General features: G+C 53.4%; 62 protein-coding genes and 1 tRNA gene (1 of these 63 cut by a window edge). 26 read left to right on the top strand and 37 right to left on the bottom strand.

The window, feature by feature from the left end; all coding sequences use genetic code 11:
- Positions 1-114: 114 nt before the first annotated feature.
- The 11 genes from flgL to flgB form a co-directional block, all read right to left on the bottom strand.
- Positions 115-1068 carry a flagellar hook-associated protein FlgL gene (flgL, locus tag OGX75_RS09680; RefSeq protein WP_058669000.1) on the bottom strand — a complete coding sequence of 318 codons (954 nt, stop codon included), beginning with the start codon at positions 1066-1068 and terminating at the stop codon, positions 115-117.
- A gap of 15 nt (positions 1069-1083) precedes the next feature.
- Positions 1084-2718: a flagellar hook-associated protein FlgK gene (gene flgK, locus OGX75_RS09675; RefSeq protein WP_286451610.1), complete on the bottom strand. Its 1635-nt coding sequence runs from the start codon at positions 2716-2718 to the stop codon at positions 1084-1086.
- Between the two features lie 64 nt (positions 2719-2782).
- Entirely contained in the window at positions 2783-3733 is a 951-nt protein-coding gene (gene flgJ, locus OGX75_RS09670) for a flagellar assembly peptidoglycan hydrolase FlgJ (RefSeq protein ID WP_047457531.1), read from the bottom strand.
- Positions 3733-4830 (bottom strand): flagellar basal body P-ring protein FlgI, encoded by a 1098-nt coding sequence (locus OGX75_RS09665; RefSeq protein WP_012132841.1) that lies wholly within the window; start codon positions 4828-4830, stop codon positions 3733-3735. Before OGX75_RS09665 ends, flgJ begins: the two co-directional genes overlap by 1 nt.
- Before the next feature lie 12 nt (positions 4831-4842).
- Positions 4843-5541, bottom strand: a complete 699-nt coding sequence (flgH, locus tag OGX75_RS09660; protein ID WP_024130441.1) for a flagellar basal body L-ring protein FlgH — start codon at positions 5539-5541, stop codon at positions 4843-4845.
- Between the two features lie 54 nt (positions 5542-5595).
- Positions 5596-6378, bottom strand: coding sequence for a flagellar basal-body rod protein FlgG (gene flgG / locus OGX75_RS09655; protein ID WP_012132843.1), 783 nt, complete (start codon positions 6376-6378; stop codon positions 5596-5598).
- Between the two features lie 13 nt (positions 6379-6391).
- Complete coding sequence (flgF, locus tag OGX75_RS09650; protein ID WP_012132844.1) at positions 6392-7147, bottom strand: flagellar basal-body rod protein FlgF; 756 nt, start codon at positions 7145-7147, stop codon at positions 6392-6394.
- A 20-nt stretch (positions 7148-7167) separates the two neighbouring features.
- The gene (gene flgE, locus OGX75_RS09645) at positions 7168-8436 is read right to left on the bottom strand and encodes a flagellar hook protein FlgE (protein ID WP_286451611.1); all 1269 of its coding nucleotides are present in this window, start codon (positions 8434-8436) and stop codon (positions 7168-7170) included.
- A 26-nt stretch (positions 8437-8462) separates the two neighbouring features.
- Positions 8463-9161, bottom strand: a complete 699-nt coding sequence (flgD, locus tag OGX75_RS09640; protein ID WP_012132846.1) for a flagellar hook assembly protein FlgD — start codon at positions 9159-9161, stop codon at positions 8463-8465.
- An 11-nt stretch (positions 9162-9172) separates the two neighbouring features.
- Entirely contained in the window at positions 9173-9577 is a 405-nt protein-coding gene (gene flgC / locus OGX75_RS09635; protein WP_012132847.1) for a flagellar basal body rod protein FlgC, read from the bottom strand.
- Between the two features lie 3 nt (positions 9578-9580).
- On the bottom strand, positions 9581-9997 hold the full coding sequence (flgB, locus tag OGX75_RS09630) for a flagellar basal body rod protein FlgB (protein WP_115614865.1): 417 nt from the start codon (positions 9995-9997) through the stop codon (positions 9581-9583).
- A gap of 157 nt (positions 9998-10154) precedes the next feature.
- Here flgB and flgA point away from each other — a divergent pair, with 157 nt between their 5' ends.
- The 3 genes from flgA to flgN all read left to right on the top strand — a co-directional run bounded on the left by flgA (position 10155) and on the right by flgN (position 11627).
- Complete coding sequence (gene flgA / locus OGX75_RS09625; RefSeq protein ID WP_049010759.1) at positions 10155-10814, top strand: flagellar basal body P-ring formation chaperone FlgA; 660 nt, start codon at positions 10155-10157, stop codon at positions 10812-10814.
- Between the two features lie 92 nt (positions 10815-10906).
- A complete protein-coding gene (flgM, locus tag OGX75_RS09620; protein WP_115614866.1) occupies positions 10907-11200 on the top strand; it encodes a flagellar biosynthesis anti-sigma factor FlgM in 294 nt (97 codons plus the stop codon).
- A 4-nt stretch (positions 11201-11204) separates the two neighbouring features.
- Complete coding sequence (flgN, locus tag OGX75_RS09615) at positions 11205-11627, top strand: flagella biosynthesis chaperone FlgN (RefSeq protein WP_012132851.1); 423 nt, start codon at positions 11205-11207, stop codon at positions 11625-11627.
- Positions 11628-11945: 318 nt separating this feature from the next.
- Here flgN and murJ read toward each other — a convergent pair whose 3' ends face one another.
- The 4 genes from murJ to rimJ form a co-directional block, all read right to left on the bottom strand.
- Positions 11946-13481 (bottom strand): murein biosynthesis integral membrane protein MurJ, encoded by a 1536-nt coding sequence (gene murJ, locus OGX75_RS09610; RefSeq protein ID WP_286451613.1) that lies wholly within the window; start codon positions 13479-13481, stop codon positions 11946-11948.
- Positions 13482-13721: 240 nt separating this feature from the next.
- Positions 13722-14645 carry a Gfo/Idh/MocA family protein gene (locus OGX75_RS09605; protein WP_047457547.1) on the bottom strand — a complete coding sequence of 308 codons (924 nt, stop codon included), beginning with the start codon at positions 14643-14645 and terminating at the stop codon, positions 13722-13724.
- Between the two features lies 1 nt (position 14646).
- A complete protein-coding gene (locus tag OGX75_RS09600) occupies positions 14647-15294 on the bottom strand; it encodes a YceH family protein (protein WP_199977242.1) in 648 nt (215 codons plus the stop codon).
- A gap of 10 nt (positions 15295-15304) precedes the next feature.
- On the bottom strand, positions 15305-15889 hold the full coding sequence (gene rimJ / locus OGX75_RS09595; protein ID WP_024130443.1) for a ribosomal protein S5-alanine N-acetyltransferase: 585 nt from the start codon (positions 15887-15889) through the stop codon (positions 15305-15307).
- Positions 15890-16249: 360 nt separating this feature from the next.
- On the opposite strand from rimJ, the gene mdtH reads away from it, so the two are divergent.
- From mdtH to OGX75_RS09545, 10 genes are all read left to right on the top strand, one after another.
- Positions 16250-17458 carry a multidrug efflux MFS transporter MdtH gene (gene mdtH / locus OGX75_RS09590; protein ID WP_114848575.1) on the top strand — a complete coding sequence of 403 codons (1209 nt, stop codon included), beginning with the start codon at positions 16250-16252 and terminating at the stop codon, positions 17456-17458.
- A 63-nt stretch (positions 17459-17521) separates the two neighbouring features.
- Positions 17522-18169 (top strand): glutaredoxin 2, encoded by a 648-nt coding sequence (grxB, locus tag OGX75_RS09585; protein WP_286451614.1) that lies wholly within the window; start codon positions 17522-17524, stop codon positions 18167-18169.
- Positions 18170-18291: 122 nt separating this feature from the next.
- Positions 18292-18852, top strand: a complete 561-nt coding sequence (locus tag OGX75_RS09580; RefSeq protein ID WP_024130445.1) for a lipoprotein — start codon at positions 18292-18294, stop codon at positions 18850-18852.
- A 104-nt stretch (positions 18853-18956) separates the two neighbouring features.
- Positions 18957-20000 carry a dihydroorotase gene (pyrC, locus tag OGX75_RS09575; RefSeq protein ID WP_286451615.1) on the top strand — a complete coding sequence of 348 codons (1044 nt, stop codon included), beginning with the start codon at positions 18957-18959 and terminating at the stop codon, positions 19998-20000.
- 78 nt (positions 20001-20078) lie between these two features.
- The gene (gene dinI / locus OGX75_RS09570; RefSeq protein ID WP_012132864.1) at positions 20079-20324 is read left to right on the top strand and encodes a DNA damage-inducible protein I; all 246 of its coding nucleotides are present in this window, start codon (positions 20079-20081) and stop codon (positions 20322-20324) included.
- A gap of 289 nt (positions 20325-20613) precedes the next feature.
- A complete protein-coding gene (bssS, locus tag OGX75_RS09565; protein WP_012132867.1) occupies positions 20614-20868 on the top strand; it encodes a biofilm formation regulator BssS in 255 nt (84 codons plus the stop codon).
- A 194-nt stretch (positions 20869-21062) separates the two neighbouring features.
- Positions 21063-22181, top strand: coding sequence for an N-methyl-L-tryptophan oxidase (gene solA, locus OGX75_RS09560; RefSeq protein ID WP_058668994.1), 1119 nt, complete (start codon positions 21063-21065; stop codon positions 22179-22181).
- Between the two features lie 50 nt (positions 22182-22231).
- Complete coding sequence (locus OGX75_RS09555) at positions 22232-22345, top strand: YceO family protein (protein WP_047457560.1); 114 nt, start codon at positions 22232-22234, stop codon at positions 22343-22345.
- A 262-nt stretch (positions 22346-22607) separates the two neighbouring features.
- On the top strand, positions 22608-23180 hold the full coding sequence (locus tag OGX75_RS09550; protein WP_012132871.1) for a cytochrome b: 573 nt from the start codon (positions 22608-22610) through the stop codon (positions 23178-23180).
- A complete protein-coding gene (locus tag OGX75_RS09545) occupies positions 23177-23752 on the top strand; it encodes a YceI family protein (RefSeq protein ID WP_012132872.1) in 576 nt (191 codons plus the stop codon). Before OGX75_RS09550 ends, OGX75_RS09545 begins: the two co-directional genes overlap by 4 nt.
- Positions 23753-23933: 181 nt before the next feature.
- Here OGX75_RS09545 and trhO read toward each other — a convergent pair whose 3' ends face one another.
- Entirely contained in the window at positions 23934-24986 is a 1053-nt protein-coding gene (trhO, locus tag OGX75_RS09540; protein ID WP_114848577.1) for an oxygen-dependent tRNA uridine(34) hydroxylase TrhO, read from the bottom strand.
- A gap of 218 nt (positions 24987-25204) precedes the next feature.
- Here trhO and OGX75_RS09535 point away from each other — a divergent pair, with 218 nt between their 5' ends.
- The 3 genes from OGX75_RS09535 to OGX75_RS09525 all read left to right on the top strand — a co-directional run bounded on the left by OGX75_RS09535 (position 25205) and on the right by OGX75_RS09525 (position 27965).
- Complete coding sequence (locus OGX75_RS09535; RefSeq protein WP_047457570.1) at positions 25205-26125, top strand: Kdo(2)-lipid IV(A) acyltransferase; 921 nt, start codon at positions 25205-25207, stop codon at positions 26123-26125.
- A gap of 163 nt (positions 26126-26288) precedes the next feature.
- A complete protein-coding gene (mdtG, locus tag OGX75_RS09530) occupies positions 26289-27509 on the top strand; it encodes a multidrug efflux MFS transporter MdtG (protein WP_286451616.1) in 1221 nt (406 codons plus the stop codon).
- A gap of 81 nt (positions 27510-27590) precedes the next feature.
- On the top strand, positions 27591-27965 hold the full coding sequence (locus tag OGX75_RS09525; RefSeq protein WP_012132878.1) for a MysB family protein: 375 nt from the start codon (positions 27591-27593) through the stop codon (positions 27963-27965).
- Here the strand turns inward: OGX75_RS09525 and OGX75_RS09520 are convergent, their stop codons facing one another.
- From OGX75_RS09520 to mdoG, 3 genes are all read right to left on the bottom strand, one after another.
- Complete coding sequence (locus OGX75_RS09520) at positions 27966-28193, bottom strand: YceK/YidQ family lipoprotein (protein ID WP_286451617.1); 228 nt, start codon at positions 28191-28193, stop codon at positions 27966-27968.
- A 124-nt stretch (positions 28194-28317) separates the two neighbouring features.
- Positions 28318-30846 carry a glucans biosynthesis glucosyltransferase MdoH gene (gene mdoH, locus OGX75_RS09515; protein WP_200031000.1) on the bottom strand — a complete coding sequence of 843 codons (2529 nt, stop codon included), beginning with the start codon at positions 30844-30846 and terminating at the stop codon, positions 28318-28320.
- A complete protein-coding gene (gene mdoG, locus OGX75_RS09510) occupies positions 30839-32374 on the bottom strand; it encodes a glucans biosynthesis protein MdoG (protein WP_077956924.1) in 1536 nt (511 codons plus the stop codon). The genes mdoH and mdoG overlap by 8 nt, the downstream gene beginning before the upstream one ends.
- Before the next feature lie 271 nt (positions 32375-32645).
- Between mdoG and mdoC the strand changes: the two genes are divergently transcribed.
- Positions 32646-33806, top strand: coding sequence for a glucans biosynthesis protein MdoC (gene mdoC / locus OGX75_RS09505; RefSeq protein WP_286451618.1), 1161 nt, complete (start codon positions 32646-32648; stop codon positions 33804-33806).
- A gap of 18 nt (positions 33807-33824) precedes the next feature.
- On the opposite strand, the gene OGX75_RS09500 is transcribed toward mdoC, so the two are convergent.
- The 6 genes from OGX75_RS09500 to csgB all read right to left on the bottom strand — a co-directional run bounded on the left by OGX75_RS09500 (position 33825) and on the right by csgB (position 37702).
- The gene (locus tag OGX75_RS09500; RefSeq protein WP_080975442.1) at positions 33825-35255 is read right to left on the bottom strand and encodes a phospholipase D family protein; all 1431 of its coding nucleotides are present in this window, start codon (positions 35253-35255) and stop codon (positions 33825-33827) included.
- Positions 35248-35781, bottom strand: a complete 534-nt coding sequence (gene ymdB, locus OGX75_RS09495) for an O-acetyl-ADP-ribose deacetylase (protein WP_047457580.1) — start codon at positions 35779-35781, stop codon at positions 35248-35250. Before ymdB ends, OGX75_RS09500 begins: the two co-directional genes overlap by 8 nt.
- A 97-nt stretch (positions 35782-35878) precedes the next feature.
- The gene (locus tag OGX75_RS09490) at positions 35879-36202 is read right to left on the bottom strand and encodes a YmdA family protein (RefSeq protein WP_047457582.1); all 324 of its coding nucleotides are present in this window, start codon (positions 36200-36202) and stop codon (positions 35879-35881) included.
- Positions 36203-36358: 156 nt separating this feature from the next.
- On the bottom strand, positions 36359-36691 hold the full coding sequence (csgC, locus tag OGX75_RS09485; protein WP_024130449.1) for a curli assembly chaperone CsgC: 333 nt from the start codon (positions 36689-36691) through the stop codon (positions 36359-36361).
- A gap of 59 nt (positions 36692-36750) precedes the next feature.
- Entirely contained in the window at positions 36751-37206 is a 456-nt protein-coding gene (gene csgA / locus OGX75_RS09480) for a curli major subunit CsgA (protein ID WP_024130450.1), read from the bottom strand.
- Positions 37207-37246: 40 nt separating this feature from the next.
- Positions 37247-37702 carry a curli minor subunit CsgB gene (gene csgB, locus OGX75_RS09475; protein WP_047457584.1) on the bottom strand — a complete coding sequence of 152 codons (456 nt, stop codon included), beginning with the start codon at positions 37700-37702 and terminating at the stop codon, positions 37247-37249.
- A 769-nt stretch (positions 37703-38471) separates the two neighbouring features.
- Here csgB and csgD point away from each other — a divergent pair.
- Genes csgD through csgG form a run of 4 tightly spaced genes read left to right on the top strand, consistent with a single transcriptional unit; the run spans position 38472 to position 40824 of the window.
- The gene (gene csgD / locus OGX75_RS09470) at positions 38472-39122 is read left to right on the top strand and encodes a biofilm master transcriptional regulator CsgD (RefSeq protein WP_012132891.1); all 651 of its coding nucleotides are present in this window, start codon (positions 38472-38474) and stop codon (positions 39120-39122) included.
- 4 nt (positions 39123-39126) lie between these two features.
- Positions 39127-39522, top strand: a complete 396-nt coding sequence (gene csgE / locus OGX75_RS09465; protein WP_012132892.1) for a curli production assembly/transport protein CsgE — start codon at positions 39127-39129, stop codon at positions 39520-39522.
- Between the two features lie 25 nt (positions 39523-39547).
- Complete coding sequence (gene csgF / locus OGX75_RS09460) at positions 39548-39964, top strand: curli production assembly/transport protein CsgF (protein WP_012132893.1); 417 nt, start codon at positions 39548-39550, stop codon at positions 39962-39964.
- Positions 39965-39990: 26 nt separating this feature from the next.
- Positions 39991-40824, top strand: coding sequence for a curli production assembly/transport protein CsgG (gene csgG / locus OGX75_RS09455; RefSeq protein ID WP_024130452.1), 834 nt, complete (start codon positions 39991-39993; stop codon positions 40822-40824).
- 117 nt (positions 40825-40941) lie between these two features.
- Here the strand turns inward: csgG and OGX75_RS09450 are convergent, their stop codons facing one another.
- The 4 genes from OGX75_RS09450 to ghrA form a co-directional block, all read right to left on the bottom strand.
- Positions 40942-41424, bottom strand: a complete 483-nt coding sequence (locus tag OGX75_RS09450; protein WP_114848580.1) for a DUF1097 domain-containing protein — start codon at positions 41422-41424, stop codon at positions 40942-40944.
- A gap of 101 nt (positions 41425-41525) precedes the next feature.
- Complete coding sequence (locus OGX75_RS09445; protein WP_230011325.1) at positions 41526-42080, bottom strand: TorD/DmsD family molecular chaperone; 555 nt, start codon at positions 42078-42080, stop codon at positions 41526-41528.
- A 23-nt stretch (positions 42081-42103) separates the two neighbouring features.
- Positions 42104-42841 carry a phosphatase gene (locus tag OGX75_RS09440; RefSeq protein WP_012132897.1) on the bottom strand — a complete coding sequence of 246 codons (738 nt, stop codon included), beginning with the start codon at positions 42839-42841 and terminating at the stop codon, positions 42104-42106.
- 86 nt (positions 42842-42927) lie between these two features.
- Entirely contained in the window at positions 42928-43866 is a 939-nt protein-coding gene (gene ghrA / locus OGX75_RS09435) for a glyoxylate/hydroxypyruvate reductase GhrA (protein ID WP_012132898.1), read from the bottom strand.
- 235 nt (positions 43867-44101) lie between these two features.
- Between ghrA and OGX75_RS09430 the strand changes: the two genes are divergently transcribed.
- Positions 44102-44189 (top strand) — tRNA-Ser (locus tag OGX75_RS09430).
- Between the two features lie 536 nt (positions 44190-44725).
- Here the strand turns inward: OGX75_RS09430 and phoH are convergent.
- From phoH to OGX75_RS09415, 3 genes are all read right to left on the bottom strand, one after another.
- Positions 44726-45514, bottom strand: coding sequence for a phosphate starvation-inducible protein PhoH (gene phoH, locus OGX75_RS09425; protein WP_047457616.1), 789 nt, complete (start codon positions 45512-45514; stop codon positions 44726-44728).
- Between the two features lie 562 nt (positions 45515-46076).
- Positions 46077-47585, bottom strand: a complete 1509-nt coding sequence (gene putP / locus OGX75_RS09420; protein WP_286451619.1) for a sodium/proline symporter PutP — start codon at positions 47583-47585, stop codon at positions 46077-46079.
- A gap of 157 nt (positions 47586-47742) precedes the next feature.
- Positions 47743-48009: a hypothetical protein gene (locus OGX75_RS09415; RefSeq protein WP_123907508.1), complete on the bottom strand. Its 267-nt coding sequence runs from the start codon at positions 48007-48009 to the stop codon at positions 47743-47745.
- Here OGX75_RS09415 and putA point away from each other — a divergent pair.
- Together putA and OGX75_RS09405 are read left to right on the top strand one after the other, a co-directional pair.
- Positions 48008-51970, top strand: coding sequence for a trifunctional transcriptional regulator/proline dehydrogenase/L-glutamate gamma-semialdehyde dehydrogenase (gene putA / locus OGX75_RS09410; protein ID WP_286451621.1), 3963 nt, complete (start codon positions 48008-48010; stop codon positions 51968-51970). The genes OGX75_RS09415 and putA overlap by 2 nt on opposite strands.
- Positions 51971-52097: 127 nt before the next feature.
- Positions 52098-52493, top strand: a complete 396-nt coding sequence (locus OGX75_RS09405; protein ID WP_286451622.1) for a lysozyme inhibitor LprI family protein — start codon at positions 52098-52100, stop codon at positions 52491-52493.
- Here the strand turns inward: OGX75_RS09405 and rutR are convergent.
- A complete protein-coding gene (gene rutR, locus OGX75_RS09400; RefSeq protein WP_012132906.1) occupies positions 52490-53128 on the bottom strand; it encodes an HTH-type transcriptional regulator RutR in 639 nt (212 codons plus the stop codon). The two genes, OGX75_RS09405 and rutR, sit on opposite strands and share 4 nt — an antisense overlap.
- Before the next feature lie 201 nt (positions 53129-53329).
- Entirely contained in the window at positions 53330-53503 is a 174-nt protein-coding gene (locus OGX75_RS09395; RefSeq protein WP_012132907.1) for a con-10 family general stress protein, read from the bottom strand.
- Between the two features lie 385 nt (positions 53504-53888).
- Here OGX75_RS09395 and wrbA point away from each other — a divergent pair, with 385 nt between their 5' ends.
- Positions 53889-54485 carry an NAD(P)H:quinone oxidoreductase gene (gene wrbA / locus OGX75_RS09390; RefSeq protein ID WP_047457630.1) on the top strand — a complete coding sequence of 199 codons (597 nt, stop codon included), beginning with the start codon at positions 53889-53891 and terminating at the stop codon, positions 54483-54485.
- Between the two features lie 20 nt (positions 54486-54505).
- Positions 54506-54733: a YccJ family protein gene (locus tag OGX75_RS09385; protein WP_047457633.1), complete on the top strand. Its 228-nt coding sequence runs from the start codon at positions 54506-54508 to the stop codon at positions 54731-54733.
- Positions 54734-54769: 36 nt separating this feature from the next.
- Here the strand turns inward: OGX75_RS09385 and agp are convergent, their stop codons facing one another.
- The 3 genes from agp to OGX75_RS09370 form a co-directional block, all read right to left on the bottom strand.
- On the bottom strand, positions 54770-56011 hold the full coding sequence (agp, locus tag OGX75_RS09380; protein ID WP_115609397.1) for a bifunctional glucose-1-phosphatase/inositol phosphatase: 1242 nt from the start codon (positions 56009-56011) through the stop codon (positions 54770-54772).
- Between the two features lie 121 nt (positions 56012-56132).
- Positions 56133-56618, bottom strand: coding sequence for a hypothetical protein (locus OGX75_RS09375; RefSeq protein ID WP_000874189.1), 486 nt, complete (start codon positions 56616-56618; stop codon positions 56133-56135).
- Between the two features lie 24 nt (positions 56619-56642).
- A protein-coding gene (locus OGX75_RS09370; RefSeq protein WP_012132911.1) for a TlpA family protein disulfide reductase crosses the window boundary here: on the bottom strand, positions 56643-56731 show its 3' end. It continues 397 nt past the right edge of the window; only the last 89 of its 486 coding nucleotides appear in the window; its start codon lies off the right edge, out of view; the stop codon is at positions 56643-56645.

Raw genomic sequence — 56731 nt, 5'->3', positions numbered from 1 at the left:
TACCTGCAATCGGTGCCCGTTATCTGTTTTCCGGGCAAAAAAATGCCCGCTCCGGGGTGAAGGGAGCGGGCAGACAAAACATACCCAGTTTCATGATATGTTTCAAAACATGTGCTATCTGTTCAACTGAAACAGAGACATTCCTTGCATATCGCTAAATGCTTTATAGGACGCCTGTAACGCAGCCTGTTGCATTACATACGACGAGATGGCCGCGTTCCAGTCCACATCGACCAGATTACTCATCTGCTGTGCCTGACCCAGCGCGCGCTCGCTTCCCAATGAATCCAGGGAATCCAGCTCACTCAATTGCGTTCCCAGTTCCGCACGAACGGTCAGGACGTTATTAAGGGAGTTTTTCAGGCCACGGTTTGTTTTATCAATCGCCGCAGCAGCTTCCGCCTTCTTCACATCATCGTCAGCAACCGGCGTTTTCAGCGCTGCAATGGCCGTATCCAGCATCGCAAACAGGCTGGTTTCTGAAGCGCTGTTGTCGGGTTCCGGTACGGCATTACTGGTAATACGATTAAAAATCTGATCGCCCGTATGACCAATCACCATCGTACGCGAAGCATCAACCTGCTGGGTGATGTTTTCAGTGCCACCGCTATAGTCGCCATTTGCCTGATCAAACGGCGCTTTTTCAGTTTTATAGCCTGCGAAAATGTAACGACCGTTGCCGTCGGTACTGTTGGCCAGGTTCATTAACTGATCGCGAATCCCCTGTAGATCGCTGGCCAGCGAGGCGCGGTCATCATCGCTTAAGGTGCCGTTAGCGGCGTAAACGATTTTTTCCTGCGCAGTTTGAATTGCAGCTGTCACCTGACTTAGCACGTTTTCTTCCAGCGACACTTTCTGAGTGGCAAAGGTACGTGCCAGCGCATACTGACTGTTCTGAGCCTGGGCCTGAGCGAGTACGATAGCCTGAGAAGCGGCAATAGGATCGTCAGACGGATTAATCACGCGCTTACCGGTGGACATCTGCTCACCGTACTTCATCCATTCAGCCTGGGAATTGGTGATACCACGCATATTCTGCTGGTACATCATCTGGGTACTGATACGCATTTATCCTCCTCTCCCTTAGCGAATGCCCAACAGCGCATCAAACAGCGTATTCGCGGTTTGCAGCACCTGGGCGTTCGCCAGGTAGTACTGCTGATAGCGTTGCAGGTTGCCGTATTCTTCATCAAGGTTAACGCCGGAAATCGATTGCTGCTGGTTGTACAACTGCGTCACAACATTGCCCTGCGCCGTGCTGCTGGTTTTCAACGTGGCGGTTTTGTTCCCCACATCGCTGATCATCGTCGCATAAGCATCATTAAAGGACTTATTGCCTACCGTTTTCTGGGTTTGTAAATCCAGCAGCGCCTGACCGTTACGGTTATCGCTCCCACCCGCATCGGGATCGGAAGCCATCGCAATTTTGGATTCATCAGTCACCAGCACGTTCATGTTCACAATGGCATCGCTGACCGGTTTCAGGGTAAAGCTGTCATTCGCATTTGCCCCTGCCCCGACCGTCACTTCCAGCCCGTCAAACGTCAGTTTCCCGTTGGTTTCAACCGCCTTAAAGCTGGTGTTGTCTGACAAGCGCGTGACCTGCCAGTCCTGACCATCAAATACCAGCTTATAATTGGTAGCCTGTACCGCGGAACTGTCGGTGACTTCCGCAGACAAGGTTCCGCTACCCGTATTTTTCGCATTACTCAATACGGACGGTTTACCGATGGAAAAGAAGTCCTCGCCCTGATCGCCATTGGCATCATATCCCTGTTTATGCTGGGCATTAAACGCTTCGGCAAAGGCCAGCGCCAGCTGGTTGAGGGTATTGCGAGTCTGATCCAGATCCTGAGAGCGGAACGTCAGCAACCCGCCAAGCGAGCCGCTATTGAGCAATTTTTCCGGGATTTCAATGTTTCCGGCAGTCGCATCAACATAGGCGACCGTGGTGCGTGACGGATCGGCGCTGGACGGCACCGCGGCCAGTTGACGGGCGCTGCTGCCCTGCACGAGGGTATAGCCATTCGCCATCGTCAGGTTATAGGTGCCGCCGTCCTGGACGCTAACTTCCACACCGACAATCTGGTTCAGCTCACTCACCAGTTGGTCGCGTTGGTCGAGAAGATCGTTCGGTGAAGCGCCCGCGCCCACCCCGGTCAGACGGGAAATCTGATCGTTCAGGCTGGCGATTTGCTTCGCGTAATTGTTGATCTGCTCAACGCTGGAGCCAATGGCGATATTGACCTGCTTATCCTGATCGCGCAGGTACTGATCGGTCGTTTTAAACTGGTTTACCAGGCCGTCGGCTTTACCGATAAGCGCCTGACGCGCCGCCGGGTCTTCCGCGTTGCTGACCAGCGTTTGCAGGCTGGTGAAGAAACCTTGCAGAGAGGTCGAAATCGAGCTGGTGGTACTGGAGAGCAGGTTATCAATTTTCGACATTTGCTCATACCGCACGGTCAAACCACTGCTCTGATTCTGCGCCGCGCGTAACTGATTGGTAATAAAAGAATCATACTCACGCTGTACGCCAGAAACGTAGACGCCATTACCGACCCAACCGCCCGCTCCCAGCGTACTGTTGGCCTGCGCCATAATCGTCGTCTGTCGGGTATACCCGGCAACGTTATAGCTGGAGATGTTATTACTGGCAGTATTTAACGCAGCCTGGGCTGCGCTAAGTCCGCTCATGGCGTTGTTAATTAAGCTGGACATGGAGGTTCCTTGTAATCCTTCAATACTGGTTATTATCGGCAGCGGGTTCCTGGACTTGAGCTATTTAAAAGAGATTATCGAGATTCGCGCTGTACGTTTTGCTCACCTTGTCGCTCATGGATTTCAGCTGTTGAATCATGCTGGTTAATTTACGCGCATAGTCAGGATCGGTTGCATAACCGGCATTTTGTAACGCCTGTGCGCCCTGTTCAGCGGTAGACGCGGCGGTCACCGCGGCATAGCGTGGGTTACGGGTCAGCAGCCCCACATAATCCGATAGCGCCTCCAGATAGGAGCTATAAACACGGAATTTCGCTTTTACCTTCTTCGCTTCACCGTTCTCATATTCGGTGGTAGTGATCTCTGTTACCGGCCCCTTCCAGTTTGACGAGGCCTTAATGCCAAACAGGTTAAAGCTCGGCTCACCATTTTCACGGCGGATCTGTCGCTGACCCCATCCCGACTCCAGCGCCGCCTGCGCCAGAATCAGATGATGCGGCACGCCGCTTTGTTCACTTGCCAGGCGTGCCGGAAGCGAAAGCTGGGCCAGGAAGTCTTTGCTGTCGCCGGACAGCGGCTCATCATTATTTTCCGGCGCTTTTGGCATCGCCTTACGCACCAGCTGCGTCAGCGCCTGATTTTGATAGCTGGTCACCGTTTCCAGAGGGAACTTCATTGGCACCTGCGGCGCTTCTTCCGCAGGCTGCGTCTGCCCCTCGGTCATCTGCCTGACCATCATCTCCGCCAGTCCCAACCCTTTACCGGCGGTCATCTGCTGCGCAATCTGCTGGTCATACATGCTGGTGTACAGTCGCGTTTGATCGCTGCTGAATATGCCGTCTTTCGGCAGCGCTTCACGCATGCTTTTCAGCATCATCTGCACAAACATCCCTTCAACCTGACGCGCGACCGGGCGGATATTCGCCGCCGGATCTTGCCCCGCTTTGGCTTTCAGCTCATTGAGCGATTGCGCATCCCAGGCCGCGCTGGCCAACAGTTTGCTGTCACCAATCATCAGATAATTTCCAGTTTGGCGCGCAGACAACCCGCGCTCTGCATGGATTGCAGGATGGACATCAGATCCATCGGCGTGGCGCCCAGCGCATTCAGCGCGCGGACGACATTGTTCAGGTTGGCGCTGGAACGGACGCTTTGCAGCGAACCGCCGCTCTGACGTAAATCAATCTGCGTTTGTGGCGTAACGACCGTCTGCCCCCCGCCAAACGGCGTGTCCGGCTGGCTGACGTTCGCCTGGCGATTCACCGTTACGGACAAATTGCCCTGCGCGACGGCGCAGCTGTCCAGCGTCACCTCACGGTTCATCACCACGGAACCAGTACGGGAGTTAATCACCACCTTCGCGTCCTGTGGTGTGACGTTCACCTCCAGATTCTGGATATCCGCCAGGAAACGGACCTGCGAGCTGTTGCCGCTGGGTACGCGAACCTGAATCGTGCGCGCATCCAGCGCGGTCGCACTGCCATAGCCACGGGCACGGTTGATGGTGTCAGTGATCTGCTGCGCCATTGCGAAATCTTCGTTGTTCAGTTGCAGATTGAGGGTATTTCCGCCGCCAAACTGGCTGGGCAGCTCGCGTTCAATAATTGCGCCATTGGTGATACGCCCGCCATTGAGCTGGTTAACTTGTACGCTGCTGCCGCCCGCAGACGCCCCTGCGCCACCGACTAAAATATTTCCCTGCGCCAGGGCATACACCTGGCTATCGACCCCTTTCAGCGGCGTCATCAGCAATGTACCGCCGCGCAGACTTTTCGCGTTCCCCATTGAGGACACCACCACGTCGATCGTTTGCCCCTGGCGACCGAATGCCGGAAATTGCGCCGTGACCATTACCGCCGCAACGTTTTTCAACTGCATATTGGTGCCCGTCGGGACGGTGATCCCCAACTGAGACAGCATGTTATTCAGCGTCTGGGTGGTAAAGGGCGTCTGGGTCGTCTGGTCGCCCGTCCCGTCCAGGCCGACCACCAGACCATAACCAATCAGCGAGTTTTCCCGCACCCCCTGCACGCTGGTCAGATCCCGAATACGATCGGCATGCGCCAGGGTGGTTGCCAGTATCAGTACAATTCCAACAAGAGATTTAAACACTGGAGACCTCGCTTACATCGGCGACAAGTTAAGGAAGAAACGTTGCAGCCAACCCATATTTTGCGCCTCGTTGATATAGCCGTTGCCGACATATTCAATGCGCGCATCCGCAACCTGTGTTGACGGAACGGAGTTGCTGCCGCTGATGGTGCGTGGGTTCACGACCCCGGAGAAGCGGATGAACTCAGTGCCCTGATTAATGGCGATCTGTTTTTCACCCACGACGTGTAAATTGCCATTTGCCAGTACCTGATCGACGGTTACGGTCAGCGTGCCGCTAAAGGTATTGCTGGCGTTCGCGCCGCCTTTACCGTTGAAGGAGTTCCCGCCAGAGGCTTCCATATCTGCACGCGCGTTGCCGAACAATCCCTGCAAATAACGAGGAACCGTATCAAAGCCGAAGTTGGTTTTACCGTCACGGCTGGCATTGGCGGAGGAGCTCTTACTGGCGCTGACGTTTTCCTGCAATACAATCGTCAGCGTATCGCCGATATTGCGTGGACGTCGGTCTTCAAACAGCGGCTGATAGCCATAGTTGATCGGCTGCGCAGACTGAAAAATGGAACCATTCGCCACCGGAGTCGGGCCCGGTATGGGCTGTGCAGTGGTCGCGCCCTGCACGAGCGGTGTGGAAGGTATCCAGGCACATCCTGTCAGTGAAACCACCAGCAGGGCCATAATCGGGTAATGGTGCGCAGCGTATTTTTGCATTGCCTTCATCTTCAAAATCAGTGTGCCGGTGAGATTTCCCTCACCGGACGACACTTAGAGTTGCGTCAGTTTTTGCAGCATCTGATCGGTAGTCGATACCGCTTTGCTGTTAATTTCGTAAGCGCGCTGAACCTGGATCATATTCACCAGTTCTTCCGCCACGTTTACGTTAGAGGTTTCGACATAGCCCTGATACAGCAGACCCGCACCGTTAAGCCCCGGCGTACTCTCATTCGGCGCACCCGAGGATTGCGTTTCGGTGTACAGGTTTTCACCAATGCTTTCCAGACCCGTATCGTTCATGAACGTAGTCAGGTTAAGCTGCCCCACCTGTACCGGCGCGGCCTGCCCCTGTTGAGTTACGCTTACCACGCCATCGCGACCCACGGTGATGCTCAGCGAGTTCGCCGGAATGGTGATCGCTGGCTGTACCTGGAAGCCGCCCGCCGTGACCAGTTGACCGTTCTGATCCACCTGGAAAGAACCGTCACGGGTATAAGCAGAAGTGCCATCCGGCAGCATCACCTGGAAGAAGCCCTGCCCTTTGATGGCGACATCTTTACTGTTGTTGGTCTGAGACAGGTTACCCTGACTATGCAGACGCTCGGTGGCGACCGGGCGAACGCCCGTACCGATTTGCAGACCAGAAGGTAAGGTCGTCTGTTCTGACGACTGCGCGCCAGGCTGACGAATCGTCTGGTACAGCAGGTCTTCAAACACCGCGCGTTGACGCTTAAAACCATTGGTGCTGACGTTTGCCAGGTTGTTGGCAATCACATCCATGTTGGTTTGCTGCGCGTCCAGGCCGGTTTTGGCGATCCATAATGAACTGATCATAAAATGTCCTGTATTAACTCATCGACAGCAGTTGGTTAGCGCGCCCGGCATTGTCATCCACGCTGCTGATAACCTTCATCTGCATTTCAAAACGGCGGGCGTTAGCGATCATATCGCTCATGGCGGACACCGCATTCACGTTACTGCCCTCCAGTACGCCAGACATCACGCGAATGGACGGGTCAGCCTGTAACACCGGGCCACGCGCAGCCTGTGTCGCCGCGCTTAAACGGAACATACCGTCATCGCCGCGTTGCACTTCGCTGCCAAGCGCCTTCACCAGCTTCAGACGTCCTACCGGTGCGACGGTATTGGCCGGATCGCCAGGGTTAAGCGCAGAGATAGTCCCGTCTGCCGCGATAGTGATTTCTGAACCTTCAGGAACGGCAATCGGCCCGGCTTCACCGATAACCGGATGCCCCTGAATTGTCAGTTGCCCGGTCGGGTCCACCTGAATGCTGCCGTTACGGGTGTATCCCTCGTTACCATCAGCGGTCTGAACAACCAGCCAGCCATCCTGTTGCAGCGCCACATCCAGCGGGCGCGAGGTGTAATCCATCTGCCCGGGCGTCATATCGGCTCCCGGCGTGGATGCGGCCACCAGCGTACGCGTTGGTAAAGAGAGACCTTCCACCGGCACCGCGCGCAACGCATTAAGTTGCGCACGAAAACCCGGCGTGGAGGCATTCGCCAGGTTGCTGGCCGTCACCGCTTGTTGATTAAGCGTCTGACTGGCCGCGCCCATGGCGGTATATATTGCGTGATCCATTAAGCCATCCCGTCAGGCGCTTAGCGCAGGTTAACCAGGGTGTTGAGGATCTGATCCTGGGTTTTGATGGTCTGCGCGTTTGACTGATAGTTACGCTGTGCGACGATCATATTCACCAGCTCTTTACTCAAATCCACGTTTGAGGATTCCAGCGCGCCGTTGGTCAACTTACCGAAGTTACCCGTACCCGCCGTACCAAGCAGCGCAACGCCTGAAGCCTGCGTCGCCGCCCAGACGTTATCGCCCTGAGAAGCCAGACCTTCATTGTTGGCGAAGTTAGCCAGCACGATCTGCCCCAGAACCTGCGTTTGTTCGTTGGAATAGTTACCCACTACGGTGCCGTCATCGTTGATCTGATAGCTCACCAGATCGCCCGGCTTATAGCCGTTCTGGTTGGTCGCGACGATGTTGTTCGCACCGGTGTTCTGCTGCATGGAATTCAGGAAGCTCAGGGAGAAAGTAGCCGGTACCGCGCCGTTAATCGCTCCCGTAGTGATGTTAATTTGTGGCTGTGCGTTCGCAGGGCCTTCAGTTAACGTGCCTGGATTACTCGGATCATCAATATAGTCATTAACGGAAGTCAGCGTACCGTTGCTGCTAAAATTCATTACCGCTGCTTTCGTAACCGCTGCTCCTGTAACGCTGGAGTCTTGGGTGTATACATCCCATTTATTGGCAGCAGTTTTGACATAATAAACGTTCATGTCATGGGCATTACCCTGGCTATCAAAGACCGTTATGGTGCCCTTTTTGTTGTAGGAATCCGCATCGCTCGGATCAAACGGTGACTTAGACGGCAGTTCATCCGTTGAGTTAAGGTTGATCTGCATAGACGCCGTGGTGGTCGCCTGTGCGGCCATCAGGGTGTTCGGGATGGTGATCGGGCCTGGGTTGGCACCCTGCTGGATCGTCGGCGGCGTTCCGGTTGCCGGATAGCCAGTCAGTTGCAGCCCCTGCATGTTAACCAGATTGCGGTTCTCATCCAGTTTGAACTGACCGTTACGGCTGTAGAAAACGGAGCCGTTGCTGTCTACCAGACGGAAGAAACCGTTCTGGCTAATCGCGACATCCAGGCCACGCCCGGTGTTGGTGGTAGTGCCGTCGGTAAAGTCCTGGGTAATCCCGGCGACTTTAACGCCCAGGCCCACTTTGGAGCCCGCGAACATATCAGCAAAAGACGCCGTACCGGATTTAAACCCGTAGGTGGCAGAGTTGGCGATGTTATTACCAATAACATCGAGGTTGGTCGCTGCTGCGTTCAGACCGCTGACCGCTTGAGAAAAGGCCATGACTTACTCCTGATAAGTGTAAAGGCTTAAATGATCTGCCGTACTTCGTCGAGTGTGGTGGTTCCGTAGGTCCCTAAATCCAGGGTATTACCGCTACTGTTGCGGATAACCCCCTGAACCAGCGCAAACTGAAGCGGTTGCGCCACAAGCTGCGTACTGCCGTTGCTGGCGGCGATCGCGACGTTATAGGAACCGTTTGGCGCGCTTGTGCCATCCTCCAACGTACCGTCCCAGGTAAAGGTATGAACGCCAGCCTTCAGCTCGCCGATATTGATCGTGCGCACCACCTTGCCGTCTTTGTCGGTAATGGTGGCGGTGACTTTATCCGCTGCCTGCTGCAACTCCACGCCAAACGGCGTCGTGGTGATGGTCGCGCCCTCTTCGGTGCCCGTACCGGCCAGAATGGTGGTGCCGGGGATCATGACGCCATGACCAATCAGGGTGCTGGCCTGTAGCGACTGGCTGTTGTCGATCTGCCCGGAAATCGCGCCCAGCGTGGTGTTCAGTTTTTCAATTCCGCTAACGGTGCTGATCTGCGCCAGTTGCGTGGTCAGCTCGTTGTTTTGCAGTGGGTTGGTCGGGTCCTGATTCTTCAACTGCGCGACCAGCAATGTCAGGAAGCTGCTTTGTAAATCACTCGCGCTGCTTCCCGTCAGCGAACTGCCACTGCTGGTGGATGCGACTCCCGAGTTGGTCGAGTCATTCATATTTACGGCAATAGACATACGCGCCTCCTTTACTGGCCTAATGTCAGCGTTTTAAGCATCATGCTTTTCACGGTATTAAGAACTTCGACGTTTGCCTGATAGCTGCGCGAGGCTGACATGGTGTTGACCATTTCACCAACCACGTCCACATTAGGCATTTTTACGTACCCATTGGCGTCCGCCAGCGGGTTGCCAGGCTCATACACCAGTTTGTCCGGCGCCTGACTTTCAATGACGTCCGCCACTTTTACCCCACCGGTTGCCGCCCCTGGCGCCGCGTCTACCTGAAAGACCACCTGTTTAGCGCGATACGGCTGACCGTCCGGCCCGGTGACGCTATCGGCGTTCGCCAGGTTACTGGCCGCCACGTTAAGACGTTTGGACTGCGCGGTGAGCGCCGACCCGGCAATATCAAAAATGTTTAACAGCGCCACGAATTAGTTTCCTCCCTGTAGCACATTCATCATGCCTTTGATTTGTCCACCCAACACGGTGAGGCCCGTCTGGTATTTCAGACTGTTATCCGCAAACTGCGTACGCTCGCGGTCCATATCGACGGTATTGCCATCAAGGGACGGCTGGTCAGGAATACGGTAGAGCAGATCCACCGAAGGAGACGCGACGGTCTGGGCCGGAATGTGCTGTGCAGAGGTGAGCTTCAACGCGATCCCGCCGGCTTCTTCCCGGCCACGCACCATGACTTTTTTGAGTTCGCTGGCGAAATCCATATCACGCGCCTGATACCCAGGGGTGTCGGCGTTAGCGATATTGGCGGCCAACACCTCCTGGCGTTGAGCGCGCAGATTCAGCGCTTCCTGTTGAAAACGTAAGGCGGCATCGAGCTTATCGAGCATATCTCCTCCGCAAATGACAAAATTCAGCCGACAGCTTAAATCCCATCACGCGCGCGTTATCGCCGGAATAAACGCAAAATGCGTCGCTATTTGTTGCGTTGATGCTTGTGGTACGCAGGTAGAATCCTGTCATTGCTTAAACTGGCGGGAAGTGACGATGCAAACGTTAAAACGTGGAATAGCGCTGCTGGCGCTGCTGTTCAGCCCCCTGACGATGGCTCAGGATCTGAATGCCCAGTTAACGGACTGGTTTTCTCAGCGTCTGGCAGGGTTCAGCGATGACGTCGTCGTCACGATCCGCACGTCGCCCAATCTGTTGCCGAATTGCGAACAGCCCGCGCTGAGCGTAACCGGAAGTGCGAAGTTATGGGGGCATGTGAACGTACTGGCGCGCTGCGCGAACGAAAAGCGCTATCTACAGGTAAATGTACAGGCAACGGGGAATTACGTTGTTGCCGCGGCCCCCGTCGCCCGTGGCGGTGCGCTTGGCCCGGCTAACATCACGCTAAAACGCGGACGGCTGGATCAGCTTCCCCCGCGAACCGTCCTGGACATCAACCAGATTCAGGACGCCGTCAGCTTGCGCGACCTCGTTCCCGGGCAGCCAATACAGCTCAGTATGTTGCGCCAGGCATGGCGGATAAAAGCCGGTCAGCGCGTTCTGGTGGTGGCGAGCGGCGACGGATTTAGCGTCAATGCGGAAGGCCAGGCATTGAACAATGCCGCCGTCGCGCAAAACGCGCGCGTACGCATGTTGTCAGGCCAGGTCGTGAGTGGAACCGTCGATCCTGATGGGAATATTCTTATTAATCTATAATGAGTTAAAGATTTTGTAGTGGCTGCCGATAAATAATCAACCAATGATGATAGCTGGCTGCTACAGCGTAACCCCTCGATGAGGATAAATAAATGAGCATTGACCGTACCTCACCTTTGAAGCCCGTTAGCACTGTCCAACCGCGCGAAACCAGCGATGCGCCGGTACAAAAAGCGCGTCAGGAAAAAGCGTCAACCACGACCAGTACCAGTGTGAAGTTAAGCGATGCTCAGGCGAAACTGATGCAACCCGGCACCAGCGACATCAATATGGAGCGCGTGGAAGCCCTGAAAACGGCGATTCGTAACGGTGAGTTGAAGATGGACACCGGTAAAATTGCAGACTCGCTGATCCGCGAGGCGCAGAGCTACTTACAGAGTAAATAAGCGTATGACTCGTCTGTCAGAAATTCTGGATCATATGACGGCTGTCCTCAATGACCTGAAAAAGGTGATGGATGCCGAGCAGCAGCAGCTCTCCGTAGGTCACATTAACGGTAGCCAGTTACAGCGTATTACAGAAGAAAAAAGCTCTTTACTGGCGACGCTGGATTATCTGGAGCAGCAGCGCCGTCTTGAACAAGATGCGCAGCGTAACGTTAATGATGATGTCGCCAGACGCTGGCAGGCGATTACGGAAAAAACGCAGCATTTACGCGATCTCAACCAACATAATGGTTGGCTGCTGGAAGGGCAGATTGAACGGAATCATCAGGCGCTCGACATGCTGAAACCGCATCAGGAACCGACGCTGTATGGCGCGAACGGTCAAACCGCCTCTCCCCACCGTGGCGGGAAAAAAATCTCTATCTGATTGCCGGATGGCGGCTACGCCTTATCCGGCCTACACGATTACAGAACAACTCGTATGCCCGGTAAGCGACAGCGCCACCGGGCGATTGGCCGTAATCCAGCCGACACAATCACAGAACAATCCTGTAGGCCCGGTAAGCGGCAGCGCCACCGGGCGATTGGCCGTAATCCGGCCGACACAATCACAGAACAACTCTGTAGGCCCGGTAAGCGGCAGCGCCACCGGGCGATTGGCCGTAATCCGGCCGACACAATCACAGAACAACCCTGTAAGCCCGGTAAGCGGCAGCGCCACCGGGCGATTGGCCGGATAGAGGCTCTATGCCGTCCGGCGAGTAAATTCCTTCACTTTAAAGCCCAACACCGCCAGCGCGGCGAAATAGGCGGAAATCCCCACAACCACAACCGCCATCAGTCGGGCCAGACGCCACAGCATTGTCCCTTCTGACCACTCAGGCATAATATGCAACATGCCAACCAGCGCGGCGGACATCACCAGCACGGAAATCACCAGGCGAGTCAGGAACCACGTCCAGCCCGGCTGCGGAGTAAAGATTTTCTGTTTGCGCAGTTGCCAGTATAGCAGCGACGCATTCAGACACGCCGCCAGACCAATAGACAGCGACAGACCGGCATGCTTCAACGGCCCGATAAACGCCAGGTTCATCAACTGAGTCATGATCAGCGTCACAATGGCGATTCTGACCGGCGTTTTGATATCCTGGCGCGAGTAAAATCCCGGAGCCAAAACTTTCACCACAATTAAGCCGATCAGACCAACGGAATAGGCCACCAGCGCGCGCTGGGTCATCGACGCATCAAAGGCGGTGAATTTGCCGTACTGGAACAGCGATACCGTCAGCGGTTTGGCCAGAATGCCCAGCGCGACGGCGCTCGGCAACGCCAGCAGAAAACACAGACGCAGCCCCCAGTCCATCAGACGGCAATACTCATCATGATTGCCGCTGGCAAAGCTTTTAGACAGCGAAGGCAGCAAAATGGTGCCCAGCGCCACGCCCAGAACCCCTGACGGGAACTCCATCAGTCGGTCAGCATAATACATCCAGGAGACCGAACCGGAAGCCAGGAACGAGGCGAAAATGGTGTTGATGATCAGAGATATCTGGCTTACCGAAACGCCGAGGATCGCCGGGCCCATTTGCTTCACAACGCGCATCGCGCCTGCGTCACGAAAATTGATGCGCGGCAATACCAGCATCCCAATTTTCTTCAGATGAGGAAGCTGGTAAACCAGTTGCAGCACGCCGCCCACCGTCACCGCCCAGGCCAGCGCCAGTACGGGAGGATTAAAATACGGCGCGGCAAACAGCGCAAAGCCGATCATACTGATGTTCAGAAATGTGGGCGCAAACGCAGGAATCGAGAAACGGTTCCAGGTGTTGAGGATCGCGCCCGCCAGCGAGGCCAGCGAAATCAGCAAAATATACGGAAAGGTGATTTGCAGCAGTTTGGTGGTCAGGGCGAATTTATCAGCGGTATCGGCAAAACCCGGCGCGGTTACCATGATCACCCACGGCGCGGCGAGCATACCTGCCACCGTCACTACGGCTAACGCCAGGGTCAGCAGGCCGGAGACATAGGCGACAAAAACCCGGGTCGCCTCTTCGCCCTGCTTGCTCTTGTATTCTGCAAGGATCGGCACAAACGCCTGGGAAAATGCCCCTTCGGCAAAAATGCGCCGCAACAGATTCGGTAACTTGAATGCCACGAAAAAGGCGTCGGTCGCCATCCCTGCGCCAAAAATTCTGGCGACAATCGCGTCACGCGCAAAACCAAGCACGCGCGAAAACATGGTCATCGAGCTGACGGCAGCCAGCGATTTTAATAAATTCATCAGTGTTGTATTCCAGACCCTGGAGCAAAACCCTTGCATGGCCGACCGCAGGCCGGATAAAGGCGTTTACGCCGCCATCCGGCAATATCGTTGTGCCTGATAACCACGTAAAAACGTCTTATCAGGCCGACAGAACGATCCACGGTTTGCCATCATTCTCTGTCAGAAAGAGGTGTTATTTTGAGTTGGCATATAGTACCTGGATTATGATGAATTACTACAGCCAGATGTTACAGGGCGTTATTCGCTCATTGCCTCGCGCCAGAGTTTCTCTACGACGCGCTGCGCCAGAATCGCCTGTTCGCCCGCCGTTTCAGGAACCGTCTGATTTTGCACGCATTCAATAAAATGACGGGCGCATCCGGCAAATCCCCGTTGTTCCTGGGTTGTCTGCCAGCCCGGAATGGGTTTATGCACCACGCCCTGACCGCGTTCCTCGCGCCATTCGCGCATGTCCGTCACGTCAAACAGGCCACCGTCCGTCACCGCCTGCACACATTCACGCTGACTCCCGGCGCGACGGTGCATACTGGTGGTGATTTGCAACTGATCCGTCGAAAAATGGTGTTCGGCATACAGCATCTCACCAAGATCGTTGGTCTGCAACGTGCCGCCGTTCAGTTGCGCCTTGCCGTCCGTCAGCCACAGCGCGGTGTCCACAACGTGCAGGTAGTCATCCAGCAGCGTGAAACGCAAATCATGCGGCCCGACGCTGTCCGTCCGGTGTTTATCCATACGGACAGAAGCGGCGGCGCCCAGTTGCGCTTTCAGATCACGGTAGAGCGGAGCGAAGCGTCGGTTAAACCCGACCATTAGCGTCAAATTTTTGCGCGCGGCCAACGCCACCAGCCGTTCCGCATCGCGCAGGTTTTCCGCCAGCGGTTTATCGACGCAGACATGAACCCCGGCATTGAGCAGTTCGCTTACCACCTCATAATGCGTCGCCGTGCTGGAGTGGACGAAAATGGCGTCGCAGGTTGACGCCAGCGCTGGCAACGACTCAACGTACGGCATCCGCCAGCTTTCACAAATGCGCAGCGCCTTATCCCGCGAAGGAGACCAGGCCCCCTGTAGCGTCCAGTCGCCGGATGCGCCCAGTACGGGCAACCAGGCTTTTTGGGCGATCCCCCCTAACCCAACAACACCGATACGTAATTTTTTCACGTTAGTCTCCCAGGTGCGCCAGGAGCGAATCAAGGCGCTGTTTCAGTTCCGCGACTTCGCCTTCCAGCGCCTCAACGCGCGCATGCAGATCGCCCGACGCCGTCTGCGGCGCGTCATCTGAACTCACCGGTTCATCGACTTCGCCGCAAAACAGGTGCATATACCGGCTTTCACGCTTACCCGGTTCGCGCGCCAGGCGCACAACGTAAGGGCCGTCGTCACGGGTGGCAAGCTGTTCCAGCGTCGTTTCCACTTCCGCCATATCACTAAATTCATACATGCGGGATGCACGGCTGCGCAGTTCACCTGGCGTCTGGGCGCCGCGCAGCAGCAGCGTGGCAATCAGCGCCACCTCCGCCGGACTCAGTTTAAGATTGCCAAACTCGGAGTTGCAGAAGCGCTGTTCATATTTGGTGACGCGATTGCCGAAGCCGCTCACCGTTCGCAGAAAATGGCGTTTCACCAGGTTATCAAGCTGTTCCTGCACCTCATGTTCCGATAAGTTCATTACCGGTTCACGGTTGGTTTTTTGATTGCAGGCGGTAACCACGCCGTTAACCGAGAGCGGGTACTGCTCCGGCGTTGTCACCTGTTTTTCCAGCAGGCAGCCAATCACTCGCGCTTCAGTGGCGGTTAGTTCGTATTTCATCGTCCTCTCCTTAGCGACCGGGGGTCCATTCAGTCGTCGTCAACGCCGTCAGCACATGATCGCGCCACTGTCCGTCAATCAACAGGTAATCTTTCGCATACCCTTCTTTTTCAAAGCCGAGTCGCGCCAGCAAGTCGCCGCTGCGCTTATTATGCGGCATATAGTTCGCCATAATACGGTGAATATGTTGCGTACGCTGCATATAGCGAATCGCCGAGGTTAAGGCCTCATACATCAGCCCCTGCCCCTGCCACTTTTGTGCGATGGAGTATCCCAGATAACAGGCGTGGAATGAGCCACGCACCACGTTAGAAAAATTGGCCACGCCGATGATCTCTTTCTCTTCCGGGTCGAGCAGCGCGAAATAGAACGCTGAGCCCTGTTTATGAAATTCGGCGATCATGCTCAGACGCGCCTGCCAGCCCGAAGGATAGCAGTGGCTTTCATCACGAACGGGTTCCCAGGGTTTTAAAAAATGACGATTTTCCGCGTAATAATCGGCCAGACGCCAGGCATCACGCTCATGTACTAAACGCACAACCAGACGGTCGGTTGTTAAGCGTACTTTTGGCACGTTACTGCGATAGCCAAACATTCTATACCTACTCCTTCCCGTAACGTCTTCACACCCTGATAACGTTACTATACCTGTGCCTGTACGCTCTGTGAAAAGTGCAAATCGTCATTTTTTGGCTTATTCACACATTTTGATGAAAACTCTCTATCAAGATGGACTTTTGATAAAAAAATATTGTCCCGGCAAAGGTGGGAAAAAACGCGCCGACACCGCAGAATAGAAGGTGCTCACCTTTTAAACTCAACAGAATTCGAGTTGCAGGACGGCGGCAAGCGAGTCACTCCCTGAAAGCGCACAGAAATACGTGGCCGGGGAGCGCGAACGCCGCCGACGCGCCTGCGACGTGAAGGATGACGAGTGTCTTTCCCGGGAGGGGAAATGTCGCGTGTCTCGCAGGCCAGGAACCTGGGTAAATATTTCCTGCTCATCGATAATATGCTGGTCGTATTAGGCTTTTTCGTGGTGTTTCCACTGATCTCCATTCGCTTTGTCGACCAGATGGGCTGGGCGGCATTAATGGTCGGCATTGCGCTCGGCCTGCGCCAGTTCATCCAGCAAGGGCTGGGCATTTTTGGCGGCGCGATTGCCGACCGTTTTGGCGCGAAGCCAATGATTGTTACCGGGATGCTTATGCGCGCAGCCGGATTCGCGACGATGGGGATCGCCCATGAGCCCTGGCTGCTTTGGTTTTCCTGCTTTCTTTCCGGGCTTGGCGGCACCCTTTTCGATCCGCCGCGCTCTGCGCTGGTCGTCAAGCTGATTCGCCCTGAACAACGCGGTCGTTTCTTTTCGCTGTTGATGATGCAGGACAGCGCGGGCGCCGTGACTGGCGCGCTATTGGGTAGCTGGTTGTTGCAGTACGATTTTCGTCTGGTATGCGCGACGGGGGCGGTACTGTTCGTTTTGTGCGCCGCGTTTAACGCCTGGCTGCTTCCGGCGTGGAAGCTGTCAACGGTGAAAATCCCGGTACGCGAGGGCATGGGGCGCGTCATGGCGGACAAACGGTTCGTGACTTACGTACTGACCCTGGCGGGATACTACATGCTGGCCGTACAGGTGATGCTGATGCTGCCCATCATGGTCAATGACATCGCGGGATCACCGTCCGCCGTCAAGTGGATGTATGCGATCGAAGCCTGCCTCTCGCTGACGCTGCTCTACCCAATCGCCCGCTGGAGCGAGAAACGTTTTCGCCTCGAGCACCGCCTGATGGCCGGACTGCTGCTGATGTCGCTCAGTATGTTGCCTGTCGGGCTGGTCGGTAATTTACAGCAGCTCTTCACGCTCATTTGCACGTTCTATATCGGTTCGGTCATTGCGGAACCGGCGCGTGAAACGCTCAGCGCCTCGCTGTCCGATGCGCGGGCGCGTGGCAGCTATATGGGCTTCAGTCGACTGGGTTTAGCCATTGGCGGCGCGATAGGGTATATCGGCGGAGGATGGTTGTTCGATATGGGGAAAGCGCTGCAACAGCCTGAACTGCCCTGGATGATGCTTGGGGTAATCGGAATCATGACCTTTCTTGCGCTCGGCTGGCAATTCAGCCACAAACGGACGCCACGCGGCATGCTGGAGCCAGGCGCCTGATTTGATACCTGCTTTCATCTCCTCCATACTGAAAGAGAACCGACAGTTAAATGGAGGAGAAACGTGAAGCTTTATATTTACGATCACTGCCCTTTCTGCATCAAAGCCCGCATGATTTTCGGCCTGAAAAATATTCCCGTTGAGCTAAACGTCCTGGCAAACGACGACGACGCAACGCCCACCCGCATGATCGGCAAAAAAATGGCGCCCATTCTGCAAAAGGACGACAGCCGTTATCTGCCCGAAAGTATGGATATCGTCCATTATGTGGACAACCTTGACGGCAAACCCTTGCTGATCGGAAAACAGAACCCCGCGATTGATGAGTGGCTACGCAAAGTTAACGGTTACGCCAATCGCCTGCTCCTTCCGCGTTTCGCAAAATCGGCATTTGATGAGTTTTCCACGCCGTCGGCGCGGAAATACTTCACTGAGAAAAAAGAGGCCATGATTGGCGACTTTGGCGAAAATCTGGCGCATTCCAGTGGGCTCATCAAAAACATCAGCGACGATCTGCGCGCGCTGGATAGATTGATTGTGCAGCCCAATGCCGTGAACGGTGAACTGTCTGAAGACGATATTCATCTGTTCCCGTTATTACGTAACCTGACGCTGGTCGCAGGCATAAACTGGCCAACCCGGGTCGCTGATTACCGTGATAACATGGCAAAACAGACGCAAATCAACCTGTTATCGTCTATGGCCCTCTAATGCTTGTGGGTGGAGGCGCCATGCCGCCACCCTTTCAGTTTTTTCTGCTGGTGCGCGGCGTGCTGGTGCCACATGCTGCTTTGTGTCAGGATTACGACACGGGCATCATGTTGAGGAACCCCATGAAAAAGATTGTCTTTGCCGCTGCATTGTTGGTTAGCGGCCTGTTGGTTGGCTGCAACCAACTCACGCAGTACACGGTAAGCGAGCAAGAAATTAATCAAGCGCTTGAAAAACGGAATAATTTTTCCAAAGATATTGGCTTACCGGGCATCGCGGATGCGCATATTGTTCTGACGAATCTCAGCAGCCAGATTGGCCGGGAAGAGCCCAACAAAGTCACGCTAACCGGTGATGCGAACCTGGATATGAGTTCCCTGTTTGGCAGCCAGAAAGCCACCATGAAACTGAAGCTGAAAGCGCTACCGGTCTTTAACAAAGAAAAAGGCGCGATTTATCTGCAAGAAATGGAAGTGGTGGATGCAACCGTAACGCCGGAAAAAATGCAATCGGTGCTGCAAACGCTGATGCCTTACCTGAATCAGTCGTTGCGTAATTATTTTAATCAACAACCGGCCTACGTTTTGCGTGAAGACAGCAGCAAAGGCGAAGCGCTGGCGAAAAAATATGCCAAAGGCATAGAGGTTAAACCGGGCGAAATCATCATCCCGTTCACCGACTAACGCACCAGGGCGCATTTGCGCCCTTTTTTTTCGTGCAAACGAAAACGTTTCCGCTTATCCTTGGTTTCCGGCAAAAATGACTATCCCCCAGCCGGAGCATATTAATGACTGCACCATCCCAGGTTTTAAAGATCCGCCGCCCAGACGACTGGCACGTTCACCTTCGCGATGGCGACATGTTAAAAACTGTCGTGCCTTACACCAGTGAAATTTATGGCCGCGCGATAGTGATGCCGAACCTGGCGCCGCCTGTTACGACGGTCGATGCGGCCATCGCATACCGCCAGCGCATTCTTGATGCCGTTCCTGCCGGGCATGACTTTACCCCACTGATGACCTGCTACTTAACGGATACGCTTGATCCTGATGAGCTTGAGCGCGGATTCCGCGAAAGCGTCTTTACCGCAGCAAAACTCTATCCGGCCAACGCGACCACCAACTCCAGCCACGGCGTCACCTCTGTCGATACGATCATGCCGGTACTGGAGCGCATGGAAAAACTCGGCATGCCGTTGCTGGTACACGGCGAAGTTACCCATGCTGATATCGATATTTTTGACCGCGAAGCACGGTTTATTGAAACGGTGATGGAGCCGCTGCGCCAGCGTCTGACCGCGTTGAAGGTTGTATTTGAGCACATTACCACCAAAGATGCCGCAGAGTACGTTCGCGACGGCAACGAGCTGTTAGCCGCCACCATCACGCCACAGCATCTGATGTTTAATCGCAACCATATGCTGGTCGGCGGCATTCGCCCGCATCTGTATTGCCTGCCGATCCTCAAACGTAACGTCCACCAGCAGGCCTTGCGTGAACTGGTTGCCAGCGGATTTAGCCGTGCCTTCCTCGGCACCGACTCTGCGCCGCACGCCCGTCATCGGAAAGAAACCAGCTGCGGCTGCGCAGGCTGCTTTAATGCCCCGACGGCGCTTGGCAGCTACGCTACGGTCTTTGAAGAGATGAACGCCCTCGCGCATTTTGAAGCGTTCTGCTCACTCAATGGGCCACGGTTCTACGGCCTGCCGGTCAATGAAACCTACGTTGAACTGGTACGCGAAGAGCAGCTCGTCCCGGAAAGCATCACGCTTGCCGATGACTCACTGGTGCCCTTCCTGGGCGGCGAGCGCGTACGCTGGTCAGTAAAATAATAAAAAAAATGTGGCCAACTGTTGTAAGCCGGAAAGGTTAACTGTATAAATACACAGTATATTCAACAGGGGGCCATTATGCGTATTGAAGTCACTATAGCGAAAACGTCACCTTTGCCTGCTGGCGCGATTGACGCGCTGGCCGGTGAACTCTCCCGCCGTATCCATCACTCTTTTCCAGATAACGCGGGCAATGTTGTCGTCCGTTATGCCGCAGCCAACAATTTGTCGGTCATTGGCGCGACAAAAGAGGATAAAGAACGCATCAGCGAAATCCTACAGGAAACCTGGGAAAGCGCGGATGACTGGTTCGTCAATGAATAAAAAATGATATGCAGTAATGTTCGTTTTTGCCGGGTCGCCCCGGCTTTTTTATTTGCGCAACTGGTCGCTTTTTAATCCATTACTCAAAATAACTGCACAACATGCCAAAAAAATATGAATAACATGCTGTTTTATTGTGCACATAATTCTTAAAAAGAAGAAATTTATTCTGCCACCCTTTAAATTTCCAGTGAATAGCCTTATTTATTGATATACTGAAGTTGCTTCAGAAAAAAACACGCATTGAACCTCGAAAACCGTTGTCTTGTAACACGTATTAGGGGGCATAATGGAAAAGAATAATGAAGTCATTCAGACTCATCCGCTTGTAGGATGGGACATCAGCACCGTTGACAGCTATGATGCGCTGATGTTGCGTTTGCACTACCAGACCCCGAATCGCCCTGACCCTGATGGGACTGAAGTTGGTCAGACGCTCTGGTTAACCACCGATGTTGCCAGACAATTTATTTCGATATTAGAAGCAGGCATCGCCAAAATTGAATCTGGCGATTACCAGGAAAATGAGTATCGCCGTCATTAACGTGACGCGATCCCTCCACCCAAAGGCACCTTAAAAGGTGCCTTTATCGTTTCATACTCTCAATAATTCCACTGACAGAAAGTCGGCCGACAAACGCGCCGCCGCGACGGCAATCCGAAAGCATGACGAGTATAACTTGTATATCTCAATTCACTTATTTACCCTGCAATAATCGCGATAGCAGAGAGAAGCTGATGAAATACGACTTAATCATTATTGGCAGCGGTTCCGTCGGCGCCGCAGCCGGATATTATGCCACTCGCGCCGGACTGAAGGTTCTGATGACAGATGCCCATATGCCGCCACATCAACAGGGCAGCCATCACGGCGATACCCGGTTAATCCGCCACGCTTATGGCGAGGGTGAGAAATACGTTCCTCTGGTGCTGCGTGCGCAAACGTTATGGGAAGAGCTTTCAACGCATAATGAAGATCCCATCTTCGTCCGCTCCGGCGTCATAAACCTCGGCCCGGCGGACTCGCCATTTCTGGCGAACGTGGCGCATAGCGCACAGCAATGGCAGTTGAACGTTGAACAACTGGATGCCGCCGCCATCATGGCGCGCTGGCCTGAAATTCGCGTCCCTGACAACTACATTGGCCTGTTCGAAACGGACTCCGGTTTTCTGCGCAGTGAACTGGCGATCAAAACCTGGGTTCGCCTTGCCGAAGAGGCCGGCTGCGCGCAGCTCTTTAACTGCCCCGTCACCGCCCTTCATCACGATAACGACGGCGTTACCGTTGAAACCGCTGACGGCGAATACCGCGCGAAGAAAGTGCTGATCAGTGCCGGTACATGGGTACAGGCGCTGGTGCCGGAACTCCCTATCCAACCCGTTCGTAAAGTTTTTGCCTGGTATCAGGCTGACGGGCGCTACAGCATGAAAAATAACTTCCCGGCGTTCACTGGAGAACTCCCGAACGGCGATCAGTATTACGGTTTTCCCGCCGAAAACGACGCATTAAAAATAGGAAAACACAACGGTGGTCAGTTGATTCACTCACCGGAAGAGCGCAAGCCGTTTGCCGCCGTCGCCAGCGATGGTTCCGAAGCGTTCCCCTTCCTGCGCACTATCCTGCCCGGCATTGGCTGCTGCCTGAACGGCGCCGCCTGTACCTATGATAATTCCCCGGATGAAGATTTTATTATCGATACATTACCGGGACATGATAATACGCTGATCGTCACCGGTCTGAGCGGCCACGGCTTTAAGTTCGCCTCGGTATTGGGCGAGATTGCCGCCGATTTCGCGCAGGGTAAATCGCCGGCTTTTGACCTGACGCCATTCAAACTGAACCGCTTTACGCAATAATGACCCAATGGCCTCGCAAACGGGGCCGTTTCTTTTTGAGGAGTCAGGCTGTGCGTCGTATTTTTCACTATCTGATCAATAATATTCGTGAGCATTTTATGCTCTACGTTATTTTATGGTCGCTGCTGGCCATCATGGACATTATTTATATCATGTTCTTTTAATTTATTTCAGCTGACAAAAATTGACAAAACCTGAGATTACCCTAACTTTCATTGTAATAATTTGACCAATAAGAAACCTCCCGCCCTCCTGCCCCATATAGATAAAACCGCTAATCACCTCGAATCTTCTGACGCATAATGACAAATTCAATCAATTTTATTGAAATAAAAACAAATATCGCCAGGATTGTTATTTATTAGTTGCATTAATGTCTCTAACAGGTCATTTTCATTCTCTCCTGAAATATCCATTGGTGTGTTTATGCAATTCAAAAATACTCCTCAGCGCTATGGCGCCATTTCTGTATTGCTTCACTGGCTGGTCGCCATTGTTGTATACGGCATGTTTGCCCTGGGTTTATGGATGGTGACGCTCAGCTATTACGATGGCTGGTATCACCAGGCGCCGGAATTGCATAAAAGTATCGGCATCCTGCTAATGATGGGGCTGGTTATACGTGTTTTCTGGCGTTTCGTCTCACCACCGCCAAAGGCGCTGAAAAGCTATTCACGCCTGACCCGTCTGGGCGCGGCGGTGGGCCACCTTGCGCTGTATCTTCTGCTCTTCGCCATTGTGATCAGCGGCTATCTGATCTCAACCGCCGACGGCAAACCGATCAGCGTGTTTGGGTGGTTTGACGTGCCCGCCACGCTGGCCGACGCGGGCGCTCAGGCCGATCTTGCCGGTAGCCTGCACCTGTGGCTGGCCTGGAGCGTTGTGATTCTGTCTGTTCTGCATGGGCTAATGGCCCTGAAGCACCATTTCATCGATAAAGACGACACCCTGAAGCGTATGCTGGGGAGATCGTCACCTGACTATGGAGTTGAAAAATGAAAAAAAGCCTGCTGGGACTGACTTTTGCTTCCCTGTTATTCACCACTGGTTCTGCAATCGCGGCAGACTATAAAATTGATAAAGAGGGACAACACGCCTTCGTTAACTTCCGTATCCAGCACCTGGGTTACAGCTGGCTGTACGGGACGTTCAAAGATTTCGACGGGACATTTACCTTCGATGAAAAAAATCCGGCAGCGGATAAAGTGAACGTCACCATTAACACCAACAGCGTTGATACCAACCATGCGGAGCGTGATAAGCACCTGCGTAGCGCTGATTTCCTGAACGTGGCGAAATTCCCGCAGGCGACGTTTACCTCGACCAGCGTGAAAAAAGATGGCGACGAGCTGGATATCACCGGCGACCTGACGCTCAATGGCGTCACCAAACCGGTCACGCTGGAAGCGAAGCTGATCGGCCAGGGTGACGATCCGTGGGGCGGGAAGCGCGCGGGCTTTGAAGCGGAAGGTAAAATTAAGCTGAAAGACTTCAACATCACCACCGACCTCGGCCCTGCATCGCAGGAAGTCGATCTGATTATCTCGGTGGAAGGCGTACAGCAGAAGTAACGAATGCCGGATGGCGGCATTGCCTTATCCGGCCTACAGCAACGCACATTGTAGGCCCGGTAAGCGGAGCGCCACCGGGCACAATGGCGGATAGCGGCATCGCCTTATCCGGCCTACAGCAGCACACATTGTAGGCCCGGTAAGCGAAGCGCCACCGGGCGTAATGCCGGATGGCGCTACGTTATTCCGCCGGGTCGGGAATGCCCAGTTGGGTATTCAGGCGGCCACGCGATTTATTGAAGATTTTATTGCCATTCTCACGGCCAGCGCGGCGACGGCGCTGTTCCTCTTCCGGCAAACTGCTCTCTTCACAGCACAGCTCGCTACAGCAGCCTTTAAACTTCTCGGCGCAAGCCGGGCACTGAATAAACAGCAGATGGCAACCATCATTTTTACAGTTGGTATGGCTGTCGCACGGTGTGCCGCACTGGTGACAATGCGCAATAACCTCATCAGAGATCCGCTCTCCCATGCGCTCATCAAACACAAAGTTCTTACCAATGAAACGCACCGGCAGTCCCTGCTCGCGCGCCTTACGCGCGTACTCAATGATGCCGCCCTCAATGTGCCACACTTTGTTAAAACCGTTATGCTTCATCCAGGCGCTGGCTTTTTCACAACGAATACCGCCCGTACAATACATGACGATTTTCTTGTCTCTATGCTCCTGCATCATTTCAACAGCTTTCGGCAACTGCTCGCGGAACGTATCAGCCGGAATTTCCAGCGCATTTTCGAAATGTCCCACTTCATATTCGTAGTGGTTACGCATGTCGATAAACACGGCATCAGGATCGTCCAGCATGGCGTTCACTTCCGCCGCTTTCAGGTACTCGCCAACGTCGCTGGCATCAAAATTCGGATCGTCGATACCATCGGCCACAATCCGCTCGCGTACTTTCATACGCAGCACCCAGAAGGACTTACCGTCATCGTCCAGCGCAATATTCAGACGCAAGCCGTTTAATGCGGGATCAAACGCATACAGCTGCTCACGAAACGCCGCGACCTGACTTTGCGGCACGCTGATCTGCGCGTTAATACCTTCACGCGCCAGATAAACGCGACCAAAAACATTCAGCGAGGTAAACATCTGGTACAACGCGTCGCGCGTGCTCTGCGGATCGACGATCGTGAAATATTTATAAAAAGAGATGGTCGTGCGCGGCTCCGTTTCAGCTAACATCCGGGCTTTAAGCGCATCGTTCGAAATGCGGTTGTGTAACACTGGCATGGTGTACGTATCCTGCAATCAGTAAAAATGAAATCGGGCGGCATCATAAAGCAAACATCGCCAATTTACATCCACACATTTTGCGCTACATTTCATTCTTCATACTAAGAAATTAACAACAATTGCCGCTTTTATCGTCGTTCTCCAACCACAAATTTTTGCTGTACACGAAAAAATGCGACAATACAGGGAATTGCTCGTTTACAGACAGGATAGAGATGACGAATTTACCTAAGTTCTCCGTTGCGCTACTGCATCCACGTTATTGGTTAACCTGGCTGGGTATTGGTGCTCTTTGGTTGGTCGTGCAATTGCCCTACCCGGTGATTTACAAACTGGGTTGTGCAATGGGACGTCTGGCGTTGCGTTTTATGAAGCGCCGCGCCCGCATCGCCTATCGTAATCTTGAATTGTGCTTTCCGCAGATGAGCGAGCAAGAACGCCACCAAATGGTGGTGAAGAACTTCGAGTCTGTCGGGATGGGCGTGATGGAAACCGGCATGGCCTGGTTCTGGTCCGACCGCCGTATTTCACGCTGGACAGATGTCAGCGGCGTTGAGCATATCCGCGACGTTCAGGCCCGGGAGCGAGGGATTCTGCTGGTTGGCCTGCACTTTCTGACGCTGGAGCTGGGCGCGCGCCAGTTTGGTTTGCAACAGCCTGGCATTGGCGTTTATCGTCCGAATGACAATCCGTTGCTCGACTGGCTACAAACCTGGGGACGTATGCGCTCCAACAAGTCGATGCTCGATCGCAAAGACCTGAAAGGCATGATCAAAGCGCTGAAAAAAGGTGAAGTGGTCTGGTATGCGCCGGATCATGACTATGGCCCGCGCGCCAGCGTGTTTGTCCCGCTGTTTGCCGTGGAACAGGCCGCCACCACGTCAGGAACCTGGATGCTCTCCCGGATGTCCAACGCCTGTCTGGTGCCGTTTGTTCCGCGTCGTAAACCCGATGGCAAAGGCTATGAGCTGATTCTTCTGCCGCCGGAATGCTCACCACCGCTGGATGACGCCGAAACCACCGCGGCCTGGATGAACACGATCGTAGAGAAATGCATCATGATGGCGCCCGAGCAATACATGTGGTTGCATCGCCGTTTCAAAACGCGTCCTGAAGGTATGCCCTCCCGTTACTGATTCATCAGGTGCAGCCGGGCGACGGTTGCACCTTCTCATCGCCTCTTTTAGCTTTAAAAGCTACTCACATTGCCGCCCTCAGCAGGCAGGCGCATAATAAGAGAGTATTGCCTTATTTTTATTCTGATGATAGCGCAAACAGCGCATCACACTGCGGATCGCTATGTCACCCTCTGATGTCCCCATAAACTGGAAACGCAATCTCACCGTAGCCTGGCTGGGCTGTTTTTTGACCGGCGCGGCGTTTAGCCTGGTGATGCCATTTTTACCCCTCTACGTTGAGCAGCTCGGCGTAACGGGCCACAGCGCGCTGAATATGTGGTCGGGGCTGGTTTTCAGTATCACCTTCCTGTTTTCCGCTATTGCCTCGCCTTTTTGGGGCGGGCTGGCCGATCGCAAAGGGCGAAAGATCATGCTGCTGCGTTCAGCCCTCGGCATGGCGATAGTTATGCTGCTGATGGGGCTGGCGCAGAACATCTGGCAGTTTCTGCTCCTGCGCGCATTGTTAGGTCTGCTCGGCGGATTTGTGCCAAACGCAAATGCGCTTATCGCCACTCAGGTGCCGCGTAATAAGAGCGGCTGGGCGTTAGGAACGCTTTCTACTGGCGGCGTCAGCGGCGCGTTGCTCGGCCCTCTGGCGGGCGGATTACTTGCCGACCAGTACGGATTACGCCCTGTCTTCTTCATCACCGCCAGCGTGCTGTTGGTCTGTTTCTTACTGACGCTCTTTTTTATTCGCGAGCGTTTTCAGCCTGTCAGCAAAAAGGAGATGTTGCACGTCCGGGAGGTCGTTGGCTCACTAAAAAACCCAAAGCTGGTTTTGAGTCTGTTCGTCACCACGCTGATCATTCAGGTTGCAACCGGATCGATCGCGCCTATTCTGACGTTATATGTGCGAGAGCTAGCCGGTAACGTCAGCAATATCGCATTTATCAGCGGAATGATCGCCTCGGTGCCCGGCGTGGCGGCGTTGCTCAGCGCGCCCCGGCTCGGCAAACTGGGCGATCGCATTGGCCCCGAAAAGATCCTGATTACCGCCCTGATTATCTCTGTCCTGCTGCTGATCCCGATGTCATTCGTACAAACGCCCTGGCAGCTTGGCGTGCTGCGCTTTTTACTTGGCGCGGCGGACGGCGCCCTGCTCCCTGCCGTACAGACTCTGCTGGTCTATAACGCCAGCAATCAGATCGCCGGGCGCATCTTCAGTTACAACCAGTCATTTCGCGATATTGGCAACGTCACAGGCCCGTTAATGGGGGCGGCTATTTCTGCCAGCTACGGTTTTCGCGCCGTGTTTTGCGTCACCGCAGGCGTCGTGTTGTTCAACGCAATTTATTCGTGGAACAGCCTGCGGCGGCGCAGAGAGACCCTCGCGGCAAAATGATTTTTGCGCTTTCATACTTGCAAAACCGGAGAATCAGCTATTCTTTCCCTGAATACCTCATCAAATCAAAGGGAGACAGTGATGACTATGTACGCCACGCTGGAAGAAGCCATTGATGCAGCCCGTGAAGAGTTTCTGGCTGACAACCCGGAACTCGAACAAGATGAAGCCAATGTTCAACAACTCAATATCCAGAAATACGTGCTACAGGATGGCGACATCATGTGGCAAGCCGAGTTTTTTGCCGATGAAGGCGAAGAAGGCGAATGTCTGCCAATGCTGAGTGGCGAAGCGGCGCAAAGCGTCTTTGACGGCGATTATGATGAGATAGAGATTCGTCAGGAGTGGCTGGAAGAGAACACTCTGCATGAGTGGGATGACGGTGAATTTCAGCTTGAGCCGCCTCTGGATACCGAAGAAGGCCAGACTGCGGCGGATGAGTGGGATGAGCGTTAACTACTCATAAGGGCCGTGGTGTATATCCAGCGGCAGCAGCAGCGTATCAAAAACCAGTGAAAACGGCAGATCGAGAACCGTGACATAGCGCCACGCGGAATCCCGGACATCCCACTGCACGCCGGGATAGTATTGATTGCCGTGCCCTTGTCCGGGGATCGTCCTGCTAATGATGCTGCCGCACCCACTCAGAAGTAGCGCTATTACGCCAACCACGATTATTCGCACCGGATACCTCATTCGTCGTTTTGTTCAGTATAAAAAAATACCGGCAGCAGGCCGGTATTTTCAGATAATTGTCAGCGCATATTTGTCGGCCTGATAAACGCCACGTTTATCAGGCCGCTACGGCTTACTTCTTCCGCAACGCCAGTGGGTTCAGATTGATACCCTGATAGTAGTTAACCCACGATGAGTATCTTTCCGGTGAATTCCAGACACGATAGTGTAAACGCGCCATCGTCACCGGATCGCTCAACAACACCAGACGGCGGTCGCGATTCAGTTTTTCCGGCGTTTCATTCAGCGCCTGCTCCACATGGCGGTCGCGCGCAATCTCCAGCACCTTACTGGCGCGGTGACGGGCCGTAGCCATCGCCGTAGCCAGCGCGTTAAACGACGGGTTAAACACCGCGTGCATAAAGCCGTCATCCAGCGTGCGATTGCGGTTCATCGCCAGGTATTTGTCAGTATCCACCAGCACCTGCGGCGGGGAATACTCTTCCGGGATGAGGAACAGTTTCCAGCGTTTGGTGCGCAAGCCTACCGTTGAACGGCTGGAAACCACGGACACAAACGGCGACAGGATCAGCGAGAAGACAATCGGCGCCAGCCAGAACAGGAAACGTAAATCCAGCCAGGCCATGCCAACCGCCCATACCAGGCCGAGCAGCAACTGGGAACCGTGACGCATGAAGGCTTCACCCCACGGGGTAGAGTCATCGTCACGCTGCGGTGAATTCCAGACCACTTCCCAGCCGAGGAATGCGCTCACCACAAACACCGTGTGGAACAACATGCGTACCGGCGCCAGCAGCACAGAGAACAGCACTTCCAGCAGCAGCGACAGCGTTACGCGCACAAATCCGCCATACTCTTTTGTGCCCTTACACCAGATGAGCATAATACTCAGCAGCTTCGGCAGGAACAGCAGCACCATCGTGGATGCAAACAGCGCAATCGCCAGTTCGGGGCGCCACTGCGGCCAGACCGGGAACAGCTGGCGCGGTTGCAGGAAGTATTGCGGTTCGGTCAACGCATGAACCACCTGCAAGGCGGTGGAAAGCGCCAGGAACATGAACCACAGCGGCGCCGACAGGTAAGACATAACCCCCGTCAGGAACACCGCACGGTGAACCGGGTGCATTCCTTTCACCAGGAACAGGCGGAAGTTCATCAGGTTGCCATGACACCAGCGGCGGTCACGCTTAAGTTCATCCAGCAGGTTCGGCGGCAGTTCTTCATACGAACCCGGCAGGTCGTAGGCAATCCAGACGCCCCACCCTGCACGACGCATTAACGCCGCTTCCACGAAGTCATGCGAGAGGATGGAACCCGCGAACGATCCTTCGCCCGGCAGCGGCGCAAGCGCACAGTGTTCGATGAATGGCTTCACGCGAATAATCGCGTTGTGGCCCCAGTAATGCGATTCGCCTAACTGCCAGAAGTGCAGCCCAGCGGTAAACAGCGGGCCGTACACGCGGGTAGCAAACTGCTGGCAACGCGCATACAGCGTATCCATACCGGACGCTTTCGGCGACGACTGGATGATCCCGGCATTCGGGTTCGCTTCCATCAGACGCACCAGGCCGCTCAGACACTCGCCGGTCATCACCGAGTCAGCGTCCAGCACCACCATGTAGCTGTACTGGTTGCCCCAGCGACGGCAGAAGTCATCGATATTGCCGCTTTTGCGCTTCACACGACGGCGGCGACGGCGATAGAAAATCTGTCCTTCGCCCTGCACTTCAGCAATCAGCTCCATCCACGCTTTTTGTTCCGCCACGCAGATATCGGGGTTGTAGCTATCGCTCAGGATATAGACGTCGAAATGTGCTGCGTTGCCGGTGGCTTTAACCGATTCCCACGTAGCGCGTAGCCCCGCGAACACGCGGTCAACGTCCTCGTTGCAGATAGGCATAATCAACGCGGTACGGTGCTCTGGATTCAGCGGCTCATTTCCCACCGTTGACGCCGAAATACTGTATTTATCGCGGCCAATCAGCAGTTGCAGGAAGCCCATAAGCGCGGTCCAGAACCCCGCAGACACCCAGCAGAACAGCACGGCGAACAGGATCAGGATGCCGGTTTGCAGCACATACGGCAGCAGTTGCATAAAGGAGACCCACAGATCCTGCCCGATCATGTCGGCGGGATTGATGAGCGCCCAGCCCTGGTAAGGAAGAATGGTCTTCATATACCAGGTCGCAACCACCGTCTGCGCCAGCGTCAGCAGCAACAGGATGTAGCGGCGGATTGTCCCGACGGTACGCCATTTTTGCTCGTTCTCCTGCTCTTCTTTCGTCAGGCGGGAGAGATAACGCGGCGTCACGTCCCGGCCGCGCAAGCGGTCCCAGAAACGACCCAGCGGGTTGGTGCGCCAGGGATCGGGGAACATAGAAGAACGCGTCGCTTTCGGCATTGCCTGCAACTGATCGCGTCCCTCATCATCCTTAATCAGTTGCCCTTCGGCCAGCGAATCCGGCCAGGCCTGCTCAAGGCGCGCTTTAACAGATCCCTGCGGTGAATCGTCTTCTCGCGAGTAAGCTCGATGCTCAACATCCAGCGCCTCATGGACGGCGCGGATGTCCGTTTTCGGCAGCGCCGCTTTCTCAATGTCTGAAAGCGGCATTGCGTCAATATACTCAGTTGTCTTATTCATTGGCAGGTAACTGGTAGCTCCAGGTTTCACTCAACGGCTGATCGGCATTCACCAACGCAGCACGCATTTCAGTGGTTTTCTTCGCGTCTTTCACTTTTACGCGCAGCGTCAAACGCCAGCCTTTCGTCACCGGGTTATAACGCACTGAGTTCTCAACGATTTCACCGTTATCGCCAATACTGGTTTGCGCCGTGACAGGGGTATCCTGCGGCAGCTTTTTCATATCTGTGCCGACAAAATCCACGACGAAGGCGATGGTGCCGTCAGGCTGGCGAATCAGGTTAGACTGTTTGACATCGCCCGTAGAGCGACGCGTCTGCTGAACCCAGGCATTCTCCGGCGCATGAAGTTTCTCTTCATCGCGGGTAAACGTCATGGTGTACTTGAAGTTCATCTCTTTGCCTGCTTCAGGCAGTTGATCCGGCGTCCAGTAGGCCACGATGTTATCGTTAGTTTCATCGTTGGTCGGAATTTCCACCAGTTCGATTTTCCCTTTGCCCCACTCGCCTTTCGGCGTGATCCAGGCGCTTGGGCGCAGGTCGTAGCGATCGTCTAAATCTTCAAAGCGCGAGAACTGGCGACCGCGTTGCAGCAAACCGAACCCTTGCGGGTTTTCCATCGCATAGCTGCTCACCGCGAGATGTTTCGGGTTATTCAGCGGGCGCCAGATCCATTCACCGTTGCCCGCATGGATAGACAACCCGTTAGAGTCGTGCAATTCCGGGCGATAGTTGGTTGCCGGAGACGGCTGGTTCGGCCCAAACAGGAACATGCTGGTTAACGGCGCAACGCCCAGTTTACCGACTTTATCACGCAGGTAGACTTTCGACTGAACGTCCACCACAGTGTCACGCCCAGGGATGATGACGAAGCGGTATGCCCCGGTCGCACGCGGGGAATCGAGCAACGCATAGATGGTCAAACGTTTGTCAGTCGGTTTTGGACGCTCAATCCAGAACTCGCGAAAGCGGGGAAATTCCTCACCGGAAGGCAGCGCGGTATCAATCGCCAGACCACGCGCGGAAAGACCATAGACCTGGCCTGCGCCAATGACGCGGAAATAGCTGGCACCGAGCATGCTGACGATTTCATCGTTTTTGTCTTTGCTGTTGATCGGGTACAGCACTTTGAACCCGGCGAAACCGAGGTCTTTGACGGTGTCTTTATCATGCTGAACATCGCCAAAATTGAAATAGTCCGGGTTGTATTTGATTCTTTTTACCGTCGTCGCGGTAACTTCGTTGATCCTGACCGGTGTGTCGAAGTACATACCCTGGTGGTAGAACTCGAGCTTGAATGGGGTCTTGATATTGCTCCAGTACGCTTTATCACGGTTAAACTGGATCTGCTGATAGTCCGCATATTTCATGTCGCGGAAAACGGAGGGCAAGTTACTTTTCGGCGCCTCATAGCCTTTACCGGCTAAGGATTGAGCTTGTTTTGCAACATCATCGATGGTGAACGCCCAACTCGACGATGTGTACAGCGTTAACATTACCGCCGCGCCCAACCAACGCATTTTCATCATTTGTCGTTTATGTTTCATAATAAGTAAGCACTTCCCCCTTTGTGTGCTTATATCGATCCGATCCATTTTAATGGATAATCAGGCAATCCGACAACTGAATCCCGGCTTTGTTCAGCGCGCTGGCTCATGGATTAAGCAGGTTTTGCTCCTGTTTTCACTTTGCGTGCTTATCCTGGAGACAGGTTGTTGGACTTCGTGTAGGGTTGCCCCCGAATGTAAACATTATTCGTCCCAGGGATAAGACGAAAAGTCTGAGAATATGTATCTATCTATGAATCCAGTACCTCCACAGCGTGAATATTTTCTTGACTCCATCCGCGCCTGGCTGATGTTGTTGGGGATCCCCTTTCATATCTCATTGATATATTCAAGCCATACCTGGCATATCAACAGCGCAGAGCCCTCATGGTGGCTGACCCTGTTTAACGATTTTGTCCACGCATTTCGCATGCAGGTCTTTTTTGTTATTTCCGGTTATTTTTCGTACATGTTATTCCTGCGTTATCCATTAAAACGCTGGTGGAAAGTGCGTGTTGAACGCGTAGGTATTCCTATGCTGACGGCCATTCCTTTACTCACCTTGCCGCAATTTATCATGCTGCAATTTGTCAAAGGGAAAACCGAGAACTGGCACACGCTTTCTTTGTATGAGAAATACAATACGCTGGCCTGGGAATTAATTTCTCATCTGTGGTTTTTATTAGTGCTTATTGTATTAACAACCCTGAGCATGTGGGCATTCAGCCAAATCAAAAAAAGCGCGGAACGCACAACGAAGCCGTTATTCGCCGCCGTTTCGATGACCAAATTGACGCTTATCTTCTTTATCCTTGGCGTCGGTTACGCCGCGCTGAGACGCGCCATTTTTATCATTTATCCCTCTATTCTTAGCGATGGCATGTTCAATTTCGTCGTCATGCAAACGCTGTTTTATCTCCCTTTCTTTATCCTGGGCGCGCTGGCATTCATCAACCCGGCGCTGAAAGCGCTGTTTACCGTACCGTCACGCGGATGCACGCTGGCTGCGGCGCTCGCCTTCGTTGCCTACCTGCTGAACCAGCGTTATGGCAGCGGCGATGCCTGGATGTATGAGACAGAATACGTCATTACCATGCTGATGGGATTGTGGATGGTTAACGTGGTCTTTTCGCTGGGCCACCGTTTACTTAATTTCCAGTCCGCTCGCGTCACCTATTTTGTGAATGCATCGCTTTTCATCTATCTGGTGCATCATCCACTAACGCTGTTTTTCGGCGCGTATATTACGCCGCATATTACGTCGAATCTGCTGGGCTTTTTATGCGGGCTGGTCTTTGTTATCGGTATTGCGCTGGTCCTGTATGAACTGCATTTACGGATTCCCGTACTGAAATTTTTATTTTCGGGCAAACCCGCGGTTAAACGTGATAACAGCAAGGCTGTCGCCAGTTAAGCTACCCGCTGAAGGGCGTTAAAGCAGCCATTCGACGGGCAAGACAGACGCCAGTCGCACCAGAACCCGCTTCCAGAATCCTGTGGCGGGTTCTTTTTTCAGTACCACCTCGTCACGCAGGTGGCGATCAACCCAGTTAATCCTTCCCCAACGATCCAGCCGCAGTTGCCAGGCGTCATCACGCTGGCTCTGCATAAAACGGTTATGAATCAGCGTTGCCAGCGTTTCGCTTTCAATCACAAACCCCATTTCGGTATTGAGTAACGTCGATCGGGGATCGAAATTGAGCGAACCGATAAAAACCTTATTCCCGTCAATGCTGAAGGTCTTCGCATGCAAGCTGGAGCCTGAGTTACCGGTTAAACCACGATCGTGAAGTTCAGCCGCATGCCCGTTAGTGGGTTTAAGCTCATAGAGCTCAATGCCGTAGCGCAGAAGTTTTTTACGCCACCGCGCATAGCCCGCATGGACGACCGCCACATCGTTCGCCGCCAGTGAATTGGTAAGAATCGCGATCCTGACCCCTTTTCTCACCAGTTGCAGCAGTTGCGCGACGCCCGCCCGGGTGGGGACAAAATAGGCGGAAATAATGTCGATACGTTCCGTTGGCGACCCCATCACATCGAACAGACGTTGCGGCAGAAGCGAATGACGCTGCGCTTTCCCCTCGCCTTTTAAAGGATCGTCGCTGAGCAGACGGGTTTTCGCCCATATCAGCGGTAAAGCGCCGCGATCAAGATGGGACATAAAGTGGCTGGTTTTCAGCTTATGCAAATAGCGGCGCGTAATGTCGTCGTTGTACCAGGAATCCGGTAAGTCAATGCGTCGGGTGATTTCCTGCTCAGACAGCGACAACACTTTTTGCAGCGTTGAAACCGATTTGCAGTGCCAGTAACGTTCAAAATCATCCGCCACGTCTTTTACGACAGGGCCAATCGCCATCACGTCGAGATCGGAAAACAGCGGCTCTTCACCTGCGCCAAAATAGGCATCGCCAATATTCCGCCCGCCGACAATGGTGACTGCGCCATCTGCCGTATAGCTTTTATTATGCATACGCCGATTAAGCCGGGCAAAGTCGGTTAAATACCCCAGCGCACGCAGCATACGAAAAGAGAAAGGATTAAACAGGCGCACTTCGATATTGGGGTGGCTATCCAGCAGTTGCAGCGTATCATCAAGCCCCGGCGTGTTGTTATCATCCAGCAGCAGGCGAACATGAACGCCGCGCTTTGCCGCCGCCAATAATATCGAAAACAGCAGACGCCCGGACATGTCATCCTCCCAGATGTAATACTGCACATCCAGGGTGCGTTCAGCCATTTCCGTTAATCGATAGCGTGCGGCAAAGGCATCCAGGCTGTCATCCAGGGCGAGAATGCCGCATTCGCCGGGATGACGTTCACACAGCGGGGTAACAGCGCGCTCAAGTCGGGTCAACTCACTCATCACCTTGTTGGGTCAGTAATCGCTCGTAAAGTCGGGCAGTTTCTTCATCATAACAGACAAAGTATACCTGCTCAGGTAGCGCGTGGCGGGCAAGAAAATCCGCAACCGTATTGACCGCGATCTCTGCTGCGGCGGGGCGTGGGTAGCCGTAAGCGCCGGTGCTGATCGCCGGAAACGCGACAGACCGGTAGCCATTGGCCAGCACCAGTTGCAAACTGTTGAAATAGGCATCTTCCAGGAGCTGGGATTCGTTGTGATCGCCGCCACGCCAGACGGGCCCCACCGTATGGATCACCGCTTTCGCCGGCAGATTACCTGCCAGAGTGATGACCGCGTGTCCTGCCGGGCACTCGCCCTGCTGCTGCCTGACTTTTTTGCAGGCTTCCAGTAGCGCCGGACCCGCTGCACGATGAATCGCGCCGTCAACGCCACCGCCCCCCAGTAATGAAGCGTTGGCAGCATTAACAATCACATCTACCGTGAGTTGGGTTATGTCGCCATGTTGTACATGAATACGCGATTTCATAGATCCCCCTTACCTTAACCTATAGCCTAAGTGTACAGCAGGGCTTTCAATGAAATCGCGTTTTTTAATCGAACGATTTTATCTCTGACAGATGCGTTTATTGGTATTCAATACTCATAATCGCCAGACGTTGTTGCGGATCGAGATAATTGACTCTCACAGATGCAATTTGTCGAAGGCTTTGCGGGGCGGTTGTAACCTGTTGCAGGGTAAAACGGTTAGTTTTCATCTGGCCATTATTCACGCATGTCATGTCAATATTTTGCTGCCGGGCACTGACCTCACAGGGAGGTTCGACAATCTGACCACGAAAATGAATAACGCCGCCGGTAGTGATTTGTTGAGCTGTAACAGAGGAAGAAAAGAGAATGCAGACGCCAAGGCCTGCTCCGAGGATATTTTTCGAACACAACGCAAACATACAATAGCTCCTCAATGATCAATCATACTTGAAGGATCGGAGTTTTCCTTCCACTGCGACGCTCGCGGTGAACGGAAACGACGTTGTTGCCTCTCTATAATTCATAGAACAGTAATCCATCCCCTGCCACAAACAATCACCAAATAAATCAAATGATTAAGATGATTTCTCAGGAGATGGCCATTGCTGCGACAAATGCAACGACTGCCCGTCGGAAACGGTAACGATAATTTTTACCGAGTCCTCCGGGGAAATATTTAAACTGAGTTTCGTTAAATCAATGGGTTGATTAGCGGGCAAAGAAAGGGTTGTTTTCTGCTGTGTACGGCTTTGCCCTCCTTTCCCATCACGAACGGCAAAAATTTGGACTTCGCACACGCAGGGTTTGCTGAGCGTAACCTGGGGGACAATGGTGTAAATTTCACCTTGTTGTGTGGTATTAAATGTAATCTGGCTGGAGAGCGCGGCAAGGAGTAATAGCGTATTCATCATATCCTCACGAAAAAAACAGGGCTTTCGCCCTGTTTATTATGAGTACCCGACCTGAATCAGTACTGGTTAGCCGTGGCGTTGTTGCCGAAGCCGACCTGAGTAACCGATACCTGGGAGTCGGACGCAGTCTGGTTAACCAGCGCGCCGTTGCGGCCACCAAACTGGCTCACAACGATATCAGAGTTTTTGGCATTCCACTGATCGATAGTCGCGCTGTTTCTGTACCCATTCTGGGTCAGGTCAATGCCGCTGTTGTCAGCGCCCTGGCCTACGTCTGCGCCGTTACCATGACCATATTGTTTGATGGACAGATCTGATTTACGAGCATCGCTTTGCAGAGCAAGAGCAGAGTTTGCGCTACCGTACTGGAAAATACTCAGGGTAGATTCAGGGCCGGAATTATTACCGCCATTATTATGACCGCCGCCACCGCCCCACTGCGGAACAACACCTGCCAGAGCACTGCCAGAAACTACGATTGCTGCGAATGCTGCCACTTTTAAAAGTTTCATGGTAAACCCCCATCGGATTGATTTAAAAGTCGTCATGGTATTAACGTTGCGTAACGCGAATAGCCATGCGCGACTGTCTCTGCACTACAACTGCTGTTTTTTGCGTACCGTACTGCGTAATATCTGCTTTATTACCAGAACCTTTCTGAATAATCATTGCAGTATTACCATAAGAGCCTTGCGATATACTTGCATCATTGGCGTAACCCGCCTGATCAATATATGCAAGGTTATAAGCTCCTGACTGGTCAATCTTCGCTCGGTTATTTCCGCCTTCTTGTGAAATAACAGATAAAAGTTTTGAGCCGTCCTGGCGTGTTTTTGCACTATTATAAGTGCCCTTTTGACCAATAATGGCTGCCTGATTAAATGAAGACTTGCTTAATTCATTTACCGCAAAATTATATTCCGCATTTGCCAGATCATAACTTGTCGCGGCTGCAATCCCAGGCGCACCCAGTATTGTTAACATCATAAATAACAATTTGTTTTTCATGTTGTCACCCTGGACCTGGTCGTACATTACGTTAATTTAAAAGCATTTCAATTTGACTGTTAACGCGATTCGTTTTTTGTTAACGCCGCGTTACGATGAAGAGTATGTCCGTGGAAACATTTTAAATAACTCACCCGCGAGTGGTATTTTGATATTCAGCGTCACACCAAAGTGCTAATTCACTGTTGACTCCACTGTTATTTACGAAAAATTTATTTTCTTATCTGTAGCGGGCTAAACATTTCTGCCAGTGAGAGGGAAAAATCGTTTTCTGCATATCATTATGCGTTTCTCCGGGCATCACACTGCATCGCCGTCACAACTCGTGACAAACATCATTTTTTTCTCACTAAAAATGTCCAGGCGGCCCTGAGTCGAATGTTTTAAAATTAACTTGTCAGACAAACTCAAAAATAATTTTAAATTATTATTTAAAATCAATCAGTTATTATAATTTGTATGATTTTTTAAATCTATGCAATAACAGCAACATGTACAACTTTTCTATCAAATCTAATCTCTAAAAAATCCACACATTAACATATAAATATATAATTTTACATTTTGTTACAAGTTTAACACTTGCTTTAAGGTTTGTAATGACTAGATTGAAATCAGTTGTAGTCCATCTGTTTTAATATTTTTACCCTTTTTGGGTCGATGTTTTATTTCTACACACAGCAGTGCAACATCTGTCAGTACTTCTGGTGCCTCGTATTTTAGCTGAGGCAGCTGTCAGATGTGCGACTAAAAAAAGTGGGGTTTCATCATGTTTAATGAAGTCCATAGTATTCATGGTCATACATTATTGTTGATCACAAAACCATCTTTGCAGGCCACTGCATTATTGCAGCATTTAAAGCAATCACTGGCTGTTACCGGAAAACTACATAATATTCAACGTTCTCTGGATGATATATCCGCCAGTTGCATTGTTTTACTGGATATGATGGAAGCGGATAAAAAAATCATCCATTACTGGCAAGACAATTTGAGTCGGAAAAACAACAATATCAAGACGTTATTGTTGAACACTCCCGACGACTATCCCTTCCGTGATATTGAAAACTGGCCACATATCAATGGCGTGTTTTACGCAACGGAGGATGAAGAACGTGTCGTTAACGGCTTGCAGGGGATCCTGCGAGGCGAATGCTATTTTTCGCAAAAGCTGGCCAGTTACCTGATCACTCATTCAGGGAACTACCGTTACAACAGCACGGAATCAGCGCTTCTCACTCATCGTGAAAAAGAGATCCTCAATAAACTGCGAATCGGCGCCTCAAACATTGAAATCGCCCGCTCGCTTTTTATCAGCGAGAATACGGTAAAAACACATCTTTATAATCTTTTCAAAAAGATAGCTGTTAAAAACCGTACTCAGGCGGTCTCATGGGCAAACGATAACCTCAGGCGATAAAGCCATGAAACGCTATCTGACCTGGATTGTGGCAGCAGAATTACTGCTTGCCGCAGGGAATCTTCACGCTGCGGAAGTTGAAGTGGAAGTTCCCGGACTCTTAACTGACCATACCGTCTCATCAGTCGGCCACAATTTTTATCGCGCCTTCAGCGACAAATGGGAAAGTGAGTACACAGGCAATTTGACCATCAATGAAAGACCCAGTGCGCGTTGGGGAAGTTGGATCACGATAACGGTAAATCAGGACGTTATATTCCAGACTTTTTTATTCCCAACGAAAAGAGACTTCGAGCGAACCGTTGACTTCGCGCTGGCGCAAACTGAAGAAGCATTAAATCGTCGGCAAATAGATCAAACGCTATTAAGCACGAGTGATTTAGCGCGCGATGAATTCTAAAATATGATTTAGTCTGGAGGCTGCCATGCGTGTCAAACATGCAGTAGTTATGCTCATGCTTATTTCACCATTAAGTTGGGCCGGAAATATGACATTCCAGTTCCGAAATCCTAATTTTGGTGGAAACCCAAATAACGGCGCATTTTTATTAAATAGCGCTCAGGCACAAAACTCTTATAAGGACCCAAGTTATTACGACGACTTCGGGATTGAAACCCCGTCTGCACTGGATAACTTTACGCAGGCTATTCAATCGCAAATCCTTGGCGGATTGCTGACGAATATTAACACCGGCAAACCAGGCAGAATGGTGACCAATGATTTTATCATTGATATCGCCAACCGGGATGGGCAACTGCGACTTAATGTCACGGACAGGAAAACCGGGAAAACCTCGACGATTGAAGTGTCAGGTTTGCAAACACAGTCAACCGATTTCTAAGCCCCAGCTACCAAAGGACAATAATCATGCAGCGCTTACTTATTTTGGTTGCAGTATGTTTACTGAGCGGATGCTTAACCGCCCCGCCTAAAGAAGCCGCGAAACCGACATTAATGCCTCGTGCGCAAAGCTATAAAGATTTGACGCACCTGCCGATGCCAACGGGTAAGATTTTTGTCTCGGTTTATAATATTCAGGATGAAACGGGCCAGTTTAAACCTTATCCGGCGAGTAACTTCTCGACTGCCGTTCCGCAGAGCGCCACCGCGATGCTGGTAACCGCGCTGAAAGACTCCCGCTGGTTTATCCCGCTGGAGCGTCAGGGACTGCAAAACCTGCTGAACGAACGCAAAATTATTCGTGCAGCGCAGGAAAACGGCACGGTGGCTATCAATAACCGAATCCCGCTTCAGTCCCTCACCGCCGCGAATATCATGGTGGAAGGGTCGATTATCGGGTACGAAAGCAACGTGAAGTCAGGCGGGGTCGGCGCGCGGTACTTCGGTATCGGTGCGGATACGCAGTATCAGCTTGACCAGATTGCGGTAAACCTGCGCGTGGTTAACGTCAGCACCGGCGAGATCCTCTCTTCGGTCAATACCAGCAAGACCATCCTTTCCTATGAAGTGCAGGCCGGGGTGTTCCGCTTTATTGATTACCAGCGACTGCTGGAAGGTGAAATCGGCTACACCTCTAATGAACCGGTGATGCTGTGTCTGATGTCAGCGATTGAAACGGGCGTTATCTTCCTGATTAACGACGGGATCGATCGCGGCCTGTGGGATTTGCAGAACAAAGCGGAGCGTCAGAACGACATTCTGGTGAAATACCGCCACATGTCCGTACCGCCGGAATCCTGATATTTCGCCAACCGTAGAATGCCCGATGGCGCAGGCTTATCGGGCCTACAGCAGGCAGGATAAGTTTGCGCCATCAGGATTGACATCATATGAGCGTGGGGGAAACCTCACGCTTTTTTATTTGCTGACCGCCGTCGGCGAAGACTCTCTTACCCGACGAGACGCCAGCCACAGCCCGCTATTTTTCATCGCATAGCCAAACACGAGTCCCAGGGCCAGCGAAGGCAGAACCAGTCGCCAGTCCCCCTGCCCTGCAAACGTCGCGCATGCGCCGATAAAGGTGCCAGGCACAAAAGAAAGCAACAGCTGCTTCGCCTGAACGCACATCAAAAACGCGACGATTCCCGTCATGACGTAACTGACGATCTCCAGATGCGGAGCCAGCGCGCTGCCGTGAATAATCACCAGCGCCCACACCACGCCGCTCAGGAGCGTACATGCAGAAATCAATAACCCTTTCAGGCCGCCCTGCGGGCAGGCGAAATAGGCCGTACAGCCCAGAAAACCCGCCCAGCTGAGCAGGCCAAGGGAAACGGCCACCCATCCCCAGATACCGGAGAGAATGCCCGTTGTGATTGCAATGGAGATAAGTATGTTCATGCCGCGCATCATAGCAGAAAAGCGGCATACGAATGAGATCACGCACACATTTTATGCAAGGAAATTAATCACGTTGCATAACAAAGTGACCATGATCACATTTACTCTTCAGCACCTTCCTGTAACTCATCCCACATTGCGCCGATCGCATCGCGCGTCAACGGCGCCATCGTACGCCAGAATGGCGTCGCGGCATGGGCTTCCACTTTGCCAAGGAAAGTACCGCACCAGGGAAGCAGGTATTCAATAAACAGCGTTTCCAGCGCTTCGCTCTCATCTTCAGCAGACTGATCCTCCAGCCAGGAGGCGGCCAGCAGCAGCGTACCGATATGGTCGGCAGGGGTATCCGCCAACGGCATACCGCGAGCGGAAAGAAATGCGCGAACATCAGATTCCTTTGCCCCTTCCACCCAGGCGCTGCGATAAGGCGACACGGCGCACTCGTCGCCGACAAACAGCGCATTGTAGTCCGCCGCCAGTTGGGCCATGTCGCAACTTTTCTGCAACCGCGCCAGAAGCTCATCCTGCTCCAGCGGCCAGCTTGCCGACAATTTACCCTCTCGGATCAGCGTAAACAGAGGAACCAGCAGAGGGTCCTGCGGTTGGCGGTAATACAGCGATCCCAGCACACGACACAGGATAGAAAACTCATTCATTGATATATTCCAGTTATCAGCAATTAAAGTTCAGCAAACTCCGGGATCGGCGCCATACCGCGCGATTCCAGAAATCTCAGTAAGCGTCCTGGCGAAACGTTTAAAACGCGTTCTTCCGGGAAATCCACTTCATCCAGGATCTTCCGGCATTCGGCAAATTCACCGAGTGTAAACGCAGTATGGGAATCTGACCCTAACGCCACCCACCCGCCAGCGTCACGCACGGCTGCGGCCACCGCGCGGCAATTATCTTCACTGCCTTTGCGCGAATGCAGGAATGACGAGTTATTGATTTCCAGCGCCACCTGGTATTTAGCCGCCGCCTGCGCAATCGCGGTGATATCGACAGGATACTTTGGGTTGCCCGGATGGCTGATAATATGCACATTTCCGCTGGCCATTGCGGCAATCATCGCCTGGGTATTGGTCTCTTTATCGTGCGGCGCGAAAACCGGTTCATGGAAACCGGCGATAATCACATCCAGCGAGTTCAGCATCGGGCCCGTGCAGTCAATCTCGCCATCAATATTCTTGATGTTGGCTTCAATACCGCGAAGAATGCCCACCCCGTCAACCAGACGCGGCCAGATACGCATGTTGATAAAGTGCCAGTGATGCGGAGCATCGGCCATATCCGGGCCGTGATCGGTAATGGCAAAGAGCTTAATACCTTTGCGTTTCGCTTCGGCAATATAATCGTGCAAGGTACTGTATGCGTGGGTGCTGGCGACGGTATGCATATGCAAGTCAACGGGATACATAACTCACTCCTGTAGTCGTTTTCCGACAAGGATAGCAGGTATCGTCACCATTTATTAGTCGAAACCCGGCGCTAACCGGGTTGTCATCAGTAGCCGCGAACGCGATCGACCTGACCCGTCACGGATTCGCCGCGCTCCAGATGCGTAATGGTGCGCGAAATATAGTCCACGGCTTCCGCCGGGCGGGTGACGGCGGCAATGTGCGGCGTCATCGCCACGCGAGGGTGTTGCCAGAGCGGGCTCTCTTTTGGCAACGGCTCGCGGCTGAAAACATCCAGCATCGCCCCTTTGAGTTTTTCGCTATTCAACGCGGCAAGCAGATCGTCCTCATTAACATGCACGCCACGCGCCAGGTTAAGCAGGTAAGCGCCATCCCGTAACTGATTGAGCAAGCCGGAATTAATAATGCCCACCGTCTCCGCCGTATTTGGCAGCAGGTTGATCAGCACCCTTGTTTGATTCAGGAATGCGCCTAACTCCTCAGCTCCCGCAAAACTCTCTACGCCAGGCCAGGATTTACGGCTACGGCTCCAGCAGCGAAGCGGGAATCCCCATGCCTGGAGCGCTTCAGCGACTTTGGCGCCCAGCACCCCCGCCCCCATAATACCGACGGTGAATTCATCGCGATCATATTCCGGCAGCGGCTGCCATGTTGACTGGTTTTTCAGCGCCTGATAATCATCGAAACGGCGGAACCAATGCAGCACCTGGCTCACGGCATACTCCTGCATTTGCAGGCCCATGCCGGTATCTTCCAGGCGGAACAACGGGATAGAGGCATCCAGCATTTCCGGGTGCGCTTTGAGCTTACTCAGAATGGAATCCACACCTGCGCCAAGCGCAAATACGGCTTTTAGCTTCCGTCCTTCGAGCATCTCCACCGGCGGATGCCACACGAGCGCATAATCCGCAGGTTCGTTATCACCGGGTTTCCATTCACGAATATTCGCGCCGGGAATCGCCTTTGCCAAAGCGTTAAGCCACCAGGCCGTATCGAAGGTCGGGTGATAGAACATTATCTCCATGTTGACTCCTGAGTGTTGTTGTGCGGAATTTACTCGCACTTATTATCATCATTTTCATAGGGATCATCAGCATAACAAATTTAGAGATGCTGGCAAAAAAAGCAGTTTCCGCTTATTTAAACTGCATGTTGATTGAAGTTTGTGTAATTGCACGATTTTTTAGAAAAGGTGATTGACGCCGGGGGCGTATTTCCCTAAATTAGCGCCCGTTCCAGCAACACTGGAACGACAATATGGTGAGGTGTCCGAGTGGCTGAAGGAGCACGCCTGGAAAGTGTGTATACGGCAACGTATCGGGGGTTCGAATCCCCCCCTCACCGCCATATTCAGAAAAAGAGCTCGTACGAAAGTACGGGCTTTTTTTTCACCTATTGCACGTACTGTGGGGGGATGAGAACCCACGACCGGGGTTCGACAACTGGCGGCAGCCAGTTGGACAGACCGCGAACGCAGAGAGCGGGCTGCCCGCAGGGCGAGCGAAGCGAGTCAATCCCCCCCAGAGCTCGTACGAAAGTACGGGCTTTTTTTTGCCTATTGCACATGCTATCCGGCTGACAAGAACACCGTAGGCCCGGTAAGCGTTAGCGCCACCGGGCTCCCGCACATCGCCGGATGGCAGCGCAAGCGCCTTATCCGGCCTACAAAAACATCCCAGGACCGGTAAGCGTTAGCGCCACCGGGCGCTCGCACATCGCCGGATGGCAGCGCAAGCGCCTTATCCGGCCTACAAGAACATCCCAGGACCGGTAAACGTTAGCGCCACCGGGCTCCCGCACATCGCCGGATGGCAGCGCAAGCGCCTTATCCGGCCTACAAAAAACAAAGCCCGGTTTCCCGGGCTATGAGATCTGACGACGCTTCAGTTATAAGCATGAAGGGTTCGTTGGCACAATGCCGAACGCACGCAGTCGTCTTTATGGAAACGGACAATACCTATCATCTCATCTTCTTCAAAGCGAGCTAACGCATCACTTAACCCTGATTGAACATGAGTCGGTAAATCGCACTGGGTAATGTCGCCATTTACGATAACCGTCACGTTCTCCCCGAGGCGCGTTAAGAACATCTTCATTTGCGCAGCAGTCACATTCTGAGCCTCGTCAAGAATGACGACTGCATTTTCAAATGTACGTCCGCGCATATAGGCGAACGGCGCGATTTCCACCTTACCAATCTCAGGCCGCAGGCAGTATTGCATAAAAGACGCGCCCAGGCGTTTCACCAGCACGTCATAGACGGGCCGGAAATAAGGCGCGAACTTCTCGGATATATCGCCTGGTAAGAAGCCGAGATCTTCATCGGCCTGCAAAACCGGACGGGTAACAATAATCCTGTCTACATCTTTATGTATCAGGGCCTCTGCTGCTTTTGCCGCACTGATCCAGGTTTTTCCACACCCGGCTTCGCCAGTGGCGAAGATCAGTTGTTTACTCTCGATAGCATTCAGGTAGTGCTCCTGAGCCTCATTTCGCGCTACGATTGGTGTGGCGTCACGGCTATCACGCGCCATGCCTATCGCTTCTACGCCGCTCATCTGCACAAGCGAGGTGACCGATTCTTCTTCACGTTGTTTGTGGCTACGCGAATCCCGTCTCAGCACACGTTTTGCTTCACGACGAGCTTTGATCACTGCTTTTTGTCTTCCCATGGATAGCACCTTGAGTTGTTGGTATACATCACACGCGCCGTTGGCGGCACGATTATGCGCACAAACATCTGAGGGTTGGCTTCCTTGTAAGCCATAGCTTGCTTTTTGAAAAGACGCCCTACACGGCTACGCGCACCGAATACGGCGTCAGTAACAGGGATAAAAAGAGGAAGTGAGAGGAATTTAGCGGTGACGACAGGGCTACCGGAGGAGAGGCATCCGCATAAGTTATTGCTGTTACTGCGAAAAACGTGTCCAGTACAGGACCTTACCATTCGCGATCTCCATAGTGAAAAGTGTCATCACTGCCGGGAACTACCGCTATTACGTATTAGTACAACATAATTTATCATTAATGCAACAACATATTTACCATGCATTAACTAAAGTTCCCCTTTGCACTGGCAATAGTCTCTTACAGAGATATTACAAAATTATTTCACCTGAACGCTCATAGTAAAAATTAATACTTTCATTCATCGACATACAGAGAAACACGCCACAATTCTGAATAAAAAGCCCGCGCATGGCGGGCGATGAAAGTAAACGGGCAGCGGTCAGATTACTCTGCCTGTAAACGCGACGGCGGTGCGGAGTGGTAATACGCATCCGCTTTTGCAAAACGTTCTTGCATAGCCGACGACGGCGCTTTACCCAGCAGGCTAAAGACCACAATCCCGATGCTGCCGAAGATGAAGCCAGGGATGATTTCGTACAGATCCAGCCAGCCAAACTGTTTCCAGACAATAACCGTCAGCGCCCCGATAACCATTCCGGCCAGCGCGCCGTTACGGGTCATACGCGACCACATCACCGAGAACAGCACGACCGGGCCAAACGCCGCGCCGAAGCCCGCCCACGCATAGCTCACCAGACCGAGCACGCGGTTTTCAGGGTTAGCAGCCAGCGCGATAGACACCAGCGCAACCACCAGCACCATAATGCGCCCTACCCATACCAGCTCTTTCTGGCTCGCGCCTTTACGCAAGAAGGCTTTGTACAAATCTTCGGTAATCGCGCTGGAGCACACCAGCAGCTGGCAGCTTAACGTCGACATCACCGCCGCGAGAATAGCGGACAGCAGAATACCGGCAATCCACGGGTTGAACAGGATTTGCGCCAGTTCAATGAACACGCGCTCCGAGTTCTGGTTCACCGCTCCGGCCAGTGCCGGGTTATTGTTAAAGTAAGCAATGCCGAAGAAGCCGACAGCCACCGCCCCCGCCAGACACAGGATCATCCAGCTCATACTGATGCGACGCGCGTGCACGATGCTGTGGTGAGAATCCGCCGCCATAAAGCGCGCCAGAATATGCGGTTGACCAAAGTAACCCAGCCCCCAGCCCATCAGGGAGATAATGGCGACAAAGTTCAGTCCCTTGAGCATATCCACATTCTCAATGCTCTTTTGTTTAATCACTTCCAGGGAGTCACCAAAACCGCCGACGCTGATGATCACCATAACAGGCGTCAGAATCAGGGCGAAAATCATCAGGCTGGCCTGGACGGTGTCTGTCCAGCTCACGGCCAGGAAGCCGCCAATAAAGGTATAGATAATGGTGGCTGCCGCCCCCGCCCACAGCGCAGTTTCATAGCTCATGCCAAAGGTGCTTTCAAACAGACGCGCCCCTGCCACAATCCCCGATGCGCAATAAATGGTGAAAAACAGCAGGATAACCAGGGCAGAGATAATGCGCAGAATGCGACTTTTATCTTCAAAACGCCCGGTAAAATAATCCGGCAGAGTCAGGGCGTTATCATTAAATTCAGTGTGGACGCGTAAACGTCCAGCCACCAGTTTCCAGTTAATCCATGCCCCTAACGTCAGACCAATCGCGATCCAGCTTTCAGAAATCCCCGACAGGAAAATCGCCCCCGGCAGACCCATCAGCAGCCAGCCGCTCATATCAGATGCGCCAGCGGATAATGCCGTCACAAACGGCCCAAGGCTGCGGCCGCCGAGAATATAGTCATCAAAGTTTTTGGTCGAACGCCATGCAATAAACCCTATCAATATCATGCCAAAGATATAGACACAAAACGTCACCAACATCGGTGTGCTAATAGCCATCAAAAGTCTCCAGATTTTATGTGCCGGCAATAATAAGAGCTGCCGTTTTATACCCTGCCGGAACGTGGCAATGGTGTTTATGTTTACCAGGGCGACCGTATCCTGCCGGAAGCGGTGGTCATTCACAATCGATTTAACACATCATTTACATCAAATTTTATTCGGGTGGGATACTATTTTTCTCCAGGTTGCACTCTCTCACATTTTTTAAGGTTGCACCTTTCAAAAGTGTTAACTGCCGCAGAGAAAAAGATTTGGTTATTGTTTTTATCCCATCCAGAAGAGTCTCTTCTTTTAACATTTCATTCATTTTTAAGCTTGCAAGGCAGGTCACATTTAACGAGGTTGCACAAAGTTGCAACATGGTGGATATTTCTCGATAACTATCAGCAGCACATATCAGAACAACAGGAGTAGACGGCATGGGAACCACCACGATGGGGGTTAAGCTGGACGACGCGACGCGCGAACGTATTAAAACAGCAGCAACACGAATTGATCGCACCCCACACTGGCTGATCAAACAGGCAATCTTTAATTATCTGGAAAAACTGGAAAGCGACGAGGCGTTACCGGAGTTGCCCGCCCTGCTGGCTGGCGCCGCCAATGAAGGCGATGAGTCAACCGCACAGCAGGAAGAAAACCACCAGCCTTTCCTTGAGTTTGCCGAGCAGATCTTGCCTCAGTCGGTCTCCCGCGCCGCGATTACCGCAGCTTACCGTCGCGCCGAAACCGATGCGGTGCCGATGTTAATGGAGCAGGCGCGTCTGCCGCAGCCGGTGGCCGAACAAGCCCACAAGCTGGCCTATCAACTGGCGGAGAAACTGCGTAACCAGAAAACGGCCAGCGGCCGCGCCGGGATGGTGCAGGGGCTGTTGCAGGAGTTCTCCCTCTCCTCACAGGAAGGCGTCGCGCTGATGTGCCTTGCAGAAGCGCTGCTGCGTATCCCGGATAAAGCGACGCGTGACGCGCTCATCCGCGACAAAATCAGCAACGGCAACTGGCAGTCGCATATTGGCCGCAGCCCGTCGCTGTTTGTTAATGCCGCCACCTGGGGTCTGTTGTTTACCGGCAAGCTGGTCTCTACCCACAACGAAGCCAGTCTCTCTCGCTCGCTGAACCGGATTATCGGTAAGAGCGGCGAGCCGCTGATCCGCAAAGGCGTGGACATGGCAATGCGCCTGATGGGCGAGCAGTTCGTCACCGGCGAAACCATCGCCGAAGCGCTGGCGAATGCGCGTAAGCTGGAAGATAAGGGCTTCCGCTACTCCTACGATATGTTAGGCGAAGCGGCGCTGACCGCCGCCGATGCGCAGGCTTATATGGTTTCGTATCAGCAGGCTATTCACGCCATTGGCAAAGCGTCTAACGGACGCGGAATTTATGAAGGGCCGGGGATCTCCATCAAGCTTTCCGCCCTGCACCCGCGCTACAGCCGCGCGCAGTATGACCGTGTGATGGAGGAGCTGTATCCGCGCCTGAAATCCCTGACGCTGCTGGCGCGTCAGTATGATATCGGCATCAACATCGACGCCGAAGAAGCTGACCGTCTGGAAATCTCCCTCGACCTGCTGGAAAAACTTTGTTTTGAGCCGGAACTGGCTGGCTGGAACGGCATCGGTTTCGTGATTCAGGCTTATCAGAAACGCTGCCCGTTTGTGATTGATTATCTGATCGATCTCGCCACGCGCAGCCGTCGCCGCCTGATGATCCGCCTGGTGAAAGGCGCGTACTGGGACAGTGAAATCAAACGCGCCCAAATGGACGGACTGGAGGGATACCCGGTTTACACCCGCAAGGTCTATACCGACGTTTCTTATCTGGCCTGCGCGAAAAAACTGCTCGCCGTACCGAATCTGATTTACCCGCAGTTTGCGACCCATAACGCCCATACTCTGGCGGCGATTTATCAACTGGCGGGGCAGAACTACTATCCGGGCCAGTATGAATTCCAGTGTCTGCACGGCATGGGCGAACCGCTGTACGAGCAGGTCACCGGTAAAGTGGCAGATGGCAAACTCAACCGTCCGTGTCGTATTTATGCCCCGGTCGGCACGCATGAAACGCTGCTGGCGTATCTGGTGCGCCGCCTGCTGGAAAACGGCGCTAACACCTCATTCGTTAACCGTATTGCCGACGCCACGCTACCGCTGGATGAACTGGTCGCCGACCCGGTGGAGGCCGTGGAAAAACTGGCGCAGCAAGAAGGGCAAACCGGCTTGCCGCATCCGAAAATCCCGCTGCCTCGCGACCTCTACGGACAAGGCCGGGAAAACTCCGGCGGGTTGGATCTGGCTAACGAACACCGTCTGGCTTCCCTCTCCTCCGCCCTGTTGAACAATGCGCTGCAAAAATGGCAGGCCAAACCGATGCTGGAACAGCCGGTCGCTGACGGAGAGATGACGCCGGTGATCAACCCGGCAGAGCCGAAAGACATCGTCGGCTACGTGCGCGAAGCCAGCGCTGCGGACGTTGAACAAGCGCTGCAAAACGCGGTTAACAACGCCCCTATCTGGTTCGCGACGCCACCGCAGGAACGCGCCGCCATCCTGCAACGCGCGGCGGTATTAATGGAAGGCCAAATGCAACAGCTGATTGGCATTCTGGTTCGTGAAGCCGGGAAAACCTTCAGTAATGCCATTGCAGAAGTACGCGAAGCGGTGGATTTCCTTCACTACTACGCCGGGCAGGTACGCGATGACTTTGATAACGAAACGCATCGTCCTTTAGGCCCGGTCGTCTGTATCAGCCCGTGGAACTTCCCGCTGGCCATCTTCACCGGACAAATTGCCGCTGCGCTGGCGGCGGGCAACAGCGTCCTCGCGAAACCGGCGGAACAAACGCCGCTGATTGCCGCCCAGGGCATCGCCATCTTACTGGAAGCCGGTGTTCCGCCGGGCGTAGTGCAGCTGCTGCCCGGCCAGGGTGAAACCGTTGGGGCGCAGTTAACCTCCGACGAGCGCGTACGCGGCGTGATGTTTACCGGCTCGACCGAAGTCGCCAGCTTATTGCAGCGTAACATCGCCACCCGTCTGGATGCGCAGGGTCGCCCGATTCCGCTGATTGCGGAAACCGGCGGGATGAACGCCATGATCGTGGACTCCTCCGCCCTTACCGAACAGGTGGTTGTGGATGTGCTGGCATCTGCGTTTGACAGCGCCGGGCAGCGCTGTTCGGCGCTACGCATACTGTGCTTGCAGGATGATATCGCCGACCACACCCTGAAAATGCTGCGCGGGGCAATGGCGGAATGCCGCATGGGCAATCCGGGCCGTCTGACCACCGACATTGGCCCGGTTATCGATAACGAAGCCAAAACCAATATCGAGCGCCATATTCAGGCGATGCGTACGAAAGGTCGTCCGGTATTCCAGGCCGTACGTGAGAACAGCGATGATGCGCGCGAATGGCAAAGCGGCACCTTTGTTCCGCCAACGCTGATTGAGCTGGAAAGTTTTGATGAGCTGCAAAAAGAGATCTTCGGGCCGGTGCTGCATGTGGTGCGTTACACGCGTAATCACCTTCCCGAACTGATTGCGCAGATCAACGCCTCCGGCTACGGTCTGACGCTGGGCGTACATACCCGAATTGACGAGACCATTGCGCAGGTCACCGGTTCAGCGCACGCAGGCAACCTGTACGTCAACCGTAATATGGTCGGCGCGGTCGTGGGCGTCCAGCCATTCGGCGGCGAAGGCTTGTCCGGCACCGGGCCGAAAGCGGGCGGTCCGCTCTATCTCTACCGTCTGTTGGCAAATCGCCCGGAAAACGCGCTGGGTATTACGCTTGCCCGTCAGGATGCGGACTACCCGGTGGATGCCCAGCTTAAAGCCGCGCTGACTCAGCCGCTTGACGCGCTGACCGGGTGGGCGGCGGATCGCCCGGCCTTGCATACGCTCTGTCAGCAGTTTAGCGAGCTGGCGCAGGCCGGAACCCAGCGTTTGCTGCCTGGCCCTACCGGTGAGCGCAATACCTGGACGTTACTGCCGCGTGAACGCGTATTGTGTCTGGCTGATGACGAGCAGGACGCTCTGGTGCAGGTCGCCGCCGTGACAGCGGTCGGGAGTCTGATTTTGTGGCCGGACGATGCCTTCCATCGCGAACTGGCGAAGCGCCTGCCCACAGCGGTTTGTGAACGTATTCAGTTTGCGAAAGCGGACACGCTGACTTCGCAGCCGTTCGATGCGGTGATCTTCCACGGCGATTCCGATCAGCTACGGGCGCTGTGCGAGGCGGTAGCCGCCCGTGACGGCGCGATCGTGTCGGTACAGGGCTTTGCCCGTGGTGAAACCAATATCTTGCTGGAGCGTCTGTATATCGAGCGCTCGCTCAGCGTTAACACCGCTGCGGCAGGTGGTAACGCCAGCCTGATGACAATTGGTTAAGGCTGTGGTTAATTAAGGCTTTGGAAAATGCCCGGTGGCGCTACGGCTCACCGGGCCTACAAAACACATTTGTAGGCCGGATCAGGCAAAGCCGCCATCCGGCAATGTTTTAGAGCCAGAGGGAAGTATGAAGCGAATTATATTCACATGCGCTGCGCTGCTACTCAGCGCTCCGGCACTGGCCGATGACTGCGCCAACGCCAGCACGCAAATGGAGATGAACACCTGCGCCGCCGCGCAATTTCAAACCGCCGATAAAAAACTCAATGAAACGTACCAGAATGCGCTAAAACGCGCCGAACCGCCGCAGCGTGACTTGCTGAAAAAAGCGCAAATCGCCTGGATTGCCCTGCGGGACGCCGACTGCGCGCTGGTCAGTTCCGGCACGGAAGGCGGCAGTATACAGCCGATGATCGCCAGCCAGTGCATGACGGACAAAACGGACGAACGCGAAGCGTTTTTAGCTTCGCTGCTGCAATGTGAGGAAGGCGATTTGAGCTGTCCGTTGCCGCCTGCCAGTTAACGTACGCGAATGCCTTCAATAATCATCCGCTGTACGCTTTCGACCGTTTGATTGAAAAAGGCTTCATCACGCAGCGTTGCGCCCGTTACCGCTTCGACCTGAGGCGCAAAATCGGCGTAATGCTGCGTTGAAGCCCAAATCATAAAGATCAGGTGATGCGGATCGACGGGCGCCAGTTTTCCACTGTTTACCCATCCGGCAATCAATGCCGATTTTTCGTCAATCAGCGCCTTCAAATCCCCGGTCAGTTCTTCCATCAGCAACGGCGCGCCCGCCAGCATCTCCATGCAAAAAAGCCGGGAAGCCTGCGGATAATCACGGGAGACCTCCAGTTTAAGACGGATGTACTCTTTGATCGCCACCAGCGGCGCGAAATCTTCACGAAAGGCCTTTAACGGCGCCAGCCAGATATCAAGGATTTGCCGCAGTACGGCGACATAAAGCGCCTCTTTCGACGGGTAATAATAGAGCAAATTGGTTTTGGACACTCCCGCCTGCTCAGCCACCTGCTCCAGACGTGAGCCATGAATACCGTACTGGGAAAACGTGTTTAATGCAGCAGTTAAAATCGCCTGCCGCTTGGCGCTGACGGCCTGTGAACGTTTACCTGTTTTTTTCTCTGCGCGTTGAACCATGCGCCCTCTCCTTGTTTTATTGCCGCCAGGATACCGTGGCAACGGCGCTTTTTTCTTTTTGAACGTCAGGACGCTTAGTTTGCGTCGCCTGCTGCGACACTTCAATCTTACGGACAAAAAAACCGCCGGAGGAACCGGCGGCGGTGGCATCATAACGTTTACCAGCGGCATGCGCTAAACATTATGGCGTTAACTTACAGGCTAGCTGTTACGGTTACCGTGACTGCTTTTGCCCCCTTTTTTGCCTGCTTCTGATGCACGCTGCGGGTCATTCTTAAAGTTGCCCCCGCTGTGCTGGCCACCTTTACGACCTGCTTCTGATGCTCTTTCGCGGTCTTCCGCAAAATTACCGGAACCGCCCCGATGGTTTGCCATTACTGACCTCCGTCATAGATTAGACATCATATTGCATCGGTGTTGAGGAAGATCTCCTCACGCGGCATATGGCAGACGCCACAATTATTGCCACGCGGAACTAAGCTTAGCGAAGTTACCCCGGCTGACCAGTAAATCGTAATATTCTGCAACAGGTTCGTCAGGGGGACAGGAATAATCCCCCCAGGAAATCAATAAGCCTCTCTTATGGTTAAAGAAATCCTAACGGCGAAAAATGTATCATTTTGCAACAAAAACGATGCTGATAAATCTTGTTATAAATCAAAGAAATGGTTGTGATATTTGCACTCTCTCCAGGACGTCATATCTTTAAATAGAGGTAGCGAATCGCTACGGACACGGTTAACTCGAGGAGTAGTGCAAAATGGCAAAAATTCTGGTGCTTTATTATTCCATGTACGGACACATCGAAACTATGGCGCATGCGGTGGCGGAAGGGGCAAACAAAGTGGACGGCGCAGAAGTCATTATCAAACGCGTACCGGAAACGATGCAGCCTGAAATCTTCGCAAAGGCCGGAGGTAAAACACAAAACGCACCAGTCGCAACCCCGCAGGAACTGCCTGATTACGACGCCATCATTTTTGGTACGCCGACGCGCTTTGGCAATATGTCAGGCCAGATGCGCACCTTCCTGGACCAGACGGGCGGTTTGTGGGCATCCGGCGCGCTGTATGGAAAACTCGCCAGCGTATTCAGCTCGACAGGCACCGGCGGCGGTCAGGAACAAACCATTACCTCAACCTGGACCACGCTGGCTCACCACGGCATGGTGATTGTCCCTATCGGTTACGCCGCGCAGGAACTGTTTGACGTCTCGCAGGTTCGCGGCGGTACGCCATACGGCGCCACCACAATTGCCGGGGGCGATGGTTCACGCCAGCCAAGCCAGGAAGAACTTTCTATCGCTCGCTATCAGGGTGAATATGTTGCAGGTCTGGCAGTAAAACTCAACGGCTAATCTTCAACAGGAGGATTCGAATGCCAACTCAAGAAGCGAAGGCTCATCACGTCGGCGAATGGGCAAGTCTGCGTAATACATCACCAGAAATAGCCGAAGCCATTTTTGAAGTCGCGAAGTATGACGAGAAACTGGCTGAAAAAATTTGGGAGGAAGGCAGCGACGAAGTGTTGCTTAAAGCCTTTGAGAAGACGGATAAAGATTCGCTATTTTGGGGCGAACAAACCATCGAACGTAAAAATGTCTGACCTTTTCTCCCCCGCCTGCGCGGGGGAGAACCTCTGCTATTTTGCCGCGCTGTTCAACACGTTATCGAACTTATCAAGAGGACAGAAGCCGTTTGCGTCTATCGGGCATCCTGCCAGTTCCAGAGTGACGCGCTGCGCCGGTGATTTCAGCGTCAGGACGTCCGCGTTACGCAACTGCTGCGAGCTCTGATACACATATTCGATTTTCATCAGGTCGCGATTGCCTTTGCTGTCATGCCAGCGCTGGAACACAATCTTGCCGCCAATCGGGGTGCGTTCGTACTGATCGTGCAGCTGGTAGGGTTTGAAATCCAGCGCCGTCAGCAATGAAGCAATATTCGAGTCATGCCCCACCAGAACGGTAATTTTCGGCGCGCTGCTACGGTCAGTCACCAGCGCTTTATCAATATATTTGACCAGCGGTTTGGCGACGTTGCGCGCCACTTCACCCGAGGTAAACAGGCTGTCCTGATACCCGTTCTTCAGCTTTGACAGGACTTTCCACTGCTGATCGGATTTAATCTCGCCCCAGGCGACCTGGTCCATCGGGAAGCCTTCGTAGTATTGCAGCGTAAACGCATCCACCAGCGAGTTGCCGACTTTCAGCGGCCCCGAAACGCCAGGCTCCTCCTGATACTTCGCGCTAAAGGCGTCTTTGGCTTCGGTCAGCGAACACTGCTGTTTTTCTTTGCAGGACGGTGAATCTTTGTAGTCCGTCATCTGCGCCAGCAGTTGATAGCTGTCGTCAAGCTGCATCTGGCTGCGCTCTTTTTCCATCGCCTGCACCGCTTTCTGGCTAAACGCCGCAGAGTCATCGGTGATCACCGGATTAAACGTTGGGTCCATCGTGCCCATTTTTTCCTGATGATGTACCGGAATATCGCACCCAGGGAAAGCGCCGGTGATAAAGAATTGTGCCGTCGCGACGGTGCGTTGCAGACTGTTGGCATAGGTATATACCGTGTCCGGCGTCGGGCATTCGCCTGACGTGACCATCCCCTGCTCCGCCAGCCATTCTCGCATGTAGTGGCCCATATAAATTTCCAGCACACCGCCTTTCGTGGTGAGCTGCCCGCCGGGCACATCCCACTCCGGCCACTGATTCGGCGTGGACTGCTCCAGCACGCTGCCATTATTGGCCAACGGCGCGCGCAAGTTGTGTCGGCTCATCATCAACACTTGTTGCAGTTGATAACCTTCCGGCGTTGTCTGCGCTTGCGCGGCGGACGACAATAAAACAGCCCCTGCCACAGCGGCGGCGAGTATCAATTTTTTCATCCCTACAACCTCTTGTTGTTATCAATCCTCATAGAGTGTGACAGAAATATGACATTTTTCCGGGAACGGTTTCGCAAAACGGGAGATTCCAGAAGATAACCGACAGGTCAGCGTGTTCCGGTTATTCCGAGATAAAAACCTCATACTTAATATTGCGGGCGCAATAAAAAGTGCCGTCCGTCAGATACAGTTCACGAAATCGCGTGTTATCAGAGATGTTGTCCAGTAGGGAACGCTCCGTATCGACAAATTCTTTTTGCACGCGGTAATGAACGGCGTTTTCCGTTTCAAAAGAGACATATTCCGTGGTGGCGTAGGGCTTATTTTTTGATTTCACGTACACGATATATTGCACGGTACTGGCCGTCAGCCCCGTTTTCGCCGCGATCTCTTTGAGACTCAACGTCTCAGAGGCATAAAGCGCCTGAACCTGCGCTATGCGTCGGTGATTATACGCCGTCACCCGAAGGCTCAGTTTCAGCCGATAGGCCATATTCCGCACGGCGGTAATATTGGTGTGAAGCAGTTGCGCTATCTGCTCGGTTGTGAGGATGCCCGCGTTTTCCCGCAGAATCGCAAGGCTTTCGTCGTTCCAGATAAATGCCATTGGGTATCTCTCCGTACGCGTCGTTCATCGCGCCGCCAGGCGCGCAAACGTGGCCTCTAACTCAGGCGGCTTACGCATACCCTGGTGTAGCTCCAGAACGCGTCCTTCGGGGT

Source organism: Citrobacter sp. CK199, from assembly GCF_030333285.1.
GTDB classification, from domain to species: domain Bacteria; phylum Pseudomonadota; class Gammaproteobacteria; order Enterobacterales; family Enterobacteriaceae; genus Citrobacter_B; species Citrobacter_B koseri.
This window is presented reverse-complemented; position numbering and strand designations above follow the sequence as displayed.

Bases quoted from the DNA above. Each gene is read 5' to 3' on its own strand.
- flgK (WP_286451610.1), bottom strand. From the start codon at position 2,718: ATGTCCAGCTTAATTAACAACGCCATGAGCGGACTTAGCGCAGCCCAG.
- OGX75_RS09490 (WP_047457582.1), bottom strand. From the start codon at position 36,202: ATGTTTGCGTTGTGTTCGAAAAATATCCTCGGAGCAGGCCTTGGCGTC.
- phoH (WP_047457616.1), bottom strand. From the start codon at position 45,514: ATGGGAAGACAAAAAGCAGTGATCAAAGCTCGTCGTGAAGCAAAACGT.
- flgM (WP_115614866.1), top strand. From the start codon at position 10,907: ATGAGCATTGACCGTACCTCACCTTTGAAGCCCGTTAGCACTGTCCAA.
- murJ (WP_286451613.1), bottom strand. From the start codon at position 13,481: ATGAATTTATTAAAATCGCTGGCTGCCGTCAGCTCGATGACCATGTTT.
- OGX75_RS09580 (WP_024130445.1), top strand. From the start codon at position 18,292: ATGAAAAAGATTGTCTTTGCCGCTGCATTGTTGGTTAGCGGCCTGTTG.
- flgG (WP_012132843.1), bottom strand. From the start codon at position 6,378: ATGATCAGTTCATTATGGATCGCCAAAACCGGCCTGGACGCGCAGCAA.
- OGX75_RS09450 (WP_114848580.1), bottom strand. From the start codon at position 41,424: ATGAACATACTTATCTCCATTGCAATCACAACGGGCATTCTCTCCGGT.
- ghrA (WP_012132898.1), bottom strand. From the start codon at position 43,866: ATGGAGATAATGTTCTATCACCCGACCTTCGATACGGCCTGGTGGCTT.
- OGX75_RS09535 (WP_047457570.1), top strand. From the start codon at position 25,205: ATGACGAATTTACCTAAGTTCTCCGTTGCGCTACTGCATCCACGTTAT.
- csgA (WP_024130450.1), bottom strand. From the start codon at position 37,206: ATGAAACTTTTAAAAGTGGCAGCATTCGCAGCAATCGTAGTTTCTGGC.
- csgF (WP_012132893.1), top strand. From the start codon at position 39,548: ATGCGTGTCAAACATGCAGTAGTTATGCTCATGCTTATTTCACCATTA.
- OGX75_RS09405 (WP_286451622.1), top strand. From the start codon at position 52,098: ATGAAGCGAATTATATTCACATGCGCTGCGCTGCTACTCAGCGCTCCG.
- OGX75_RS09440 (WP_012132897.1), bottom strand. From the start codon at position 42,841: ATGTATCCCGTTGACTTGCATATGCATACCGTCGCCAGCACCCACGCA.
- flgE (WP_286451611.1), bottom strand. From the start codon at position 8,436: ATGGCCTTTTCTCAAGCGGTCAGCGGTCTGAACGCAGCAGCGACCAAC.
- flgN (WP_012132851.1), top strand. From the start codon at position 11,205: ATGACTCGTCTGTCAGAAATTCTGGATCATATGACGGCTGTCCTCAAT.
- csgD (WP_012132891.1), top strand. From the start codon at position 38,472: ATGTTTAATGAAGTCCATAGTATTCATGGTCATACATTATTGTTGATC.
- ymdB (WP_047457580.1), bottom strand. From the start codon at position 35,781: ATGAAATCGCGTATTCATGTACAACATGGCGACATAACCCAACTCACG.
- flgF (WP_012132844.1), bottom strand. From the start codon at position 7,147: ATGGATCACGCAATATATACCGCCATGGGCGCGGCCAGTCAGACGCTT.
- bssS (WP_012132867.1), top strand. From the start codon at position 20,614: ATGGAAAAGAATAATGAAGTCATTCAGACTCATCCGCTTGTAGGATGG.
- flgL (WP_058669000.1), bottom strand. From the start codon at position 1,068: ATGCGTATCAGTACCCAGATGATGTACCAGCAGAATATGCGTGGTATC.
- trhO (WP_114848577.1), bottom strand. From the start codon at position 24,986: ATGCCAGTGTTACACAACCGCATTTCGAACGATGCGCTTAAAGCCCGG.
- OGX75_RS09375 (WP_000874189.1), bottom strand. From the start codon at position 56,618: ATGGCATTTATCTGGAACGACGAAAGCCTTGCGATTCTGCGGGAAAAC.
- flgB (WP_115614865.1), bottom strand. From the start codon at position 9,997: ATGCTCGATAAGCTCGATGCCGCCTTACGTTTTCAACAGGAAGCGCTG.
- putA (WP_286451621.1), top strand. From the start codon at position 48,008: ATGGGAACCACCACGATGGGGGTTAAGCTGGACGACGCGACGCGCGAA.
- csgG (WP_024130452.1), top strand. From the start codon at position 39,991: ATGCAGCGCTTACTTATTTTGGTTGCAGTATGTTTACTGAGCGGATGC.
- flgA (WP_049010759.1), top strand. From the start codon at position 10,155: ATGCAAACGTTAAAACGTGGAATAGCGCTGCTGGCGCTGCTGTTCAGC.
- OGX75_RS09500 (WP_080975442.1), bottom strand. From the start codon at position 35,255: ATGAGTGAGTTGACCCGACTTGAGCGCGCTGTTACCCCGCTGTGTGAA.
- mdoH (WP_200031000.1), bottom strand. From the start codon at position 30,846: ATGAATAAGACAACTGAGTATATTGACGCAATGCCGCTTTCAGACATT.
- mdoC (WP_286451618.1), top strand. From the start codon at position 32,646: ATGAATCCAGTACCTCCACAGCGTGAATATTTTCTTGACTCCATCCGC.
- mdtH (WP_114848575.1), top strand. From the start codon at position 16,250: ATGTCGCGTGTCTCGCAGGCCAGGAACCTGGGTAAATATTTCCTGCTC.
- mdtG (WP_286451616.1), top strand. From the start codon at position 26,289: ATGTCACCCTCTGATGTCCCCATAAACTGGAAACGCAATCTCACCGTA.
- flgD (WP_012132846.1), bottom strand. From the start codon at position 9,161: ATGTCTATTGCCGTAAATATGAATGACTCGACCAACTCGGGAGTCGCA.
- solA (WP_058668994.1), top strand. From the start codon at position 21,063: ATGAAATACGACTTAATCATTATTGGCAGCGGTTCCGTCGGCGCCGCA.
- OGX75_RS09600 (WP_199977242.1), bottom strand. From the start codon at position 15,294: ATGAAATACGAACTAACCGCCACTGAAGCGCGAGTGATTGGCTGCCTG.
- OGX75_RS09395 (WP_012132907.1), bottom strand. From the start codon at position 53,503: ATGGCAAACCATCGGGGCGGTTCCGGTAATTTTGCGGAAGACCGCGAA.
- flgJ (WP_047457531.1), bottom strand. From the start codon at position 3,733: ATGATTGGTGACAGCAAACTGTTGGCCAGCGCGGCCTGGGATGCGCAA.
- OGX75_RS09415 (WP_123907508.1), bottom strand. From the start codon at position 48,009: ATGCCGTCTACTCCTGTTGTTCTGATATGTGCTGCTGATAGTTATCGA.
- rimJ (WP_024130443.1), bottom strand. From the start codon at position 15,889: ATGTTTGGCTATCGCAGTAACGTGCCAAAAGTACGCTTAACAACCGAC.
- pyrC (WP_286451615.1), top strand. From the start codon at position 18,957: ATGACTGCACCATCCCAGGTTTTAAAGATCCGCCGCCCAGACGACTGG.
- OGX75_RS09545 (WP_012132872.1), top strand. From the start codon at position 23,177: ATGAAAAAAAGCCTGCTGGGACTGACTTTTGCTTCCCTGTTATTCACC.
- csgC (WP_024130449.1), bottom strand. From the start codon at position 36,691: ATGAATACGCTATTACTCCTTGCCGCGCTCTCCAGCCAGATTACATTT.
- putP (WP_286451619.1), bottom strand. From the start codon at position 47,585: ATGGCTATTAGCACACCGATGTTGGTGACGTTTTGTGTCTATATCTTT.
- dinI (WP_012132864.1), top strand. From the start codon at position 20,079: ATGCGTATTGAAGTCACTATAGCGAAAACGTCACCTTTGCCTGCTGGC.
- wrbA (WP_047457630.1), top strand. From the start codon at position 53,889: ATGGCAAAAATTCTGGTGCTTTATTATTCCATGTACGGACACATCGAA.
- OGX75_RS09525 (WP_012132878.1), top strand. From the start codon at position 27,591: ATGACTATGTACGCCACGCTGGAAGAAGCCATTGATGCAGCCCGTGAA.
- csgB (WP_047457584.1), bottom strand. From the start codon at position 37,702: ATGAAAAACAAATTGTTATTTATGATGTTAACAATACTGGGTGCGCCT.
- rutR (WP_012132906.1), bottom strand. From the start codon at position 53,128: ATGGTTCAACGCGCAGAGAAAAAAACAGGTAAACGTTCACAGGCCGTC.
- OGX75_RS09385 (WP_047457633.1), top strand. From the start codon at position 54,506: ATGCCAACTCAAGAAGCGAAGGCTCATCACGTCGGCGAATGGGCAAGT.
- flgH (WP_024130441.1), bottom strand. From the start codon at position 5,541: ATGCAAAAATACGCTGCGCACCATTACCCGATTATGGCCCTGCTGGTG.
- OGX75_RS09550 (WP_012132871.1), top strand. From the start codon at position 22,608: ATGCAATTCAAAAATACTCCTCAGCGCTATGGCGCCATTTCTGTATTG.
- agp (WP_115609397.1), bottom strand. From the start codon at position 56,011: ATGAAAAAATTGATACTCGCCGCCGCTGTGGCAGGGGCTGTTTTATTG.
- OGX75_RS09445 (WP_230011325.1), bottom strand. From the start codon at position 42,080: ATGAATGAGTTTTCTATCCTGTGTCGTGTGCTGGGATCGCTGTATTAC.
- mdoG (WP_077956924.1), bottom strand. From the start codon at position 32,374: ATGATGAAAATGCGTTGGTTGGGCGCGGCGGTAATGTTAACGCTGTAC.
- csgE (WP_012132892.1), top strand. From the start codon at position 39,127: ATGAAACGCTATCTGACCTGGATTGTGGCAGCAGAATTACTGCTTGCC.